The organism is Cupriavidus sp. 207A1 (assembly GCF_057798955.1).
The window spans coordinates 80,810-135,564 of sequence record NZ_JBYOJO010000019.1 but is presented as its reverse complement, the minus strand read 5'-3'; the positions used below and the strand labels follow the sequence as shown (position 1 = coordinate 135,564).

Sequence of the window (54,755 nt, the reverse complement as noted above, 5' to 3'; positions counted from 1 at the left end):
GGCGGTGGCATACCGCAGGCCTGACTTCGTAGAGACTCCCGCCCTCACCCCGACCCTCTCCCGCAAGCGGGAGAGGGAGTACACAAGCGGGCGTTTGAATCGACCGACGCAAGTAACGCGCAGCGGGCCCGCGCTAGCCGGCACCCCTACAGCCTGAACTCCCCCACCACCTGCTGCAACTCCGTCGCCCGCCCGGCCAGCGCCTGCGACGCGCTGGCCGCCTGCTCCACCAGCGCGGCGTTCTGCTGCGTGACGGTGTCCATCTGCGCCACCGCTTCGTTGACCTGGGCGATGCCGGCGCTTTGCTGTTCCGATGCGGTGGTGATCTCGCCCAGCAGCCCGGTGACGCTGGCCACGGCCTGGACGATTTCCTGCATGGTTGTGCCGGCCTGGCCGACCAGGGCCGAGCCGCTGTCGACCTGCTGCACCGAATCGTCGATCAGCTGCTTGATCTCGCGCGCCGCGGCGGCGCTGCGCTGTGCCAGCGTGCGCACCTCGCCCGCGACCACGGCGAAGCCGCGGCCCTGTTCGCCCGCGCGGGCCGCTTCGACCGCGGCGTTCAGAGCCAGGATATTGGTCTGGAAGGCGATGCCTTCGATCACCTCGATGATGTCGGTGACCTTGCGTGAGCTGGCGCTGATCGCCGACATGGTCTGCACCACGTTGCCCACCACTTCGCCGCCGCGCGCGGCGATGTCCGAGGCGCTGGCGGCCATGCCGTTGGCGGCGCGGGCGCGTTCGGTGTTCTGCTGCACCATTGCGGTCAGCTCGCCCATGCTCGATGCCGTTTGCTGCAGCGCCGCGGCCTGCTCTTCGGTGCGTTGCGACAGGTCGGTATTGCCGGCGGCAATCTGGTGCGAGGCGTCGGTAATGGAGTCGGTGGCGGTGCGGATGCGCGTGACCAGGTCGGTCAGCATGTCTTCCATCTCGCCCAGACCACCGAGCAACCGGCCGAACTCGCCGCCGCGGTCGGTATTGAATTCCTGGCTGAGGTCGCCCGCGGCCACGGTTTCGGCAATGTGGACGGCTTCGGACAGCGGCGCCTCGATGCTGCGCGACAGTCCCCAGACCGCGCCTACCGCCAGGCATAGCCCGGCTGCGGCCAGCGCCATCAGCAGTCGCCGCGCATCGGCGCCGTCCTGCATGCGCGGCACGGCCACCGCGGTCCCGATCGCCATCAGCGACCACATGGCGCCAAACGCCGCGCCCAGGCGTATGCGAATGCCAAGATTCTGCATCTCTGTCTCCTGTCTCCGTCCCAATGCGACCCCATTGCTTAACGGCGGGAAAGGGCGAGGGCTTTAGCCTTCTTGCGAGCGGCGCCGCTTACATTTGCAATTGAGTTGCGTTATGATGGCGCCCGTCGAAACCGCCAGCGCCACCTTCAATGCGTCTGCATGCGAACCTCGTGCGTCTCGCCTGGGCCGTGCTCCTGCTCGTTCTCGTGCAGGCGTGGGCCGCGGTGACGCACGTGCATGCGGTGCCGGAAGCGCGGACGCCGGCGGCGAACCCGGCCATGGCCGTGGCTGCAGACCAGTTCGACGGAGCCGGGGCCGTCGAATCCGGGCGCGCCCCCGCCGAAGACCAGACCGAGTGCGATTGCCTCTGGTGTTCGCCCCGGCTGCATCTGTTCCTGTGCATCGCGTTCGCGGCCCAGCTGCTGGGCGTGATCCGGCGCTTGCTGTCGCGGAGCCGGCCGGTCGCTGTCACCGCGCCGCCATGGCGCACACGCTTCCTTTCACCCCCCACCTTGCGCGCGCCCCCGGCGCTGCCCTGCGCCGCCGGCTGAACGCCGCGGCGCCGCCTTCCGCTTACGTCTGATTCCCCGCCCGCCAGCCCCGGCGGGTGGCTTGCTCACGTCTGGATTTGGTACGGCCCGCCCGCTGCCCGCAGCGGCTTCCGTGCGCGCCGTCGCAAGGGTTCATGAACAACAACAACGAACACACGGGTACCGCGCGCGCCTTCGCTTGCGCGCTGTTGCCGCTGGCATCGGGTCTCCTCAGCCAGCCCGCCGCGGCCGAAGCCGGTCACGGCATGCTGCCGCACGTCAGCGTGGTGGCGACGCAGGACGACCGACCGCATGACCGGCGCAACGTCGTCACCACCGACAGCGCGGGGCTGCCGGCAGCGGTATCGGTGATCACGGCCGAGGAACTGGCCACCATCAATATCGGCCGGGACATCTCCAACATGTTCCGCCGCGTGCCCGGCGTGGTGGCCAACAATATCGACCAGGGCGATACCGGCAATGGCTTCCGCATGCGCGGCTTTGCCACCCAGGGCACGCACGGTGCCGACACCGCAGTCTATGTCGACGGGGTGCCGCAGAACATGCCGTCCAGCCAGGCGGGGGCGGGGCACGGTCCGGCCTTCCTGGAATGGCTGACGCCGGACATGATCGGCCAGATCGATGTCATCAAGGGGCCGGTGTCGGCGCTGTACGGCGACCAGAACCGGGCCGGCGCGGTGCCGATCCGGACCCAGTCCGGCGAGGTGCCGTCCAGCTTCGGCATCGGGCTGGACCGCTACGACGGCAAGCGCGCCACCCTGGTGCTGTCGGGCCGCCATGCGCTGCGGCCTGACGCGCAACCGATCGAGTCGCTGTTCATCGCGGACCTGTACCGCACCCACAGCTACCGCTACGACGGCAGCACCGAGCGCGACAATCTGTTCTGGAAGCTGTCGACCCGCATCGGCGAAGGTCTCTACAGCCTGCGCCTGAATCACTATCGCGCTGAATCGACGGCGGCCGGCTACCTGCTGCTGAGCGACCTGCAGTCGGGCAAGGTGGACCCGCGCTCGACCCAGTACGGCCTGCCTGGCTTCGGCAGCGGCACGCGCTCGATGTTCGCGCTGAACCGCGCGCCCGCGCACGGCGAAGAAGGCTGGTACGCGACGCTGTACGGCGAAGCCTTCGAGCGCGAGCGCGGTATCGCCACCAGCAGCGTGCAGCATACCGTCGGCTCCGACGACCGCAGCATCTTCGGCGGCCGGCTGGCCGGCAACGTTGCCTTCGGCGAGCGCGCCGCGCTCATGGCCGGCCTGGAGGTGCGCCGCGACCACGGCGACGCGCAGCGCCAGATCTGGCTGCGCGGCGTGCCTACCGCCAACTATGTCAACGCGCAGCGGCTGAGCCTGCTGACCTACGGGCTGTTCGTGCAGGGACAGTTCAAGCCGGTCGATGCGGTCAAGCTCAGTGCCGGCCTGCGGCGCGACTGGTTCGACTACGACATCGTCAACCGCAAGCTGCCGGCAGCCAGCACGGACTATTTCAAGGGAGTCACCACGCCGAAGCTCGGCGCGGCCTGGACCGTGCTGCCCGGGCTCGACCTGTTCGCCAACGTCGCCCAGGGCTTCCGCTCGCCGGCCGCCGAGCAGATCAGCAGCAGCGGCGCGCCCGGGCCGCTGGGCGCGCCCGGCGGGACGGTCTATGACGTATCGCCGTCGAAGGTGAAGTCCTACGACGTGGGCTTCACCGCCACCCCGGCGCGCAACCTGACGGTCACCGCGGCGGCCTATTACACCCTCAACGAGGACGAGATCATCGGGCAGGCGGACGGCTCGTTCCGATCGGTGGGCGACACCACCCGCAAGGGCTATGAAGTCGAGGCGCGCTGGCGGCCGGTGCGGCCGGTTTCGCTCTATGCCAGCTACGGCCACATCATCCAGGCCGAAGCCAACAACCCGCTGCCCAACACCGGCGCCAGGCTGTCGGTGCCGCGCCACCAGCTCAAGCTCGGGGCGGAATACCGGCAGCGGCTGCAGGGCGTGCAGCTGACCGTCAATGCCGACGCCTACCTGACCGCCGGCATCCCGTACTACATGGGGACGCCGCAGACCCAGCTGCGCTTCATGCCGGCCTACACGCGCTTCGACCTGCGCGGGGTGCTGGACTGGAAGCAATACCAGCTGTCGCTGTTCGCGGTGCTGCAGCCGCACCGGTTCTCGACCGAGGCCGCCTATGGCTCGGCAGCCGGGCTGCTGGTGTCGCCGCAGCCGAAATGGCAGTTCGGCATGGCGGCGCGCTACTTCTTCTGACCTGCCCGACGGAGACCCCAACATGCTTGAAATCCATGACCTGGTCGTCCTGCGCGACGGCCGTCGCGTGGTCGACCACCTGCAGCTTTGCGTGCCCGCGGGCTCTGTCTATGCCTTGCTGGGCGGCAACGGCGCGGGCAAGACCACCACCATCGACGCCATCCTGGGCTTTGTCCCGTCCGCCGCCGGCATGGTGCGCGTGGACGGGCTGTCGCCGGCGGACGATGCGGTGGCGGTCAGGCGGCGCGTGGCCTATCTGCCCGAGAATGTCGCGCTGTATCCCTACCTGTCCGGCGTGGAGAACCTGGACTATTTCTGCGCGATGGCGGGAATTGCGCTGTCGCGCACCGAGGCCGCCGCGCTGCTGGACCGCGCCGGGCTGGCGCGCGAGGCGCAGGGCCGGCGCGTGCGCGGCTACTCGAAGGGCATGCGGCAGAAGGTCGGGCTGGCGATTGCACAGGCCAGGTCGGCTTCGCTGTTGCTGCTCGACGAGCCGACATCGGGGCTGGACCCGGCTGCCGCGGACGACATGGCGCGCCGCGTGCGCGCGGCCGCCGATGCCGGCATGGCGGTGCTGATGGCCACCCATGACCTGTTCAACGCCAGGCAGCTGGCCGACCGCATCGGCATCCTGCGTGCCGGCGTGCTGGTGGCCGAGTTCGACGCGTCCACGCTCGACCATCAGGCGCTGACCGCCGCCTACCTGGCGCACGCGCGCGCAGCGGGAGCGGCATCATGATCGGGGCCGTGCTGCGCAAGGAACTCAAGGCGATGGTCAGGGAAGGGCGGGCCGTGGCGCTGCTGGGCATTGGCACCGTGGTGCTGGCCATCGCCGTGCTGGTGTCGCTGCAGCGGCATGCCACGGTCGCCGGAGAGGTGGCGCAGGCGGCCGCGGCCACGCGCCAGCAGTGGGACGACCAGGGCGACAAGCATCCGCACCGCGGGGCGCACTTCGGCCTGTATGCGTTCCGGCCGGCCTCGGCGCTGACGGCGATCGAGCCGGGACTGAGCGATTACTTCGGCCAGGCGCTGTGGCTGGAGCCGCACCGGCGCAATCTCGCGCGCTTCGAGCCGGCGCAGGACGCGCTGCCCTCCGCGCGCTTTGGCGACCTGAGCGCCGGCTTCGTGTTCGCGGCGCTGTTGCCGCTGCTGGTGCTTGCGGTCAGCTTCGATGCCGTCAGCGGCGAGCGCCAGCGCGGCACGCTGCGGATGCTGCACGGCGTCGGCATGGCCCCGGCCGGCCTGCTGGCGGGCAAGTTCCTCGCGCTGGTCGCGGGCTTCGCCGTCTTTTCGGTCGCGCTGGCGCTGGCACCGGTGGTGGCCAGCCATGCGCAAGGCGCGCTCGACGCCGCGGTGTGGTGGCGCGCCGCCGGCCTGGGCGCCGGCTACCTGCTCTACACCGCCATCCTGGCGGGCCTGGGGTTGGCGGTGTCGGCATGGATGGCCGACGGCAGGAGCGCGTTGCTGGCGCTGGCCGGGCTGTGGCTGGCCTTTGTCTTTGTGGTCCCCGGCGTCGGCGCGGCGCTGGCGCGGCATGCCGTGCCGCTGCCATCGGCGCAGGCCTTCTGGGCCGCGATCCAGCACGACTACCTGGAAGGGCTGCCGGGCGACGGCAACCTGGCCGCCCGCACCGCGCGCCATGACGCGGCGCTGCTGGAGCGCTACGGCGTGACCCGCCTGGCCGACCTCCCGGTGGGCGCGGCGCCGCTGCGCAGGCTGCAGCGCGACGCCTACGCCGACCGCGTCCACGCCCTGCATTTCGATGCGCTGTGGCAGCGCTACGCGGCGCAGGAGAACGTGATGCGCGCGGCCGCGCTGCTGAGCCCCACGCTGGCGATGCGCAACTTCGCCATGAAGATGGCCGGCACCGACCTTGCGCACCAGCGCCACTACGAGACCGCCGCCGAGCGCTACCGGCAGACCGTCAATACGGCGATCGATACCTGGGATGCCGGCCATACGCGCGGCCTGACCTCGTTCGACGACAAATATGCGGGCGCATCGCTGTGGCGCGCGATCCCGCCCTTTGCCTACACCATGCCGCCGGCGGGCTTCGCGCTGCGCGCGGCGTGGCCCGAGATCGCCTGCCTGCTGTGGTGGTGTGCGGTGGCCCTGGCCGGGCTGTACGGTCGCCTGCGGAGAATGCGGCCATGAACCAGATCGGACAGACCGGGCGCCTGCTGGCGGCCCAATGGCGGGCGTTGTGGGGCGCGCGTGGCGCCCGCTGGGGGCTGCTGCTGACCGCTGCCGCGCTGTGCGCCTGCGCGGTGGTGTCGGGGCTGGGCGCGCGCGCCTGGCATGGCAAGTTCCAGCAGCTGGAAGCCGGCACGCAGGCAGCGCTGCGCCAGGCTGGCGCGCAGGCGTCGCCGGCCGCGGGGGACCAGGCCGCCATGGCGGCGTTCCGCTTCGCCCGGGCGCACGCGCCTGCGGCACTGTTGCCCGCAGCCGGCGGCCGCGCGCTGGCCAGCGGCATGCTCGAGCTGCTGCCGCCCGCCATCCGCGTCACCGTGGAAAGCCGCCATACCGACGCCCGCAGCGAGGAGAAGCTGGGCAATCCGCTGTTGCAGCGCTACGGCATGGCGGACCTGGCGACGGCGCTCGCGTTGCTGGTGCCGCTGCTGCTGGTGTGCCTGTGCGCGGGCATGGTCCAGGGCGAGCGCGAGCAGGGCACGTGGCGGATATCGCTGGCGCAGGGCGCGGCCGGCTGGCGCCTGCTGCTTGCCGCGATGGCGGTGCGGACCGGCGCGGTGTGGACGCTGGCGGTGCTGGCTTCGCTGCTGGCGTTCATGCTGGACCCGGCGGCGACCCTGCGCGCTTTCGGCGCGTGGGTGTTCTGCCTGACCGCGTTCGTCTTGTTCTGGAGTGCGGCGAGCGCATGGCTGAACCTGCTGCCGGGTTCCGCTGCCACGGCGGTGCTGGCCGGCCTGGGCCTGTGGGCCGTGGTCACCTTCGGCGCACCGGCCATGATCGCGGCGGCGACCGACCGCATGGCGCCGATGCCGTCGCGGCTGGCCGCGATCGTGCAGATGCGCGCCGCCCAGCAGGACGCCGAAGCCGCCGCGGCGGACCTGGTGCGGGCGTGGTACCGCGCCCATCCGCAATGGGCGCCGGCCGCGCCGCGCCAGCACAGCTGGCCGGTTTCATTCATGCCGCGCTATCTCGACCAGGCCGCGCGGATCGAGCCGATCGCGGCCGAATTCGAGCGCGTGCGCGCGCAGCGCTTCGAGCACGCGGAACGCTGGGCATGGCTGTCGCCGCCGCTGTCGCTGCTGCTCGCGGCCGACCGGCTGGCGGGGCACGACGCCCCGCGCTACGCCCGCTACATGGCGCAGGTGAACCGCTTCGAAGCCGAGTGGCGCGCCTTCTTCGTGCCGCGCATCATGAGCTATCGCGGCGTGCTGCCGCACGACTACGCCGACGCGCCGCGCTTCGCCTGGATGGACAGCCCCCCATGGCATGCGGTGTGGCGCGCCGGGCTGCAGCAACTGGCACTGGCCGCGGCGCTGCTGGGCCTGCTGTGGCGGTGCCGGGGCCGGCTGGCCCGGCCCTGACGTGGCCTCAGGCCGCTTCCTTCAGCGCCGCCAGCGCCTGCCGGCCCGCGACCAGCTGCTGCGCCACTTCGGCGACGCGCGCACCCAGGTGTTCGGCGGTGCGCAGGTCTGCGGGCGGCGGCGCCACCTCGGCGCTCACATCCGCATCCGACTGCGCGGCCGCGCCCAGGAAGAAGCCATGGCGATTCAGCGAATCCTCGGTCGACTTGGAATTGTTGTGGCCCGGGGGCAGCCCCAGGTTGACCCAGTGCATGCCGTGCTGTGCCGCGAAGATGGCGATCTGCTGCAGCGTCGCCAGCTTGTCGCCGGAGCGCGAGGCCGCGTTGGTAAAGCCGGCGGCGACCTTGTTGGCCCACTTGCCGCCCTTGGCGAACACGTTGCGCGAAGTCGCGTCCATGAAGCCCTTGAACTGGGCCGAGGCGCTGCCCATGTAGGTCGGCGCGCCGAAGATGATGGCATCGACCTGTTCCAGGGTATCCCAGTGCTGGTCGATGTCCTCGACCGGGATCAGCAGGCTTTCAGTGCCCGCGACGCTGCCGGCGCCGCGCGCGACGGCCTGGGCCTGGCGGGCGGTGTGGCCGTAGCCGCTGTGGTAGACGATGGCAACGCGGGTGGAGGCGGTGGTCATGATTTCTATCCTTTTGATTTCGAAAATCTGAATATCGTTATGCTGCGTCGCCTGATGGAAATTTGCGGGCTGCAGCGGCTGGTGAGGGAAGTGTAGGGTGGCAAAGCAGTGCAAGCAGGGGTGGTTACGCAATAAGTTGTTGAAAGTTTCTGAACATTGATTCGGAAAGTGGCACCGGCCCCGGTCACGGGTTTTCCCGGCACCGCGGCGCGTAGCCATCGCATCGCGGCCGGGATAAAGTTGCGCCATATCCACCCCGCCCGGCGCTGCCCGACTCCGCGCCCCCACCCGCAACCGCTTCCGATTCCCATGAACCCAGGCGGCAGGCAGATCCCGGCGATGCGGCAGCAGCGCCGCTCTGTTCATCGTTTCCCGGCGCGTTCTACGCTGGCGTGCGTGGTGCTGATGCTGGCCAGCGCCGCCGCGCGGGCGGCGGACGCGCCCGGCACGGCCGTTGCCGCGGCCACCGGCGAGACCCTGCCCGACGTGGTGGTCAGCGCCACCCGCGGCGAGCAACGCCGCTTCGACGCGCCCGCCGCGATCGACAGCGTGCCGGTCGACCCGCTGCGCAGCGCCACGCCGCTGGTGAACCTGTCGGAGGTGCTCGCTGGCGTGCCGGGCGTGGCGGTGCGCGACCGGCAGAACTTTTCGCAGGACCTGCAACTGGCGGTGCGCGGCTTCGGCACGCGCTCGACTTTCGGCGTGCGCGGCGTGCGCCTGTATGTCGACGGCATCCCCGCCACCATGCCGGACGGACAGGGGCAGGCATCGACGGCCGACCTTGCCAATGCCAGCCGGGTCGAGGTGCTGCGCGGCCCGTTCGCGCAGCTGTATGGCAATGCCTCGGGCGGGGTGGTGCAGGTGTTCACGCCCGATCCGCCCAAGGATGGGGTTACCGGGCGCGTTTCGACCGGCTTCGGCGCCGACGGCCAGTGGCAGGCCGGCGTGGCGCTGGCCGGCGGCAATGAGCGGCTCGGCGGCTCGCTCGATGCGTGGACCTACCAGACCGACGGCTACCGCGAACACAGCGCGGCGCGCCGCTACCAGCTCAATGCCAGGGTGGTGGCGCAGCCGGCCAGCGGCACGCGCGTGACCGGCCAGTTCAATTACTTCAACCAGCCGCTGGCGCAGGATCCGCTCGGCCTGACCCGCGCGCAGGCCGATGCCAACCCGCGCCAGGCGGTGGCCGCGGCCACCCAGTTCGATACCGGCAAGACCGTCGAACAGGCCCAGGCCGGGGTGGTGGTGGACCACCAGGCCAGCGGCACCGACAGCCTGTCGGCACGGCTGTACGGCGGCACGCGCAACCTGTACCAGCGGCTGGGCTTCAGCGGCGCCGCGCCGACCTCGTCCGGCGGCATCGTCGACCTGGACCGCACCTTCGGCGGTGCCGCGCTGTCGTGGACCCGGCGCACCACCACGGCCGCGGGTCTGCCGTTGCTGTGGAGCGCCGGGCTCGAAGCCAACGGCATGCGCGACGGCCGCAACGGCTACGTCAACCAGAACGGCACCCAGGGGGCGTTGCGCCGCGATGAAACCAATACCGCAACCGACCTCGGCGCCTTCGCCCAGTTCGACTGGAGCTTTCATCCGGCCTGGCAACTGGTGGGCGGGGCGCGCGCCAGCCGGGTGCGGCTGGGCATCGACGACCATTTCATCACCGCGGCCAGCCCCGACGACAGCGGCCACGCCAGCTACAGCAATGTCAGCCCGGTGCTGGGCGTGGTCTGGCATGCGCTGGATTCCGTCAACGTCTACGCCAATCTCGGCCGCGGCTTCGAGACGCCGACGCTGACCGAGGTCGCCTACGGCCCCGGCGGCGTCGGCAGCAACCTGGGCTTGCAGGCATCGACCAGCCGCCAGGGCGAGATCGGCATCAAGTGGCAGGCGGCGGGGCAGCGGCTGGAAGCGGCGCTGTTCGATGCCGACAGCCATGACGAGGTGGTGCCGCAATCGAACAACGCCGGGCGCACCGTCTACCAGAACGTCAGCGGCGTGCGCCGGCGCCGGGCTGGAGCTGGGCTGGCGCGGCGGCCTTCTGGGTCAGGTCGGCACGCCGGGCCAGGACGGCGGCAGCCGGATCGAGGCGGGGCTGGCCTATACCTGGCTCGATGCGTACTTCGGTGATGGCTTTGTCAATGCGCAGGGCCAGGCCGTGGCGGCCGGCAATCGCCTGCCCGGCACCGCGCGCCACAGCCTGGCCGCAGACCTGTCATGGCGGCCGCTCGCACCGCTGACGCTCGGGGCCGAACTGCGTGTCGACAGCCGCGTCTATGCCGACGACCTCAACACCCAGGCGGCGCCGGGCTATGCCGTGATCAACCTGCGCGCCGGCTATGCCTTCCGCCTCGGCCCGACGCGTTTCTACCTGTTCGGCCGCATCGACAACCTGGCCGACCGGCGCTATATCGGCTCGGTCATCGTCAACGAGGCCAACGGGCGCTACTTCGAGCCGGCACCGGGCCGGCGCTTCTTCATCGGGCTGCGCGCCGCGCTGTAAGCCTGGCGCCGATTGCCTCGGCCGTCGTTGCCCTTTAAGGTGTTGGCTTTGGCCGGCGCGCGGGTCAGCGCGGCGCCGGCCGGACCCGGAGCCGCACCATGACCTCGCCCGCGCCCGACGACCGCACCCGCCGCATCATGCTGTGGGTGGTGGCGGTCGGCTTCTTCATGCAGACGCTGGACTCGACCATCGTCAATACCGCGCTGCCGTCGATGGCGCACAGCCTGGGCGAGAGCCCGCTGCGGATGCAGTCGGTGGTGATCGCCTACTCGCTGACGATGGCGGTGATCATCCCGGCCTCGGGCTGGCTGGCCGACCGCTTCGGCACCCGCACCATCTTCCAGACCGCGATCGCGCTGTTCGTGGCGGGCTCGCTGCTGTGCGCCTACGCGCCGACGCTGAACTTCCTGATCGGCGCGCGCGTGGTGCAGGGCGTGGGCGGCGCGATGCTGCTGCCGGTGGGGCGGCTCTCGGTGCTGCGCACCTTCCCGCGCGAGCAGTACCTGCAGGCGCTGAGCTTCGTCGCCATCCCCGGCATGATCGGCCCGCTGATCGGGCCCACGCTGGGCGGCTGGCTGACCCAGGCGCTGTCCTGGCACTGGATCTTCCTGATCAACGTGCCGGTCGGCGTGCTGGGGGCGCTGGCCACCGTGCGCTACATGCCCAATGCGCGGCTGGCCGGCGTCGGCCGCTTCGACATCGCTGGCTACCTGCTGCTGGCCACCGCCATGCTGGCGCTGTCGTTCTCGCTCGACGGCCTGGCCGGGCTGGGCTTCCAGCACGCCACCGTGCTGATGCTGCTGATCGCCAGCATGGCCGCACTGACCGCCTACGGGCTGCATGCCAACCGCCGCAAGCAGCCGCTGTTCCCGTTGCGGCTGTTCCGCATCCACAGCTTCAGCGTCGGGCTGCTGGGCAACCTGTTCGCGCGCATCGGCAACGGCTCGATGCCGTTCCTGATCCCGCTGACGCTGCAGGTCAGCCTGGGCTATGCGCCGTTCGATGCAGGCCTGATGATGCTGCCGGTCACCGCAGCCGGCATGGCGTCCAAGCGGCTCGCCACACGGCTGATCCAGCGCCATGGCTACCGGCGCGTGCTGGTGTCGAACACCTTCGTGGTGGGCGTGGTGATGGCGGCCTTCGCGCTGATCACGCCGCAGCTGCCGCTGTGGCTGCTGGTGCCGCTGCTGGCATTGTTCGGCATGGTCAATTCGATCCAGTTCACGGCGATGAACACGGTCACGCTGAAGGACCTCAGCGGCGCCGGCGCCAGCAGCGGCAACAGCATGCTGTCGATGGTGCAGATGCTGTCGATGAGCCTGGCCGTAACCGCGGCGGGGGCGTTGCTGGCGACGTTCCAGCACCGCTTTGGCGGGGATCCCGCGGCGGTGCTGCCGGCCTTCCATGCGACTTTTATCTGCATGGGGCTGATCACCTGCGCGTCGGCCTGGATCTTCATGCAGCTGGGCGTGCGCGAGCCGGCGCCGGCGATTCCGGTGCAACACGGCGAGAAGGAGGTGTAGCGCGCGCCCGGGCTTGCCCCGGCGTGGCACATGCGCCGCTTTGCGTGGCGGCGGCGAACTTACCGTGCGCGCCGCGGCTCCTATTTCTATCCCATCGGAGCCGGCGCGGCCGGTACAAGGAGGCGTCCATGCGGCCAACCGGCAAGCCCGATTCCGAACCCGCGGTACCGCCATCGCCCGGCGCCGCCGCAAGCGGCAGCACGGTGCCGCGCAGCGCCCCGGCCACGCCCGACGGGGCCGGCGCCGTGGCCGGACCGGCCGCGGCGCCCGGCAAGATCCATGCGGCGGCGCAGCCCGCCTGGATCACGCACCGCGACTGCCCGCCGCCGCACGCGCTGCCGGGCTGCGCCTGCGCCGACATGCTGTCGCCGGCGGCACGCTATTGCGAACTGTTCGTCGACGTCCAGCACAGCGGCCTGTTCGCCGACAGCAAGACCTTCCCTGACTGCATTCCCAACTGCGACCCGGACCAGATCGTGGCGCGCTATCGCGAGACCCGCGACACGCCGGGCTTCTCGCTGGCGGATTTCGTGCAGGCGTACTTCACCCGCGCCACCGTGCCGGACAGCCACTACGTATCCGATCCGGCCAGCACCCTGCGCGAGCATATCGACGGGCTGTGGCCAGTGCTGACGCGTGCGCCCGTGGCCCATCCGCCGCTGTCGTCGCTGTTGCCGCTGCCGCACCGCTACGTGGTGCCGGGCGGGCGCTTCGGTGAACTCTATTACTGGGATTCCTACTTCACCATGCAGGGGCTGGCCCGCAGCGGGCACGGCGACCTGATGGTGGAGATGACGCGGAATTTTGCCTACCTGCTCGACACCTACGGGCTGGTGCCGAACGGCACCCGCAACTACTACCTGAGCCGCTCGCAGCCGCCGGTCTTTGCATTGATGGTGGACCTGCTCGAGCGCGAGCAACTGGCCGGCGCGCTCGACTTCCTGCCGCAGTTGCGCCGCGAATATGCGTTCTGGATGGACGGCGCCGACGGCCTGTGTCCCGGCCACGCGCACCGCCGCGTGGTCTGCCTGCCCGACGGCGCGCTGCTCAACCGCTACTGGGACGACCGCCCATGGCCGCGCGAGGAGGCCTTCCTGGAAGACATGGAGACCGCGCTGCGCAGCGGCCGCCCGCACCATATGGTGTTCCGCGACCTGCGTGCCGCGGCGGAGTCGGGCTGGGACTTCAGCTCGCGCTGGCTCGATGCGCCAGATCCGCGCGCCGGCCAGCCCGCCGACCTGGCCACCATCCGCACCACGGCGATGCTGCCGGTCGACCTCAATGCGCTGCTGTGGCACCTGGAAACGCGGCTGGCGGCGCTGTGCGAGCAGGCCGGCGATGCCGCGGCCGAGGCTTACCGCGCCGCGGCACAGCGGCGCGAGGCGGCCATCCTGCAATACCTGTGGGACGGCGCCGCGGGTGTCTTCATCGATTACGACTGGTGCCGCGGCGCGCCGCGCCGGTACCTGACCGCGGCTACCGTGATGCCGCTCTATCTCGGCCTGGCCAGTCCGGCGCAGGCGCAAGGGGTGGCGCGGGCTGTGCAGGACCGGCTGCTGGTTGACGGCGGCCTGGCCACGACGGAGTGCACCTCGGGGCAGCAATGGGACCATCCCAATGGCTGGGCGCCGCTGCAGTGGCTGGCGGTGTGCGGGCTGGAGCGCTATGGCCACGATGCCCTCGCAGGCGAGATTGCGCGGCGCTGGCTGGCTACCGTCGCCAGCCTGTACACGCACGAATGCAAGCTGGTCGAGAAATACCGCATCCGGCGTATCGAAGGCGCTGCCCACGGCGGGGGCGGCGGCGAGTATCCGCTGCAGGACGGCTTTGGCTGGACCAATGCGGTGGCCGGTGCGCTGATGGCACGCTACGGCGAGGTGCCGGCAACGTGCCGCGCGGATGGCGTGGGGGCTTCGAGGTGAGCGTACCGTCGCGCGGTGGTAATTGGTCGCTGTTGGTGACATGCTGTCGGCTTTTGAACCGCCTGGTTCCGCTGGCACGGAGTGCGTCGCTGCGCTCGCACGGCGCCGACGCGGGCGAGACCAAAGGATGTCTCCCTCCCGCTTGTTTGCTCCCCTCTCCCGCTTGCGGGAGAGGGGCGGGGGAGAGGGCGGGAGCCTCAACGAAGTCGAGACTTCAACCCCCTCGGAGGCCGAGACATGTCAGCGCCAAGCGAGCGGCGACGCGTACCGTGCCACAACCCCTAAACCCATCCTTCAGAACTTCACCGCCACGCTCATCCAGTAGCGCCGGCCGTCCTCGACATAGCCGTAGTCGGTGTAGTTCACCTGCTTGTCGAACAGGTTGTAGATGCCGGCGAACACCGACACGTTCTTGGTGACCGCATAGGTCGCGCCGAGGTCGACGAAGGTGTAAGACGGCGCCACCACGGTGCTGGAAGACGGCCCGGTGATCGGCTGGCTTTCCTTGCCGCGGTAGTTGACGCGAGCCCACGCGTTGAGCTTTTCCGACGGGCGCCAGTTCAGCGTGGCCACCAGCAGGTGCATCGGCAACTGGTTAAGTGGCTGGCCCTGGTATTGGCCGCTTTTCTGTTCCGAGCGGGTGTAGGTGTAGCTGCCGGTCAGCGACCACGCTTGCGCGATGGGCCAGCGCAGGCTGGCTTCCACGCCGCGCGAGTAGGCGCGGTCCACGTTCATGTACGTGGTCGGGGCGGCGCCGAACTGGTTCGGGCCATCAGTGCATTGCGTGAGCGGGCAGGCCACGCGCGTGATCTTGTCCTTGAAGTCATTGTTGAACAGCGTCACGCCGGCCTGCAGGCCGTTGCCCTTGTCGTAGAGCAGGCCCAGTTCCTGCGACACCATGGTCTCGGGCTTCAGGTCCGGGTTGCCGTACATGTTGCCGCCGCGGCTGGTCTGCCCCCAACCGGCGACGGTCTGGCGCAGGTCCGGCGCGCGGAAGCCGGTGGACACGCCGCCCTTCACGGTCCAGCGCTCGGCCGCGTGCCAGACGCCGTACAGGCGCGGGCTGTAGTGCTGGCCGAAGTTCTGGTCATGGTCCATGCGCACGCCGCCGGTCAGTGCAAAGCTCTGCGCCAGGCGCCATTCGTCCTCGGCAAACAGGGCCCACTGGTAACGCTCGACCCGGTTCGGGCCGCCCGCGATCTGGTTGCCGGTCTGGTCGTTCAGGCGCTGGTTCAGGTATTCGGCGCCGACCGACAGCATGTGGTTGCCCAGCGGCATGGCCCAGCTGGTGCGCGCATCCAGGTTCTTGATTTTCATCCGGCGGCTGCGGTTGTCGAACTCCTCTTGCTGGATATAGCTGTCGGAGACGCCAAAGCCCCAGCGGCCGGTATGCGACAACGCGTACTTCTCGCTGCGGTAGTCGGTCTCGGACGAGGTGGGGCAGCCGGTGCGCGGGCACGGCGTGCCGGGCGGCAGCGGCGGCACGGTCTTGCCCACGGTCTCGCTGCGCTGCTGGCGCATGCCGGTGGCCTCGAACACGATGTCGTGCTGGCGCGTGGGTGTCAGCGCCAGCTTGGCGGTCAGGCTCTCGGCGCGGCGGCCGCGAAAGCCGTAATCGATGTCGTCTTCGATGCGGTGCGTGCTCTGGCCGTACAGCTGCAGCCCCAGCAGGTCGCTCTTGAGCGGGCCGGCCAGGTAGAAGTTGCCCTGGTACTGGTTGCCCGAGTCGCTGTGCTGCTGCAGCGTGGCATCGCCGCGCAGCTCGCCGGTCCATTGCTTCGGCACCTTGCGCGTGATGATGTTGACCACGCCGCCCATGGCATCGGAGCCATACAGCGACGACATCGGGCCGCGCACCACCTCGATCCGCTCGATCGCGGCGAGCGGCGGGGTCCAGCTGCTCTCGACGCCCGACGAGTCGGAGTTGGTGCGGGTCTCGCGCGAACTCTGGCGCTTGCCGTCGATCAGCACCTGGGTGTACTTGGCGCCCATGCCGCGCAGGCTGATATCGGTGCGGTCGCCGCCGCCGCTGACGATCACGCCCGGCACTTCCACCAACGCGTCGTTGAGGTCGCGGTAAGCCTTGTTTTCCAGGTCCGAACGCGTGACCACGCTGATCGACGCGGGTGCATCGCGGATATCCTGCGCGCTGCCCGCCGCGGTCACCACCACGGTGGCTAGGGTGGCTTCCGTCTTGGCTTCCTGCGCCTGGGCCCACGCCCCGGTCATGCCCGACGCCGCGCATATTGCCGCCAGCCCGGTCATCCATTGACCCCGCGGCATGCCCCCCGATGCTGCCGTCCCAACCACTGCCCGTGCTGCCGCCTTCAATGCCCACCCGCTTCCGGCGGCCTGCCTGTCCTTCATTATTTTCCCCGCTGTATGCAAATAACAATCATTCTCATATTAGAATCGGGGATGCAAATTGCTAACCAGTCACTTTGGAAAGCTTTTGTTTTCTTGACGTTTCTTGACGGAACCGGAGGCCGGCGGACTACTCCTCGCCCGCCAGGGCCCCGGCAAGCTGCATGCTGATTTGCTCTCACACGCCGCCCGCGCGCGTGCTGCTGATCGACGACGACCTGGAACTGGCGCAGATGCTGCGCGAATACCTGGAGCCCGACCACTGCACCGTCACGCTGGCGCACACCCGCGAGCAGGGCGAGACCCTGCTGGCCCGCAATGACTTCGATGTCGCGCTGCTGGACCTGATGCTGCCCGACGGCAACGGCCTGGAGCTGCTGCGGCTGCACCGCGCGCGCTCGCAGCGCCCGGTGATCATGTTTACCGCGCATGGCGACGAGACCGACCGCGTGCTCGGGCTCGAGCTCGGTGCCGACGACTACCTGAGCAAGCCCTTCAGCCCGCGCGAACTGCGCGCGCGCATGCACGCGGTGCTGCGCCGGTTCCAGCGCGCCACGCCGGCCACCGGCGCCAGCCCGTGGCTGGAGGCCGGCGCGCTGCGCCTGAACCTGGCCTCCGGCGAAGCCATGCACGGACCGGCGCTGGCCACGCTGACCGGCGCCGAGCAGCGCGTGCTGGAAATCCTGATGCGCTCGGCCGGCCGGGTAGTGACGCGTGAAGAAATCGGGCGCTTCGCGCTGGGACGCGCTCCGGAGCGCTACGACCGCAGCCTCGACACCCACGTCAGCGCGCTGCGCCGCAAGCTGGCGCTCGACGCCTCCTCGTCGCCGCTGCGGATCCGCAACCTGCGCGGCCAGGGCTACCTGCTGGTGCAGGCGCCGTGAACGGCTGGCGCCGCATGCGCGCGCTGTTCCCGCTGCCGCTGTTCTGGCGCAACTTCCTGGCGTTCTGGCTGGGCATGGCCGCGATCGTCGGCATCGGCATGGCGCTGACGGCCGCGGTGGCCTGGTACCGCTTCGAGGCGCTTGACGGCCTGAGCCCCGCCGCGCTCACCGAAGACGCGCTCGAGGTGGCGCGGACCCAGGGGCGTCCAGGCCTGCGGCGCTGGCTGCGGGCGATGGATTCGCATGACTCGGCGCTGGACGTCTATATCGTCGACGACGCGCTGCGGGACATGCTGGGCCGGCAACTGCCGACGCGGCTGCGTAACCATGTGGCCGACCGCATCGTGCCGATGTGGCGCGCGGGCATGATCGGCCATGCGGTCGAGCACGTGCCGCGGCCCGGCGCGCGCGTGTCGTGGTGGGACCCGCAACCGATCGCGCTGCCGGACGGCAGCGAGGTACTGCTGCTGTTCCTGCCGTTCGACTCGTCGCGCTGGGAGGTGCTGCACCTGTCGCCGGTGGCGCTGGCGCTGGGCCTGTTCGCGCTGGCGGTGTCGGCGCCGCTGTGCTGGGCCCTGACGCGGCACGTGGCCGGCCCGGTGCGGCGCCTGCGCGAAGCCACGCAGGCGCTCGCCGACGGCGAGCTGGCCACGCGCACGCCGCCGGTGCTGGCCCGCCGCGCCGACGAGCTTGGCCAGCTCGCGCGAGATTTCGACGCCATGGCCGATCAGCTGCAGCGCCTGGTGGACTGGCGCGAGCAGCTGCTGCGCAATATTGCGCATGAGCTGCGCTCGCCGCTGGGGCGGCTGCGCCTGTCGCTGGAGCTGGCGCGCCGCCGCGATGCCACGCTCGCGCTGCAGTTCGATCGCATCGAGCGCGAGACCGAGCGGCTCGATGCCCTGGTCGAACGCACGCTGCAGCTGGCACGGCTGCATGCGATGGCGCCGGTGCGCAGCCCCGTCGACCTCGCCGATCTGGTCGACGTGATCGTCGCCGATGCCCGCTTCGAGGCCGCGGCCCGGGGTGTGGCGATCCACTGGACCGCGCCGGACGAGCTGGTCTTCGATGCCGATGCCGCGGCGCTGGGCAGCGCGATCGAGAATATCCTGCGCAATGCCATCCGGTACACCGATCCGGCCGCGCCGGTGAGCGTGACGCTGCGGGCTGACGCGGACGCGATCCGGCTCGACATCGTCGATGGTGGTCCCGGCGTGCCGGCCGATGCGCTGGCAAGCCTGTTCGAACCGTTCTATCGCGTGCGCAGCGGCCCGGGCCATCCGGCCGGCGCAGGGCTCGGGCTCAGTATCGCGCAGGCGGGTATCGCCGCGCATGGCGGCACGGTATCCGCGCGCAATGCGCAGCCGCGCGGACTGGCGGTATCGGTGCACCTGCCGCGCCTGGCCTGACGCGCGCGGCGCCGGCCCTGCAACAGGGCGGCCTGCAGGGAGCTGGCTGGCCGCCACGCCAGCCGCTGGTGGTGCCGACGCATCATGGGTTGACCCTGCCCATGTCAAAGGGAAAATTCCGAACAAGATCTAAGGCTTGCCTGATTGGTGGCATTAAGCCCCATCCCTATATTCCACTTGTCCCCGGGGCGGCCGGCCACTGCACAAGCTGATCGGCAGTGGCACGCGGCACGGGGCAGGGCGGGATCCGCCGGATCCGCAAGCCATTGACCTACCAACCTCTGAATCACCCATCATGACCAATAACAAGCTTCTCGCCGCTCTGATCGTTGCCGGTACCGCCATGGGCGCGCAGTCTGCCCATGCCGTCGATGGCACCATTACTTTCAATGGCAACATCACCGCCCAGACCTGCAAGATCAACGGCAACGGCACCACCTTCAGCGACTTTACTGTGCGGCTGCCGACGGTCTCCGCCTCGACCCTGAAGCAGCTCGGCGACGTTGCCGGCCAGACGCCGTTCAACATCGCGCTGACCGATTGCACTCCGGATACCGGCAACGTCCATACGTTCTTCGAGGCCGGCCCGACTACCGATGCCACCACCGGCAACCTGATCGTGGATGCGGGCGGCGCCACGAACGTGCAGATCCGGCTGCTGAATGGCGGCACCGCCAACACTCCGATCAAGGCCGGCTACACCAATCTGTCGCAAAACTCGAACGCGGTGGCGCTCGTCAACGGCGCGGCCACGCTGTGGTACTACGCGCAGTACTACGCCACTGGGCAGGCCACGGCCGGTGCCGCCAACTCCAGCGTGATGTACTCGATCTCCTACGAGTAAACCCAGCGCCGCAGGTGCGGAGCGTGATACCGGCGCGCTCCGCGCCTTCACCAACTGACGTCGCGCCGGTAAACCATTTTGGCGGCCCATCCGGCAGCCGGTTCACCCGAGCCGTCGCCCGCTGCCAGCAAGAACATGACGATCAAGTCCCTGATTTCCGCCGGCGTTGTTGCGCTGGGGCTCCTGAGTGCAGTGCAAGCGCAGGCCTCCGTGGTCATCGCCGGCACCCGGGTCATCTATCGCGCGCAGGAGAGCGAGACCACCATCAAGCTGACCAACGAAGGCAAGACACCCGCATTGACGCAGGCGTGGATCGACAAGGGCGATCCCAAGGCCGCGCCCGCCGCCATCGAGGTGCCGTTCACCGTGACGCCGCCGGTGTCGCGCATCGACCCCGGCAAGGGCCAGACGCTGCGCATCCTCTACACCGGCGAGCCGCTGGCGCAGGACCGCGAATCCGTGTTCTGGCTCAACGTGCTGGAGATCCCCCCCAAGCCGGGCGCGGACCAGGCCGATGCCAACAAGCTGCAACTGGCGTTCCGTTCACGCATCAAGCTGTTCTTTCGTCCTGCCGGCCTGAAGGGAACGGCCGAGGAAGCCCCGGCCATGATCCGCTGGCGCGTGGTCCAGGCCGGCGGCAAGCCTGCCCTGGAAGGCCGCAACCCGAGCGCGTATCACGTTTCCTTCTCCCGGATCGAACTGGTCGGCGGCGGCAGGACCGCCCGCTTTGAAGAAGGCGGCATGATCGGGCCGGGCGAAACCAAGAGCTTTCCGCTGACCGGCGAGGTGGCGCAAGGCCCGGACGCCACGGTCCGCTTCAACACCATCAATGACTACGGTGGCTCAGCCCGCGGCGAAGCCGCGCTCGACAGCCGCACCGCCCCGGCCCTTTAGCGCTGAACTTCGCACTGAATTTCGCGCTGACCTAGCGCCGGGCGCCGCCCGGCGAACCTCCAGGCTGAATGCCTTCGATTGACGATGCCGCGCAGGCGGCAGGGGCAAGTGTTGCCCGCGCAGTGCCAGTTATCCGGCATAGACCATGAAAACCCAGAAGACCTCGTCGTTCCCGTCGCGGCTGCGTCCGGCCAGCGCGGTGGTGTTGTCCTTGTTTGCCAGCGTGAATGCATGGGGAGCGGTTGGCGGCCCCGGCGCTTCGACCATGCTCGCCGAAGTCGAGTTCAACGACACCTTCCTGCAGCAGCCGGGCGGCGTCCGCATCGACGTGAGCCGCTTCAACAAGGGCAACGTGGCCTTGCCCGGAAGCTATCGCGCAGAGCTCTACGTGAACGATGCCTGGCTGGGCCGGACCGAGGCGACGCTGCGACAGGTCGGCGACGATACGCGCAACGTGCAGCCCTGCTTCGACCGCACCGCGGTCGAGCGCATCGGCATCGACCTGTCGAAACTCTCGCCCGAGGCCTCGGCAAAACTGGTGGCGGGCTGCGTGGCGCTGCCCGAGCTGGTGCCCGATGCCACCGCCAGCTTCGACAACGGCGAGCAGCGGCTGGACGTGTCCGTGCCGCAGATTGCCATGTCGCGCACGGCGCGCGGCTATGTCGATCCCAAGTACTGGGACGAGGGCGTCACCGCGGCGCGGCTGCAGTACAACGCCAACGTCTACCACTCGGATGCGGCCGGGTTCTCGACCACGCAGAGCTACGTCGGGCTGAACGCCGGCTTCAACTTCGGCGGCTGGCGCTTCCGCCATGTCGGCAACCTGACCCATGGCGATTTCGAGGGCGGCCGCTACCAGAGCGTGCAGACCAGCCTGCAGCGCTCGCTGGCGCCGATCCGCAGCCAGCTGGTGATCGGCGAGGCCTATACCGACGGGGCCCTGTTCGACAGCTTCGGCTTTCGCGGCGTGCAGATTGCCAGCGACGACCGCATGTACCCGGAATCGCAACGCGGCTACGCGCCGGTCGTGCGCGGCATTGCCAACAGCAATGCCCGGGTGCAGGTGCGCCAGAGCGGCAACATCATTTACGAAACCACGGTCGCGCCCGGTGCGTTCGAGATTACCGACCTGTATCCGACCGGATATGGGGGCGACCTCGAACTGGTGATCACCGAAGCCGACGGCAACGTGCGCATCTCGCGCCTGCCTTTTGCCGCGGCCGTCAATGCGCTGCGCCCGGGCATCACGCGCTACAGCATTACCGTGGGGCAATACCGCAATGTCTCGCTCCACAGCCGGCCGATGATGATGCAGGCCACGGTCCAGCATGGCATCAGCAATATGGTGACGGGCTACGGCGGCTTTATCGTGGCGCAGGACTACACCGCGGTGATGGGCGGCGGCGCGCTGAACACGGACCTGGGCGCCTTCGGTGCCGACATCACGCAAGCCTGGACCACGCTGCAGGACGCGGGCGGCCGCGACGGCCAGAGCCTGCGGCTGTCTTACAGCAAGCTGGTGGCGCCGACCAACACCAACCTGACCCTGGCCGCCTACCGCTACTCCAGCAGCGGCTACCTCAGCATGTCCGATGCCATGGCGCTGCGCGACCTGGAACAGCGCGGCATGGCCGCGGGCATGTTCATGGGCGGGATCCAGCGCGGCCGGCTGCAGGTGACCATCAACCAGATGCTGCCGCAAGGCTACGGCTCCTTTTACCTGACCGGATCCACGCAGAACTACTGGAACCGCAGCGGCAGCGACACCCAGTTCCAGGCCGGCTACAACAACAGCTACAAGCGCATCAACTACGGCATCTCGGCATCGCGCCAGTTCAACGTCAACGCCGGCAAATGGGATAACCGGGTGATGCTCACGGTGGGCATCCCGCTGGGCAGCGGCCAGCATGCGCCGTATTCGATGACCAGCCTGTCGCACGACTCCAGTGGCGGCACCTCGCTGCAGGAATCGGTGACCGGCACGCTCGGCGACGACAACGCCTTCACCTACGGCATCAATGCCGGCTACACCGGCGGCGGCAACAGCACCGACACCGCCACCGTGGGCGCCAACGCCGGCTATGTGTCGCCATTTGCCACCGTCACCGCCAGCGCCAGCAAGGGCCGCAACTACTCGCAGGCCGGCTTCGGCATCAGCGGCGGCATCGTTGCCTATGCCGGCGGCGTGGCGTTCACGCCGATGTCGGGCGACACCATGGCCATCATCGAGGCCGCGGACGCAGCCGGCGCGCGCGTGACCAATGGCAGCGGCCTGCGCGTGGACCCGTGGGGCCACGCCCTCGTGCCGAGCCTGACGCCGTTCTCGCGCAACCAGATCGAGATCGATCCCAAGGGGCTGCCGCTCAGCGTGGCGCTGAAGACTACGCAGCAGAACACCGCACCCACCGCGGGCGCCATCGTGAAGATGAAGTTCGAGACCGAGAACCCCGGGCGCGCCGCGATCCTGCGGGTCATGGGCCCGGATGGGGCACCGCTGCCGTTCGGGGCCGAGGTCACCGACGCGCATGGCCAGGCGGCGGGCACCGTCGGGCAGGGCGGGCGCATCATCGTGCGCGGGCTGAAGCAGGACAGCGGCGAACTGCAGGTCAAATGGGGCAGCGATGCGAAATCCTCTTGCGCGCTGCGCTATGCGCTGCCGCCGGAAACGGCGCGCCCTGCCAACCCGTTGGCGGTGCTTGACGCGGCCTGCGTGGCATCGGCGGCGCGCTGACCCGCGACCATGACGTCGTCCATGGCGCCTCAGCCATCGCGACACGGCGGCGTGCCAGGAAGAGCCGGGATGTTGATGCATAATCCATAGGCAATTCCCCGGCCATCGGGCGCCGGAAGACGGCCCGGTTCCCGAGCCGCGTCAGGCAGGTTGCTGAGAAGGAGTTTCGCCAATGCCCAATTGGCTGTCTCGCGCAAACAAGCAGTTTCCCGGTCGCCTTCTCACCGTCGTTGCCGCCCTGCTGATCGTGGTCATCAGCGGGTGCCTCGCCTTGTTTCTGCATAGCCGGTTCCAGCGCGTCGTATGGGAGCAGGCGTGGGCCGCGCGCCAGCACTTTGGCGCGGTGCTGGCGGCCAAGGCCACCCATGAGTACTTTATCCGGCGCATGGCCGAGATCACAGGGCCCGAGTACCGGCTGGTGCGCAGCGACCGGCCCGCGACCCAGCTGGAAGCCGCGCTGATGGCGGTTCCCGCGGGCAGTGCGAGAGCCGTCGACTTGCCCGGACTGATCAATCCCGCCACCCTGATGCGCGGGGCGCCGGTGCTGGGCGCGGACCGGTCCGCGGCGGTGTCGCACATCATCCGCTTTGCCATCTTCGAGCGCGCGTACTGGGGCACGGCGCCGCAAGGCGTGCGCTCGGTGTTTCTGATGGCTGACGGCAGCGAGGCGCTGGTGACCCCCGCGCTGCCGGCGGCGCTGCCGCTGAGCGGGCCACTGGTTGCCGATGCCGTCAGCAACTGGGCCAAGGCGCTGGCGCGCCGGTCGCGCGAGGCGCGGGCCTCGACTCCGGCGGGCACGCCGCTGTGGGCCGGTCCTTATCCGGGCCTGATCGGGCAGGAAACCATGCTGAGCTGCTTCCTGCCCGTTCGCAACGCCACCGGAACGCTGCTCGGCTATACCGCGACCGCCATTCCGATCCGCGCCCTGATGGGCGATGTCAGCCTGCCGGGGGCCACCCAAGCGGTGCAGCAGGTATCGGGCAAGCGCGCCGTGTTCTTCGATGAGCGCGGCAAGCTGCTGTTCCAGGGCCGCGATGCCGGCTGGCTGCACACGCAGGCCATGGGCGACCGCGTCGCGCGCGAGCTGGCCGCCGGCGAGCAGGGCGTGGCCTACTGGTTCGAGCAAGGCAGCCTGATGATCGGCAGCATGGCGCGCGACCACGGCTGGCGCGCGGCCTATGCCTATCCGCTGTCGCGAGGCCTGGCCGACCACGGGCTGGCGCTGGGCGTGGCGCTGCTGCTCTATGGGCTCGGCGTCGCCGCGGTGCTGCAAGGCGCGCGCATGGTCCGGCGCCGGGTGCTGGTGCCGATGCAGCGCAACGCCGAGCGCATCGAAGACAGCGAGCGCTTCAACCGCACCGTGATGCAGGCCGCGCCGGTAGGCCTGCGGGTGGTGCGCACCGCCGATGCGCATGTGCGCGCCGAGAACGCGCTGGCCGCGCAATGGCTGCCGCTCGATGCGCGCACGCAAGGCCGGCCCTGGCTCGACGCCATCCTGGCGCGGCGCGGCGAAACCCCCGTGCGGCTCGAGGTGCGGGTACCGGCGGGCGCCGGCGGTGCACGCGACGTGCTGGTGGTCGGCCGCCGTACCCGCTTCGAAGGGGAGGACGTGTTGCTGTGCGCGATCCATGATGTCACGGAAGAACGCGAGGCGAATCGCAAGCTGGCCCGCGCCCGCCAGCTTGCGGACGAGGCCAGCGCCGCCAAGCTGCGCTTCCTTGCCACCATGAGCCATGAGATCCGCACGCCGTTGTACGGCATGCTGGGCACGCTGGAACTGCTGTCGCTGACCAGCCTTGCGCATAGCCAGCGCGAGATGCTGTCGACCATCCAGTCTTCGTCGCAGGTGCTGCTGCAGATCCTGGACGACCTGCTTGATTACTCGCGCGCGGAAGCGGGCCAGATGCAGCTGGACAGCGTGCCGTTCGACCCGGTCGACCTGCTCGAATCGACGGTGCGGGCGCACGCGCCGATCGCACTGCAAAAGGGGATTGCGCTGTCGTGCTATCCGGAGCCGGGCCTGCCGTGCCTGGCCGGCGACCCCGTGCGCGTGCGCCAGATCATCGGCAACCTGATCGGCAATGCGCTGAAGTTCACCGCCACAGGCCATGTCATCGTGCGCCTGGGACGAGCGCCTCAAGGCGAGGTGGCCGCCGTGCCGGAGACCGCCGATGCCGATGGCAGGATCACGATCCAACTCGAGGTCGCGGATACCGGGCCGGGCATCGCGCCCGAGGTTCAGGAAAAACTGTTCGAGCCGTTCGTGCAGGCCGACCCGTCCACCGCCAGGCGCTATGGCGGCACGGGCCTGGGCTTGTCGATCTGCCGGCGGCTGGCCGCGCTGATGGATGGCAGCGTTTCCGTGCACAGCGAGCCCGGCAAGGGCAGCGTGTTCCGGGTCTTGCTGCGCCTGCCGCAAGCGGGGCCGCGCACGGCGCTGGAGCCGGTGCTGCCGCCGGTGGCCGTGCTGACCGAGGACGACGAGATCCGCAACCATGCCATCGAGACCCTGCGCGCGACGGGGTGCGAGGCGACCCCCTGCGACGGGCCGGCGTCGCAACCCGGCATGGTGCTTTTCGTCGCCACCCGTCGTATCGCGGCGATTCCGCAAGGCTATGCCGGCGTGGTGTTCGGACGTGCCGATGGCCCGGTCGAACCGCAGCTCGTCGGCGGCAGCTGGCTCGTCAGCGCCTACCACCAGGCCGGCATCCTGCGCGCACTGTGCCTGGCCGCCGGCATGACGCCGGCGAGCGCACCGCCAGCGGCGACGGCCGCCGAGCCCGTGCCGCAGCTGGGCATGGAGATCCTGGTGGTGGACGACCATCCCTACAACCGGCTGCTGATGCAGCAGCAGCTCGACCGCCTGGGCTGCCGCGCCACGCTGGCGAGCGGTGGCGAGGAAGCGCTGGCGCTGTGGCAGCAGCGCAAGTTCGACCTGGTGCTCACCGACGTCCACATGCCGGGCATGGACGGCAACGAACTTTGCCGCAGGCTGCGCGCGCAAGGGTCGACCGTGCCGATCGTCGGGCTGACCGCAAGCATCGCGCAGGGCGAGGCGGAGCGCTGCCTGGAAGCCGGCATGGCCCGTTACCTGTCCAAGCCCGTCTTGCTCGGTCCCCTGGCCGAGTGCCTGCGAGCGGTGCTGCCCGAGCATGCCGCCGCACCGATGCGACCCGCCGACGACGAAGCCGGCTTGCCACGAATCCCTGACAGCGCCGCCAGCCTGGCGCTGCTGGCGCATACCATGCGCGAAGATTTCGCGGCGCTGTCCGCCGCCGCGCGCCGCGGGGAATGGAAGGCGCTCCGCCACCACGCCCACCGCATGCGCGGCGCCATGGCGCTGGCCGAGGACGGCGAAGAAATCGTCGCGTTGTGCCGGGAACTGGAACTGGATGTGGCGCAGGCGCAGCAGGCCGTGCAGGCCCATGTCGACAACCTGGCCTTGTATCTTGCAGCGTACTTCGAGGGGTCCGACGATCCGGCAAGCGAACAGAAGGGCAGCCAGAACGGTAGCAACGGCGGCAGCAACAGCGGCAGCCGGAACGGCCATCCTGGCGATTGGCGGAGTACTATTTAAGGAATACCTTAATTCGGGTTTTTCGGAGAACTCCTAATATTCAAGTCAGCCAAGATGACCGGTATTGCAATACCGGCTCAGTTCCGCGGGGCACCGCTGCGTGGCCACGGAACCGAAAAATCAGGGGGTAACAATGATCAAGATAATCATCGCCGATGACCACCCCGTCGTCCTGGACGGCATGAGTCGTGTGCTGGCGCTTGAAGTGGGCATGCAGGTCGTGGGCAGCGCCACCAATTCGACGCAACTGGTGGCGTTGCTCGAAAGCACCGACTGCGACGTCATCGTCACCGATTACTCCATGCCCGGCGGGCAGTTTGGCGACGGCCTGCCGATGCTGCAGATGTTGCGGCGCCGCTATCCCACCACGCGCATCGTGGTGATGACCATGCTCGATAATCCGGCGCTGATCCGCAATATCCAGAAGGTCGGCATTTCGGTGATCCTCAACAAGACCGATCCGGTCCAGGAACTGATTCCCGCGGTGCGCGCCGCGTTCAGCGGACTGAGCTACCAGCCGGCCTCGGTGCGCGCCATTCTCGCCTCGGGCGGGCTCGATGAACTGTCGCGTCGGCCGATCCTGACGCGCCGGGAACTCGAAGTGATCCGCCAATGCGCGGCCGGCGTGCCGGTCATCGAGATTGCGCGTCAGGCCAATCGCAGCAGCAAGACCATCAGCGCGCAAAAAAGCATTGCCATGAAAAAGCTGGGTCTGGCAAACGATTATGAGCTTTACGAATATGCCCGCACCAACGGCCTGCTTGGCGGCGCGGGATAATCGCAGCCGCGTGAACACCCAGGTCAGGCTTCCCTTCTTTCTCTCTTCCTCCCTTTCTCTTTTTCACTGCCGATTTGCGCGCGGGCGCTGACTCGCGTTATTGCCGGCCTGCGCTCGGCCGCGCGGCCCCTCGGCAGCAGCTGATCAGAAAATACCGCGGACATTTCAGGCTTGGCTGATTTCGAAAGCCAGGCGCATGGCCCATCCTGAGACCGGGACAACGCTGGAGCGTAAAGCGGTCATGGAAAAAATCCGGGTGATCGTCGCGGACTCGCAACCTGTGGCGCGGCGGCTGTTGGGCCGGCGGCTCGCGGCCAGCGCCTGCATCGAGGTGTCAGGCATGGTCGGCGACGAGCGCGGCCTGGTGCAGGCGCTGGGGCATGGCGTCTGCGATGTGGTGGCGCTGCGGTTCCCGCTCGGCACCGGCAACGATGCGCGTTGCGGCAGCTACGCCCGCCTGGGTGCGCGGCTGGCCGCGCTGGGCCGGCAACGCGTGGTCGCCATTGCCAATATCGCGGACCGCGCCGGCGTGCTGCAACTGATCAAGGATGGCTGCCGCAATGTCGTGACCGCCCGTGACCACGCCGACGAGGTCGTGAAGGCGGTGCGGATGGCACACCTGGATCTGGCTTCGGTGTCGGACATCGCCTGTGACCTGATCTGGGGCCGGCGCTGCCGCGGCCTCGGCGACTTCGACGACTGGGCCGAACTGCTCACCACCCGCGAAAGCGAAGTGCTGCGGCTCTATCTGTCAGGCCTGTCCGTGACCGAAATCGCGGTGCGGACCGGGCGCACCGTCAAGACCATCAGTACGCAGAAGCAGAGCGTCATGCGCAAGGTCGGTGCCGACAACGATGTCGAGCTCGCCGCCTTCGCCATCCAGCGCGGCATGTTGTGAGAAGCCCGGCGCAGCAAGCGCCCGGGCCGGTCGACGTGATTACGAGGTAAGCAATGAAAAGGCTGATGCCGGCCGACACCAGCGCCGCATTGCCGTTGAGCATTCGCCAGATCCGCTATCTGGTCTATCTGTTCTCGGCCTGCGTGGTGGGCCTGACCGTATTGTCCTGGGGCGTGCTGCTCCATTACCGCCTGCGCGAGGCGATCGACCGGCAGGGCATGGTGCTGCACGCGCAGTCCGAACAGCTGCAGTCCACGCTGCACCTTGCCGAGGCGCTGACCGTGCGCGCGCAGGGATCGCTGGCGCGGCTGTCCGATATCGGCCTCGCCGACGATGTCGCGGCGGTCAGCGACGCGCAATGGTCCGAGCGCCTGCAGCGCCGCGGCGACCGGCCCTACATCGCGTTGCTGGTGCCGCCCGCGACCGCCAGTCAGCCTGGCAAGCGGCTGAAGGACCTGGCTCACGTCATGACGTTCACCTTCCGCGTCAACAACCTGCAATACCGCGATGTGCAGAGCGCTTACCTGATCGACCTGCACGCCGACCAGCTGTACGTCATTCCGCGCCGGCTGAATCCGGCGCGCATGCTGCTGCAGCGCGACGACGCGCGCCAGGTCTTCCTGCGCGACACCCTGCAGCGGCTGCGCAACGATGCGCTGCTGGCGCGCCTGCGTGCCCGTCCGGGCCAGGCGGTGATGCTGCCGCCGGCGCAGGACTGGATCAGCGGCATCCGCACGGTCACCTTTGCCACGCTGGTGCAGGACGGCGGCGAGCCGGCCGCGGTGCTGGCGATGGAGTTCCCGCTGTCCCCGATGCTCCCCGACGACCCGGCCGAGGATGGCGACTTCATGCTGCTGACCGATGCCGGCATGGTGCTGGGCGCCGACGGCATGCCGGCCGGCCCGCTCGCGGCGCCCGTCGCCGCGGCGCTGGCGGCCGGCGGCGCGCGGCCGGGCACGGTGCGTTCATCGCTGGTGCGGTACGAGCTGCTGCGGCACGTGGTGGTGCTGGACTATCCGCTCGACGCCTGGGGCTGGCGCACCGTGAGCGTGGTCGATCTTGGCCGCGTGTGGCGGCAGTTCCGGGAGAACACGCTGTGGATGGTGGGGCTGACCGGTTCGCTGTCGCTGCTGATCTTCGCGTGGATCTGGCTGATCGACCGGCGCATCATGCGGCCGGCGCAGCGCCAGTCCCGGCGCTTGCAGGAGAGCGATGCGCTGGGTCGCTTCGTGATCGAGGTGGCGGGCGTGGGCCTGATGATCGTCGAACGCAACACGCGCCAGGTGCTGTTGGCCAATGCCGCGGCCCAGGTGCTCATCGACCAGGCCACGCCTGCCGGCCTGGCGCAACTGCAGGGCGCCTGCGAAGCGCGCCTGGCGAGCTGCGATGCCAGTGCCGAGGGCCCGCCGCAGGTGCTGCCTTGCTTCGACGTCGACATGGCCTGCAGCAATGGCGAGACGCGCTATCTGGAGGTCCGCCTGGTGCAGATCACCTACGAGGTGCGCTCGGCGCTGCTGTGCGCGCTCAACGACGTCACCGAGGTGCGGCGCGGCGAGGCGCGCCTGCGAGAGGCCATCCGCGCGGCGGATGCCGCCAACCGGGCCAAGTCCGCGTTCCTGGCAACCATGAGCCACGAAATCCGCACCCCCCTCAACGGCATGCTGGGCAGCATCGAACTGCTGAGCCTGACCCGGCTCGAGCCTCGCCAGCGCGACCAGCTTGCCGTGATGCAGCACGCCTCGCAATCGCTGATCGACATCATCAACGACGTGCTCGACTTCAGCAAGATCGAGGCCGGGCAAATGTCGCTGCAGCCGCGGCCGTGCCGGCTCGACGAGGTGGTCGAGGAAGTGACCCGGGGCTTTGCCGCCGAAGCCGCGCGCAAGCACCTGCGCCTGCTGTGCATCAACGATCCGTCGCTGTCCGAGCCGGTGATGGCCGACGTGGTCAAGCTGGAACAGATCCTGAACAACCTGGTCAGCAACGCGGTCAAGTTCACCGAACAGGGCAAGGTGATCGTCACGGCCAGGCGCATGCGGCTTGCACAGGGCGGCGGCGCCGAAGGCGTCGAAATCCGTGTGGTCGATACCGGCATCGGCATTGCGGCGCACGACCAGCGCCGCCTGTTCGAGCCGTTCGTGCAGGCCGAGCAGCCCGATACGCGCCACTACGGCGGCACGGGGCTAGGCTTGTCGATCTGCAGGCGGCTGGTCGAGCTGATGCGCGGCGAGATCCGCGTGGTCAGCGAGCCGGGCCTGGGCAGCTGCTTCATCGTCAGCCTGCCGCTGGCGAGCGCCGGCATTCCGGCGCCCGCGGAGCCCTGGCTGCAGGCCGGGCTGCGCGGCTTGACCGTCGGCCTGAACGTGACCTTGCAGGAGCTCTACCAGGGCGTCGAGCAGCTGCTGCGGTACTACGGCGCACGCGCGGTCCGGTACGATCCCGGCGCGCCGCCGGTGACGCCGGTCGACGTGCTGGTCTGCGACGAAGAGGCGCTGTCGGCCTGCCCCGATGCCGATGTGGTGATTTCCGCGCTGGCACCGATCGCGCCGGACCTGACCCAGACCCCGGTGGTGGCCTCGCCTTATGCCTGGCAGGGCCTGGTCGCGGCCATCGCGGCCGCGGCGGGTGCGGAGGTGGACGAGGGGCCCGCCAGCGCGCCGGCGCGTGCCGAGGCGCCCGCTGCGCAGCTGGCCCTGCTGCTGGTGGAGGACCATCCCATCAACCAGGTGGTCATGCGCGAGCAGCTGGAAAGCCTGGGCCAATCGGTCGACCTGGCCCACGACGGTCCCGAAGCGCTGTCGCTGGCGTCGGGCCGGCACTACGACCTGATCCTGACCGACCTGCAGATGCCGGGCATGGACGGCTTCACGCTGGCGCGGCGCCTGCGCGAGGCGGGACATGCCATGCCCATCGTCGCCATCACGGCGAGCGTGGGACCCGATGTGGCCGAGCGCTGCCGGCACGCCGGCATCGACCGCTGCCTGACCAAGCCGGTCGGCCTGGCGACGCTGCGCGAGCTGCTCGAAGAGATTTCCGGCACCCGCGTGTCCGCACGCACGGTGCCCGACCTGAAAGCCGGCGGCGCCGTGCTGCATGCGGATGCGTTGCGCAGCGACCAGCGCGCGCTGGCCGAAGCGCTGCGCGCCGGCGATGCCGACACCTTCGCCCAGCGCCTGCATGGGCTTGCCGGCGCACTGTCGGTGATGGGCCATCCGGTGCAGAGCCAGGCCTGCCGCTGGCTGGAACAGACCGTGCGGCGCGCCGGGCTGGCCGCCGTCGGCGCCGACTGGCAAGCCATCCACGCCGAACTGGAGCAGCTGGCGGAGCGACTGGAGGCGCAGTGCGGCAGCCACGCCGCCTGACAAAGACGCGGCGGCCCTGCGTGCATCACTGCAGATCGGCCAGGCGCTGGCGGCACAGGCTGACAAACTGCTGTGCAGCGGTCGATTGTCCCAGGCCCGGATGGAAGGCCAGGATGGCGCGGAATCGAATCGGCGCGCTCAGGGGTACGCTGCGCAGCCCGAGCGCCACATAGGTACGGGCGACGAGGGGATTGGTGATCGCCAGGCCGGCACCGGCCAGGGCCAGCGAGCATTGCGTATGGCTGTACGGGGTCGTCGCCACGAAGCGCGGCGCGATGCCAAGTTCGGCAAAGCACGCCTGCAGCCGGCGTTGCGCGGGATCGGCGGCGTCCAGGCCGATCAGCGGCACGTCGACCAGGTCTTCGATTCCCACTTTCGCGCGCGCGGCGAACGGATGCGTTGCCGGCGCGACGCAGACGGCCTGCACCGCGTAGAACTCGGAAGCGGTCAGGCCGCTGGTGTCCGCTTCGTCGCCCATGAAGGCGATATCGAGTTCGCGCTGCAGCAAGCGCTCGCGCAGGCCGCGGGAGCTGTCGACCTCAAGCTGGCAACGAACGCGCGGATAGCTGTGGACGAAGTCCGCCACCGCCGCCGGCATCACGCTGGACGCCATGGCGTGCAACACCCCCACGCGCAGCACCGTATCCTCATGCGCGCGCAATTGATCGATCCGGCGTTGCACGGCGTCGAGGCCGACATAGACGCGTTCGACTTCATCCATCAAGGATGCCGCCTCGGGTGTCGGCACCATGCGCCCCTTGCTGCGGTCGAACAGCCTCAGCCGCGCAGCCTTTTCAAGCTGCAGCACGATCTGCGTCACGGCGGGCTGGCTGATATGCAAGGCTTCGGCGGCGCGCCGCGCCGAGCCCAGGCGCATGACCATGCGGAACACCTCGACCTGGCGGGCGCTGATGCCTGAATCGGCGGCTGTCTCCATCTCTACCCTATAAGTTTTACTTAAGTCGATCATCGGCGCGCCTGCGCCACGGGATCGTGGCCTGGCATAGACTCGAGCCACTTCCACTCCGGCCATCAGCCTTTACCATGCGCGCCCGCGGCAATCCGACCCAACCGCTTATCAACCCGGCCATGCAGGCGCTGCGATGCATCACCTGCCACGCCCGCTATGCGCTCGGCGACATGCCGGAAGGCTGCCCGGCCTGCGCCGCCGCCGGTCATCCAAGCAGCCTCGAAGCGGTCTACGACGCCCAGGCACTGAATTTTGCACCGAAAAGCGGAAGTTATACATGGGGGCGCTGGCAGCCCTACCTGGACGGTGTATCCCTTGGGGAGGGCGCGACGCCTTGCCTCCCGGTGCCAGCCTTGGCGTCGCTGGCCGGCGTGGCGTCGGTCTGGATCAAGAACGAAGGGGCGAACCCGACCGGATCGCACAAGGACCGCATGTCGGCGCAGGCCGTCAGCCGGGCCCTCGATATCGGCGCGCGCGAGGTGGTGCTGGCATCCAGCGGCAATGCCGCGGTGTCAGCGGCGGCCTATTGCGCTGCCGCGGGGCTGGACTGCGAAGTTGCGACTTACCAGGCGCTGCCCGCCGTATTCGACGCCGCGTTACGCCATTACGGCGCACGGCGCGTCATCTGCGATAACGGCCATGCGCGCTGGGCGCATGTGCGCCGGCGCGTCCGGGACGACGGTGCCTTCGCGCTGACCAACTACAGCGTGCCGGCGGTGGGCAGCCCGGTATTCGGCGTGGAAGGCTACCGGGCCGTTGCGCTGGAATGGGTGGCGCAAGGGTGCCGGCCCGACCATGTGATCGTGCCGACCGCGCGCGGAGACCTGCTGTGGGGCATCTATAGCGCGCTGCGGGACCTGGTTGCGCTGGGGCACCTGCCGAAGCTGCCGCGCCTCTGGGCGGTCGAGCCGTTTCCACGGCTGTCGCGCGTGCTGGCAGGAGCGTCGCAGCAGTCCGACTTCGCCGGCACGACGATTCAGTTCTCCACCGCCGGCTCCACCGTGACCGCCCAACAGGTCCTTGCGGTCAGGCGCTCGGGCGGCGGCGCGGTGGTGGTCGACGATGCGGCGGCACGCGATGGCACCCGCCATCTTGCGGCCGCGGGATTCTGGGTCGAACTGTGCGCCGGCGCCGGCCTTGCCGCGGCGCAGTCACTACGCGCCGACGGGCGCATCGACCTGACCGAAGCCGTGATGCTGATGCTGACCGCGCGCGGCGACCGCGATCCGGGCCAGGCATGATTTCAAACACCTTGGGGAGACCTTCATGAAGCTGCGTTACCTGCTGACCGCCATCACTTGCTGCCTCGCGGCCCATATGCCGGCGGCGCTGGCTGCCTATCCGGAAAAACCGATCCGGCTGATCGTGCCGTGGGCCGCCGGTGGCAGTACCGATGCGCTGGCGCGCGCGGTCGCGCAGCGCTTGAGCGAATCGATGGGCCAGCCGGTGGTGGTCGACAACCGCGCCGGGGCCTCCGGCCGCATCGGCGCCGACACGCTGGCCAAGTCCGCGCCGGATGGCTACACGCTGGGCGTGATCGAACTGGCGCACACCGTTGCACCGTCGGTGTTCCGCCAGATGCCCTACGATGTGTTGCGCGACTTCACGCCGGTGTCACTGCTGGGCGAGGCGCCGCTGATCCTGTTCGCGGACAGCGCGCAATATCGTGCCGGAGAGATCCAGCGCTTCCTGGCGGACTCGCGCAAGGCGGGAACGCCGCTGCAGCTGGCCACCAGCGGCAACGGCTCGATCAGCCATCTGGCCGCCAAGATGCTGGAAAGCCAGGTGGGGATCCCGGTCGACGCCGTGCCGTACCGCGGTTCGGCGCCGGCGCTGACCGATGTCTCCGCGCAACTGGTCAAGGGGCATTTCGCCACGATGGCAAGCGGCAGCAGCCTGCTGGGCGGCAACAAGATCTCGGCGCTGATGGTGACCGGCCCGGTGCGCGTGGCCGCGCTGCCCGGCGTGCCGACCGCCGCCGAAGCCAGACTGCCCGGCATGCAGGTCAGCCAGTGGTGGGCCCTGGTCGCGCCGGCGCGGACACCGACGACGGTGGTGAACCGGCTTGCCGACGAAGTCCGCGCGGCGCTGGTGAGCCCGCAGACCAGGGCCCGGCTAGACAGCCAGGGCATCGACCTGAAAGCGTCGACGCCCGCCCAACTCGGCGACCGGCTGCGCGCGGAGGTGGACCGCTGGGGGAATCTGGTGAAGCAATCGGGTATTCAACCTGAATAATCCGCGGGGGCCTGCGGGCCCCTCGACTGCCGCGCCGCGGCCGACCGGCTGATCGTGTCGCAGACTCGCATTGGCGGCCAGTCGCTGCTATCGGTCGTTCTCCGGCACCGACCAGACCGTGTAGCCGCGTAAGGCAAGCATGGCGCTTGAGACGGGCGTTACGTCCAGTCCGTCCGGCTCAGGCGATAGACGCGCACGCTGTGGATCGCCAGCGCCAGCGGGAACAGCAGTACCGCCGCCGAGGCAGCGAACCAGACGAAATCGGCGACGATGGTTGGCTTGACTTGTTCCAGGTACGCCGCCGAAGCGCCGCCCGCGAGCGCGGCGGCTACAAAGAGGGCGGCCATCAGGAGGCCCGGCGCCCCGACCAGCAAGGTGCTGGCGCACAGCCATACCAGGACCCAGCACAACTTGTACCACCACAGGCACTTCCGCATCTCTGCGGGCATGGCGACCTCCGTTTCCGGCGATGGTACATCACCAAGCTGTGGGTAGCCCGACGCACATGCTGGCGCGGATGCCGTCTTGACTCTGGGATCCTGTTGATCGCCTGGGCCGGCGCCACCTTGTTGGTGTAGCGGGGCTTCCGCCCGCTCATGTCCCCGGGCGCGGGCATCACAACCGCGCCTGAGATGGAAGGCACGGCCGCAAAAGTTGACCTATAATTATTGACAATGCAACGATTGATCGAGCAATAAAATGACCCCCGAACCACAAAGTCCTCAGCCTGCCGGCCAGGTCCTGCCGTTTCGCGAGTCGCTGCTGGCCATGCTGGGCGTGGCCTTCGTGGTGATGCTGGTGGCGCTGGACCAGACCGTGGTCGGGACGGCGCTGCCCACGGTGGTGGCGGAGCTGCAGGGGTTCGAATACTACGCGTGGGTCGCCACGGCCTACCTGTTGACCTCGGTGATTACCGTGCCGGTGTTCGGCCGGCTGGGCGACTACTACGGACGCAAGCCGTTCGTGCTGGCATCGATCGTGGTGTTCTCGGTGGCCTCGGCGTTGTGCGGCATGGCGCCGAACATGCCGTTCCTGGTGGCGGCGCGCGCGCTGCAGGGCATCGGCGGCGGCATGCTGGTCGGTACGGCCTTTGCCTGCATCGCCGACCTGTTCCCGGATTCGCACGTGCGGCTACGCTGGCAGGTGATGCTGAGCGCGGCGTTCGGCATTGCCAATGCGATCGGTCCGTCGCTGGGCGGGCTGCTGACGGAGTGGTATGGCTGGCGCGCCGTGTTCTACGTCAACCTGCCGGTGGGCGTGCTGGGGCTGTGGTTTGCCTGGCGCTACCTGCCGCATCTGCGCCAGCAGGCGCATCGCGGGCCGATCCGTGTCGACTGGCTGGGGGCGCTGCTGATCGCGGCCGGGCTCGGCAGCTTGCAGATGAGCGTGGAATTGCTGCCGGCGCGTGGTCTCGACGCCTATACCGCGGGCCTGCTCGTGCTGGCGGCGGTGGCACTGGTGGCGCTGTGGCAGTGGGAGCGGCGCTGCGCCAATCCGATCCTGCCGGTCGAGATGTTCCGCGACCCGGGGCTGGCGCCGCTGTTCAAGCTCTCGGTGTTCGCCGGTTTCACCATGTTCGCGCTGCTGCTGTATGCGCCGCTGTTGTTCCAGGGCGGCTTCGGCTACTCGCCGAAGGAGGCGGGGGTATTGATCACGCCGCTGGTGGTCTGCATCACCGTCGGCAGCATCCTGAACGGCCGCATCGTCACGCGCATCCGCCGGCCCAATACCATGCTCTATGCCGGCTTCGGCATGCTGGCGCTGTCGTGCCTGGGGCTGTCGCAGGCCACGCGCGGCATGCCGCATGGCGTGCTGATGGTCATCATGCTGGTCGGCGGGCTGGGCCTGGGCTTTATCATGCCCAACCTGACGGTGTTCGCGCAGCAGACCGCGGGCCGCGAGCACCTCGGCATCGCCACGGCCATGCTGCAGTCGCTGCGCATGGTGGGCGGCATGGTCGGCACGGCGATTGTGGGCACGCTGGTGACGCGCAGCTATACCGGCGGCGTCGAGCAGGCGCTGTCCGGCGCCGATGCGATCCAGTGGGCATCGCGCATGGCCGACCCGCAGGTGCTGATCGACAAGGCGTCGCAGCTGGCGCTGCTCGGCCAGCTGGAGCAGGCCGGGCACAATGGCGCCTTGCTGCTGGAGCAGGCGCGCGTGTCGCTGGTGGGGTCCATCCACCTCGGCCTGGTAGTGGCGGGTGCAGCGGCCGCGCTGGGCGTGTGGTGCGCGCGCCAGGTGCCATCGATCAAGCTGACCCGCGGTCCGGCGCCGGCGATGGCGGCGGAGTGAAGTCCGGCGGCAACTTAACCTGAGGAGAACGGATGGAACTGGAGCGACAGAGCGTGGCCGTATTGCAGCAGTTCGGCCGAACCTACCGCGCCTATGCGGGGGCGTTCGAGCAGCGCATGGGACTGCCCTTGCCGCGCTGGCGCATCCTGCATGCGCTGCATCACCAGGAGGGCGCCATCGGCCAGAAGGCGCTGGCCGACCTCGTCGTCATGGATCCCGGTGCGCTGACGCGCCAGCTCAAGGCCATGCAGGAACTGGGCTGGGTCGATCGCACCACGTCCGAGCGCGACAACCGCGTGACCCATGTCACGCTGTCGCCGGCCGGGCGCGAGGTGGTGGCGCGCGCCATGCCGCTGCGCTCGGCCTTTCTCGAGGATGTGCTGTCCGAGGTCTCGCCCACGACCATGCGCGAACTGTCGCGCGGCCTGGCGCGCCTGGAGGCGGGCATTGCCCACGCACAGGCCCGCGCGGCGGAGCAGGCCGACGCGGCCTGAAGCCGCGGCAGGGTACGCCGAGCGGCTGCAATGCGCTCAACCGCTAAGCAGCAGGCCGTTGAGCGCGGCGAACTCGAACAGCTCGCGGTCGTTGGTGACGCCGAGCTTCTGCATGGCGCAGTTCTTCTGCCGGCTGATGGTCTTGACGCTGCGGCACAGCTGGATCGCGATCTCGCTGACCGAGCGCCCGGTCAGGTATAGCCGCAGTACTTCCATTTCACGCCGCGACAGGCGTTCCGCGCCGGCCCGGCCAGCACCTGCCAGACTGCCCGGGTCGGCCTGCGACAGCACCTCCATGGCCGACTTGCCGATGTAATGAAAGCCGCGCTGGATGCGGTACACGACCGTGACCAGTTCGGTCAGCGGGGCGTCCTTCAGCACCAGTCCGTGCACCTGGGTGTCGAGGATCGAGCGCAGCACCAGCGGGTTGGTGATCATGGTCAGCACGATCACCGCCATTGACGGATGCCGCCGCCGCAGGCTTGCCAGCAGCCGCAGTCCGTCGCTGTTGCGTTCGCCCTGCGCGGGCATGTGGTAGTCCGTGATGACGACATCGGGGCGCAGGCTGTCGATGCTGTTGAGCAGCGCCGTCGCGCTGGTCACGCTGCCGCAGACTTCCCAGCCGGTCTGGGTGTGCAGGCGGTCGGCGACGGCCGCCGAGACCAGCGGGTGGTCATCGGCAAGCAGGATCCTCAATGCCATCGGGTGCTCCTCGATTCATGTTCAGGCGGCGCAGCCTTCGGCAAACGTCAAGAAAACGCCGCACGCCATGGCGACGTGCGGCGCAAAAATGACGCCAGACATGGAGGCGCCGGACAACTGCTCGCATGACCGCCGGTCCGGGCCAAACGGGAGACGGCCGGACTGCGGCAATGCCATGGCAGCATAGCGGCGAGCCAGTGCGGCGGAACTAGGAGGATTCGTAAATCACGGCCCGAAAAGATCCTTGCGCCATCCAGCGCGCGCGAGTGCAGCGCGGGCCGGCAGTTCGAAAATCCATCTCGGGGGGGTGATGAACGGTGCGGCTGTCGCCGATCCGTGACAGCGGTCCGTGACAAGAAAGGCGCTGCCGCCTTGCGGCGGACAGCGCCCGTTTGCACGTTGGTGTCGCGCCTGGCGTCAGGTCGTTGCGACCTCGGACGCGACTGCGGGACGCCCGTTACGGCGCCCGTCGATGGCCTTGAGCGGGTCGCGCAGCACGGCGCTGCCGACTTCCATGACATCGCGCAGCACGCCCTGGTCGCGGCTGCGCTCAGGCCCCCAGAAGTGCAGCGCGGCCCATTCGGGGAAGCTGCTTGGTGGTGCCAGCAGCCGGGTCTTGCGCTCGCGCGTGACCAGCGGCACGTTGAAATCCAGCACGGAGCAGATGCCGCCGGCGGAGTGCAGCAGCGTGATCTGCGTATGCCACGAGGGCACCACCGTCTCGCGATGACCCGGCGTGCTGGCCTGCCGGCTCAGGAAGGCACGCAGCGGGCTGCCGGCCTCGCTGTCTTCCTGCAGCAGGATCCACGCGCTTTCGCTCTCATCCTGGCTGCCGCCGCGCGTGGCGCTGACCAGCCGGCGCGGCGTGGCCATGATGTTGTGCTGGCGCACGCGCTCGGGATCATGGCCGCTATCGACGACGAAGGCGCAGTCGAGCTCGCCCTCGCTCAGCTGGCCCGCGAGGGCGGCGTCGGCAATCACCGGGCGCGTGACAAAGCTGTCTTGCGGAAACTGCTCGCACAGCGCGGTCAGGATCTCGGTGATGACGGGATCGCCGATCGATGAGGAAAAGCCGATGGAAACGCGCCTGCCGCCTTCGCGGCGTTTGCTCAGGCCCGGTTCGCCGGGCCGCACCAGGTGGTTCCACTTGGCCAGGATCTGGCGCGCCGTCTGTTCCAGCCGCAGTGCATGCGGGGTGGGCTCGAGCATGCCGTTGCGCTTGACGAACAACGGGTCGCCGGTGATCTCGCGCAAGCGCGCAAGGCTGTAGGCCACCGTGGGCACGCGTCCCTGGGTGCAGGCCGCAACGGCGCTCAGGTCACGGTACTCCATGACCAGAACAAAGACATGCAACAACTTCGTGCTGACATGACGCATTCCGACTTCTCCTGACACATGACTTCGCTTTCTTGTTCTTGTCGGTCCGATGCAAACAGCGATGCGCCAGTGATGGCACGCATGAAACCAGGGCGCACCGCGCGTTTGCCACGCCGCGCGAGCCAAGTGGGTCAAGCTTGAAATCCCGCACGCAAGGGTTCCGCAGGATGTTTCACTACACGCGTGACACGCCAGTGTCCACGTAGCTCAGACCCACAACTTGGCGATGCTTTGATCCATCAAAATCCGGCGCATGCCGGCGGCCGGGATGGGTATCGGCATGCAGGGCGACTTCTGGGTGGTGCGCTGCCGGGCCGCGCTTCTGCCGGCACCGCAAGGGCGCCGTGCGAAGGCGTGTGAAATTTAGTTATGCCGAGGAATCTTAATACATGCTTAGAGAAAGTCCTAGAAACTTGAATTGATGACAGACCTGTACATTCTTTTTTGACGCTCTTGTATCGCTCTGAAGACATGGCTTGCCATAAGCGTTTGCGGGCCGGTCTGGCGTCAAATACCAGTTCCGGTCACGGTATTTCATCCCCCGCTTGGGTGACCTTTGCATGCAATCAGTCCATGCAATTTCCAAATTGGAATAACGAATTTTGGTGACGCGTGCCAATGGCTGGCACCCCTGCGCCGCGATAATTTTCTTAACTCGCACTGCGAAGACACTGAATTGCCTTTTGCGGCGGCTCTGGGCTAACTTACGGCGAGAGTCGGCACGGTTGGCGTCGCGGCTGTGCGACGCCTGGGCCCCGCCGTTGCGAAGCGGAGAGATTCGTGAACAGACGGTATTCGGAAGAACAGATCCGCGGTTATCTCGCCGAGGCAGCCAGCGGCGTGCCGGTGCGCGAGCTGTGCGCGCGCTATGGCTTCAGCGATGCATCGTTCTACGGGTGGCGCAGCCGCTACGGCCAGCCCGGCACCGGCGAAGCGCGGGACGGGCGCAAGCTGCGCGAACTGCAGGAAGAGAATGCCAAGCTGAAGAGTATGCTTGCGGACGCGCTGCTCAAGCTTGAGCTGATGCGCAACCGCACCGGCCGCCGCGGCGGCAATAGCAAGGACCGCTAGCGACGGACGGTTCCCGCAACATGCCCACGGCAGACGGCTCGCCGTGGACGGCTCTGGAGTCATGGGTTTGATGAAGTTTCTGATCAAGGTGGGCATGCTGGCATGCACCGCCATGGCGGCTGCCCCGTTGTGGGCGGCTGGCAATGCCAGTGCGGCTGCGGCCGCAGCCGCCGCTTCGGCGGCCGCTACGCCGATGGTGGCGCCGCCACCGCCGCGGATGCTGGATGAGGCCACCGCGGTGGTGGAAGGGCCTGGCGGCACGCTGTCGGCATCGCAGCGGCAGCACTGCCTGGGCTTGCTCGACCAGATCAACGCACTGCCCGGCGGACCGCAATGGTCCACCGGCAAAGGTTCGGTCACCACGGCTGACGGGCGCACCTACCCGACACTGGAACGGCAGGCGGATCGGAAGCGCCTGGAAGAAGCGTATCGCCAGCAGTGCGCGCAGGAGCGCCGCTGAGCGGTGGCCTGGCGGGGGCGGGCTGTCACTTGCGAACTTGTGGAGTCAACATGCATCGTCTTCAACAGCTTTTCGCATGGTGCCTGGCAATGGTGCTAATGGCTCCGCTGCAGCCCGCGCTGGCGCAAACCACGCTGAGCCAGGCGCAACTGGACCAGCTCACTGCGCCGGTGGCGCTGTATCCCGATGCGCTGTTGTCCCAGGTGCTGATGGCCGCCACCTATCCGGCCGACGTGGCCGCGGCGGCGCAATGGTCCAAGGCCAATCCCAGCCTGTCGGGCGACGCCGCCACCAAGGCGGTGGCCAGCCAGACCTGGGACCCCAGCGTGCAATCGCTGGCCGCCTTCCCGTCGGTGCTCGACATGATGGGCCGCCAGCCGCAATGGGTGCAGTCGATCGGCGATGCCTTCCTGGCGCAGCCCAATGACGTGATGGACTCGGTGCAGCGCTTGCGCTTGCAGGCGCAGAAAGCGGGCACGCTCAAGACCACCGAACAGCAGAAGGTGGTGACCCAGAGTACCGGCGGCACCACCATCGTGCAAATCGAGCCGGCCAATCCGCAAGTGGTCTATGTGCCTGCCTATAACCCGACCACGGTTTACGGCACCTGGCCGTATCCGGCCTATCCGCCGGCGTATTACCCGCCGCCGCCGGGCTCGGTGTTCGCCACGGCGCTGGTGTCGGGCATCGGCTTCGGGTTGGGTGTGGCAGCGGTCGATGCGATGTGGGGCGGATTCAACTGGCACGACCACGATGTCAATATCAACGTGAATCGCTACAACAACATCAATGTCAACCAGCGCCTGGACGTGAACCGTGCCAACGTGAACTGGCAGCACGATCCGGCCCGGCGCGGCAACGTGCCCTACAACAACGCGGCGGTGCGCGGCCGCTATGACCAGCAGCGCCAGGCCGGCCTGGCCAACCGCCAGGCGGGCGCGCAGCCGGGCCAGCGCGTCGGCGGCGCCGGCGCCGTGCAGCGTGAACCGTCGGCGCGTGACCAGGCTCGCGATCGCGCCGCCCGCTCGTTCGAAGGCCGTACCGGCCAGGCGATTCCCGGCCATGCCGGCGGCGTGGCCGGCCGCACCGAGGGCGCGCGGCCGGGCGCGGGCAGTGCCGGCACGCGCAATCCGCGTCCCGCCGGTGCCGAGCACCAGCGCGCCGATCAGGCCGCGGCACGTGACCGTGCGCGCAATGCCAATCGTGACAGCGCACTGCGCGACGCCGGCAACGGCGATCGCATGCGCCAGCAGACGCAGCGCGCCGGGTTTTCCCAGCACCAGGCGGCACCGGTGCGTCCGGCCGGGTTCAACCAGGGCGGCATGCGCCACGGCGGCGGGCCAGGTGGCGGAGGCCGGCTCGGCGGCGGTGAACATTTTGGCCATGGCCGGAGGTAATGCAGATGCGCAAGACCGGTAACCTGATTCCCGCCGTCGCCTTCCTTCGCGGTGCGCGCATGCTGTCGCTGGTGGCTGCGACCCTGGCCCTGTCGCTGGCCGTCCCCGCGGCGGCGCAACAGGTCTTTCCGAGTCCGCAAGCGGCAGCCGACGCGCTCGGCGACGCCATCGCACGCAGCGATGCCGACGCACTGCAGCGTGTGCTTGGCAGGCAATACCAGTTGCTGGTGCCGCAAGGCTCGATCGATCAGGACGACGTCTATGACTTCCTGGGCGCATGGGCGCGCCACCATGCCGTGCAGCCCGAAGGCGACAACCGCGTGCGCATTGCGGTGGGCGAGAGCGGATGGACTTTCCCGGTGCCCCTTGCCCGGCAGAAGGGCGGCTGGCAGTTCGACCTGCCTGCCGGCCAGCAGGAAGTGCGCCGCCGCCGGCTTGGTCGCAACGAACTGGTCACCATGGAAACCCTGCTGCAACTGGCGGACGCCCAGCAGCGCTATGCCGAGCAGGTGGGCCAGGGCCGCTACGCCAGGCGGCTGATCAGCACGCCCGGCAAGACCGACGGACTCTACTGGCCGGCCGACAGCGAGCAGGACGCCAGCCCGCTCGGGCCCGATGCACTGGCGATGGGGCCGGAAACGCCTGCCGCCGACGCGTTCTACGGTTACCACTACCGCATCCTGCCGGCCACCCCGGGTAGCGACGGCGGCTACGGACTGGTCGCATGGCCGGCGCGCTACGGCGATACCGGCGTCCATACCTTCCTGCTTGGAAGCGACCGTGTGTTCTACGAACGGGACCTGGGGTCCGGCACGGCATCGCGCGCCCGGGCCATGCGCAGCTTCTCGCCCCAAGGCTGGAAGCGGGTGGCCGATCGCTGACATCTTCCGCTTGCGCCGCCCGGAAATCATGGGCGGCCGGCGCCCACCGGCATCGTCAAGACTCCGTTTCGTTTTCCCCACTCACAGTCCCCATTGGGGGTGGACGACTCACGTCTATGGTATGCTGCAACGCAACAATAAAGGCATAGGGGGAGATTCCGTCACAAAGGAGTCCTCATGACGAAGAGCCTTGCAGCAGACTGGCATGCTCGCATGCGGCGTTTGAGCCGCGTGCAGAACCGCACGGAAGCCCAGGTGAAATCCTGGCTCCGGCGCATGGATTCGCTCAATCCGCTCACACCGACGCGCCTGCCCGACCCGCCAAGGCCTGCCCGGCCCGCGCGCCCGGTTGCCGATCCCGGCATCCTGCCCGGCAGCTGGCAGGCGCACCGGCTGCGCCTGGCACCCATGCCGGGCGAACTGGTGCCGCAACTGTCTTATCACCTCTACATCCCGTCGAAGGCCCATCGCGGCCCGCTGCCGGTGGTGGTGGCGCTGCATGGCTGTCGCCAGACGCCGGACGAGCTGGCCGCAGGTACGCGCCTAAATGCACTGGCCGAACGCGAAGGCTTTATCGTCGCCTACCCGCAACAGCCATTGCGCCGCCAGGTGCAGCGCTGCTGGCAATGGTTCGACCTCGGCGCGGCCGACGGCGGACGCGAGGCGCAGGCCGTGGCCGCGCTGGTCGACGCGCTGGCGGCGCGCCATGACGTACGCGAGCGCGAGATCTACCTGGCGGGCATGTCCGCCGGCGCGGCCATGGCCGCGGTGGTGGCGCTGCGCTACCCGGACAAGGTGGCCGCCGTGGCGCTCCATTCCGGCGTGGTCATCGGCGCGGCCGGCAACCCCCGCGCTGGCCTGCGCGCGATGCAGGAAGGCTCCGAGGCCGAGCCCGCCTGGCTGCTCGATGCCGCCGGCGTAACACCGGGCGGCTCCGAGATGCCCGCACTGGTGATCCATGGTCTGGCCGATGAAGCGGTGCATCCGGTCAACGGGCGGCTGCTGGCGCGGCAGTTCCTGGCCTACAACGGCCTGGAAGACCGCCTCGCCGGCCGCCCCGCTCGCTTCGATCCGGAAGGCGACATGCCGGGCCGCTCGCATGAATACCGCTTCGGCCGCTGGCAGCGCGACCTGGTGACGCTGGTCGAGGTGGAAGGCCTGGGGCATGCCTGGAGCGGCGGCGACGACCGCTACAGTTACCACAGCGATATCGGGCCGGATGCGAGCGCGATGATGTGGGGGTTTTTTCGGCAGTATCGGCGCTGAGCCGCAGTGCGTGGCAGGCGCCTGAGTTTGTGTCGCCCGGCGTCGCACCGATCGGCACATGGGAAAGCGGACAATGCGAAGCCAAGCCACAATCACCTGCGAACTTCGCTCGCTCGGAGTCCATGCCGGCGACCTTGTGATGGTACATGCCTCGCTAAAGGCCATCGGCCCTATCGACGGAGGCGCTGTTGCCCTTGTGGCAGCACTTCGCGACGCCGTTGGCCCCGAAGGCACGCTGCTAGGTTATGCCTCATGGGATCGGTCTCCCTACGAAGAGACACTGCACGGTGCGAAGATGGACGAACAGCAGCGGCGCAACTGGCCGCCTTTCGATCCTGCAACGGCAGGCACGTATCGCGGCTTCGGCTTGCTCAACCATTATCTCGCCACATCCCCGGGTGCCTTGCGAAGCGGCCATCCGGACGCTTCCATGGTCGCGCTCGGACCACGCGCAAGATTCCTGATCGAGCCACATCGGCTTGGTGAAGCCTTTGGCAAAGGCTCTCCGATCGAGCGCTTTGTTAACGAGGGCGGCAAAGTGCTGCTGCTTGGCGCTGGTCTCGATGCTCTGACCGTCCTGCACTACGCCGAGGCCATTGCCGAGATCCCCGGCAAGCGCCGCGTCACCTATGAGATGCCTCTGCAAGGCGCGGACGGGCAGGCCGTGTGGAAGGCCGCAGAGGACTTTGACTCGAACGGGATTCTGGATTGCTTTGCCATCGAAGGCCAGCCGGACGGTGTAGAAACCATCGCCAGAGCCTATGTTCCCTTAGGCCGGCACACCGAAGGCCAGGTGGGCTGTGCACACTGCTATCTGATCGACGCCCGGGATATCGTGGCGTTCGGCGTCGGCTACCTGGAACAGCACTATTTCGGGCTGTCCGCGAACCGTCGTTCCCGCGTGCGCGGGAATGACGGTAGTGATTGATCCCTTAACAGAACGGCATTTCACCACCCGTCCCGCTTTATCTGCCGCGATGGCCCTATCACTCCGGCGACCGCTCCTTCACAAATAGCGCCGTCACCATCCCCACCACACACAACGCCACCACATAATGCGCCGGCGCCAGCGGGTCGTTCTTCAGCATCAGCGTCACCACCATCGGCGTCAGGCCGCCGAAGATCGCATAGGACACGTTGTACGAGAACGATAGCCCCGAGAACCGCACCTGCGCCGGGAACGCATTGACCAGCACGAACGGCACCGCGCCGATGGTGCCGACCAGGAAGCCCGCCAGCGCGTACAGCGGCAGCAGCAGGTCGGGGCGGGTGAAGATGGTGGTGTAGAACGCGTAGGCGCAGACCGCCAGCAGCAGGCCACCGAAGAACAGCGTGCGGCGCGCGCCGATGCGGTCGGCCAGCGCGCCCGACACGATGCAGCCGACCGTCAGGCACAGCGTGGCGACGCTGTTTGCGACCAGCGCCGTGCGCGCGTCGAAGCCATACAGCTTCTGCAGGAAGGTGGGGGTCATCAGGATCACCACCACGATGCCGGCCGACAGCATCCAGGTCAGCAGCATCGACACCGCGACGCTGCCGCCGTGGTCGCGCATCACCGACTTCAGCGGCATCTCGGCGGCCAGCGCCTTGCGCTGCTGCAGTTCGGCGAACACCGGGGTCTCGTGCAGCCAGCGGCGCAGGTACATCGACGCGATGCCGAACACGCCGCCGATCAGGAAGGGTACGCGCCAGCCGTAGTCGGCCAGTTCGGCCGGGGTGAAGACGGTGTTGATGCCGGTGGCCACCAGCGAGCCGAGCAGGATGCCGGCGGTCAGCCCCGCGGTCAGCGTGCCGCACGCGTAGCCGACATGGCGCGCGGGCACGTGCTCGGAAACGAAGACCCAGGCCCCAGGCACTTCGCCGCCGACGGCCGCGCCTTGCAGGATGCGCAGCACCAGCAGCAGCACCGGCGCGGCCAGTCCGATCGACTGGTAAGTCGGCATCAGGCCCATCAGCAGCGTGGGCACGGACATCAGCAGGATCGACAGTGTGAACATCTTCTTGCGGCCGAGCAGGTCGCCGAAGTGCGCCATGATGATGCCGCCCAGCGGCCGCGCCAGGTAGCCCGCCGCGAAGATGCCGAAGGTCTGCAACTGGCGCAGCCAGTCGGGCACGGACGGCGGGAAGAACAACTGGCCGATCACCGTCGCGAAGAACACGAAGATGATGAAGTCGTAGAATTCGAGCGCGCCGCCGAGGGCGGCAAGGGAAAGCGTCTTGTAATCCTGGCCGGTGAGGGCGCGCGCGCCGGCGCGCGGCGTGCCGACACCCGCGGCGGTACTGCTGGTGGTAGACATGGAATGGACTCGCATGGAAGAGAACGCATGCGAAGCGCGCAGCACGGAATAACGTGATGGGTGTGGCCGGAGGGTACAGCGCGGGAGAGGCAGGCACGGCGCGGCGGGTAAGCCACAGGCTTGCGACGGAACGCTTCGCAAAGGACGTAAAGATACCAGATCGGCGCACGAGCCGTTGAGCGGTCAAAACCGGAAGTGGACCAGCGCCGGTCCGCGGGCGGGTCTGGCCGGGTCTATTTCTTTGCTTTGTCCGAAACCGTTGCCATAATGTCGAAAAATGTGAAATCCGGGGCACAAAGAAGCGTGCAGCGCCGGATTGCGGGGTCGGAATTTCTGGAACGTCATGGCATTCAAGCAATCCATCCAGGTGGCAGCCACGGTGGCTGCCACGCCGCGCGGCCGGCTGGCCGTGCGCATTGCGGGCGGCGTGGCGGCGGCGCTGGCGGTGTTCGGGCTGGCGGGTTATTTCGGTGGCCCGCCGCTGATCAAGTACCTGGTCGAACAGAACGCGACCGCGGCGCTGGGGCGCAAGGTCACGCTGGGGCAGGCCCATGTGCGGCCGTTCGAGCTGGCGGCCACGCTGACCGACCTGACCATCTACGAGCGCGACGGCAAGACGCCGGCGCTGACGCTGGGCGAGGCGCAGGCCAATACCTCGCTGGCCTCGGTCTGGCACCTGGCGCCCGTGGTGGACAACCTGCATGTCGACCGCCTGGCCGTGCACGTGGTGCGAGGCGCCGACGGCCGCATGAGCTTTGCCGATGTGCAGGAAAGGTTCGCGGCGCTGCCGCCCAAGCCGGCCGATGCCAAGCCGGCGCGCTTCTCGGTGAACAACATCGCGGTGACCGGCAGCAGCGTGCGCTATGACGACAAGCTGCTCGACACCACCCTGCGCGTCGACAACCTGACGCTGACGCTGCCGTTCCTGTCCAACCTGCCGCACGACGTCGAGATCGTGACCCGGCCCACGCTGAGCGCGCAGGTCAACGGCACGCCGCTGGCGCTGGACGGCGAGGTGCTGCCCTTTGCCGATTCACGCCAGACCCGGCTCAACATCAACCTCGACGGGCTCGAGGTGGCGCGGATGATGGCGTTCGCGCCGTCGTTGCGCGATGCCGAAGTCAAGTCCGGCAAGCTCGATACGCGGCTGACGGTGGCGTTCCGCCAGCAGCAGGACACGCAGGAGATGGTGGTGCTGGGCACCGCCGCGCTGCGCGAAGCCGACGTGCGCACGCGCGCCGGCCAGCCGCTGATCCGCAGCGGCAAGCTGGCGGTCGATATCGCCAGGCTGGAGCCGCTGGCGCACCGCGCGCAGCTGCGCAGCGTCGAGATCGACGGGCTGGCGGTGGAGGCGGCGCGGCGCGCGGACGGCTCGCTGAACCTGGCCACGGCATTCCTGCCGCAGGCGGTGAGCCGGTCCACCGATGGCGTGGCGCCGGCACCGGCGCCGGCCTCGGCCCCCGTCGCCGCTTCGGCTGCTCCGGCAGCCCCGGCGACGGCCGCGGCCAAGGAAGTGCCGTGGCGCTATGCGGTCGACCGCATCGTGATCAGGCAGGCCCGGGTCGGATTCGAAGATGCGCTGGCGCCATCGGGCCCGGGCAAGCTTGCGCTCGGGCCGCTCGATGCCGAGGTCAAGGGCTTTGCCGGCACCGACGGCGACAAGCCCGTGCGCGTCGAGGCCACGCTGACCGTGGCCGATGGCCAGACCCTGCACCATACCGGCGACCTGCTGCTGCGCGACGGCTCGATGGCCGGCACGCTGGAAACCACCGGGCTGCGCCCGCAGGGCTTTGCCGCCTGGTGGCCGCGCGAGCTGCGCAGCCAGTTCGGCACCACCGCGGTCAATGCGGAGCTGCACTACCGCATGGCCTGGGGCGCGCCGCAGTTCCAGTTCGTGCTGGAAAAATCGCGGCTGGAACTGGCGCCGCTGTACGTCGCCACGCGCGACCCGGTGGTGATGCCGGCGGCCGCCGGACCGCGTGCCAGCGCAGGCGATGCGCATGCCGCGGACCGGCCGCAGGGCGTCGGCCGCCGCCCGCGCGATCGCGCGGGCGACCGCGGCAGCGACCGGGATGGTGCTGCGCTGCCGCTGCTGCAGGCGCAGAAGCTGGTGCTGGACGATATCCAGTTCGACCTCGCCAAACAGACCTTTGCCACCAGCCAGGTGACGCTGGCGCAGCCGCAAATCGCCGCCACGCGCGATCATCGCGGCGAATTGCTCGAGATGGCGCGGCTGTGGGCGAGCGCATCCGCGCAGCAGGCACGCGCCGCACCGCGGCGCACGCCGCAGGCCAGTGCCAATGGTGCCAACGGCGCTGCTGCCGGTGGTGGCTGGAGGGCGAATATCGGCAAGGTCGTGGTGGAAGGCGGCAGCGCCCGCCTCGCGGACTACCAGCCGGCGCAGGCCAACCGCGGCCGCCCGGTGATCCACCAGTTCCGCAATATCGGCCTGAGCACCGGCGCGGTGGCCTGGCCGCTGACGCCGGCGGCGGTGCCGGTCAAGCTGCATGCCGAATCCGGCCGCCATGGCGTGATCGGCATCGATGGCACGGTGTTGCCGGCGCTACCGGCCAGCCGCCTGCAGCTGGACCTGCGCCAGGTCGACGTGAGCCCGTTGCAGCCTTACCTGGCTGACCGCTTCAACGCCGCCCTGCGCAGCGGCACGCTCACGGTCAAGGGCCGGCTCAATGTCGACGCGCCGGCCGGAAAGCCGCTTGCCGCGCATTTCAACGGCAATGTGCAGACCGGCAACGTGCGCACGGTCGACCGCGTCAGCGGCGACGATTTCCTGCGCTGGCGCTCGCTGGCGGTGTCCGGCATCGACTTCGCGATGGACGAGAGCAAGGGACCGATGCGCGTCAGCCTGGGCAATATCGCGCTGTCCGATTTCTACGCCCGCGTGATCCTGAACGCCAACGGCCGCCTGAACCTGCAGGACGTGCTGGCCGGCGGCGCGGAGAAGGGCGAGGCGGCGCCATCCACCAGCCTGACGCAAGCCAACCCGGCCTCGGCGCCGGCCGCGCCGCCGGTGCAGGCCGGCGACACGCGCACCGCACAGGTCGAGCAGAAGCCGGGCGGGCCCAAGCCGCAGATCCGCATCGGCGGGGTTTCGGTCGACAAGGGCAACATCAATTTCTCGGACTTCTTCGTCAAGCCCAACTACACCGCCAACCTGACCGGCATGAAGGGCTCGGTGTCGAAGGTGTCGTCGGGCGATCCCACCCCGGCCGACCTGGTGCTGGACGGCCGCATCGACGACGACGCGCCGGTCAATATCAGCGGCAAGCTCAATCCGCTGGGCGAGCAGCTGTTCCTCGACATTGCCGCCAAGGCTGCGGGCGTCGAGCTGACGCGGCTCACGCCGTATGCCGCCAAGTACGCGGGCTATCCCATCACCAAGGGCAAGCTGACCGTGGACGTGGCCTACAAGATCGAGAACGGCAGGCTCGATGCGCGCAACCACCTGTTCCTCGACCAGCTCACCTTCGGCGAGCGCGTCGATAGCCCCGATGCGACCAAGCTGCCGGTGCTGCTGGCGGTGTCGCTGCTCAAGGACCGCAATGGCGTGATCGATGTGAACCTGCCGGTGTCGGGCTCGCTGTCGGATCCGGAGTTCAGCATCGGCGGCGTGATCGTGCGCGTGATCGTCAACCTGCTGACCAAGGCGATCACCTCGCCGTTCTCGCTGATCGCCTCGGCTTTCGGCGGCAGCGGCGAGGAACTGGGCTATGTCGAGTTCGCGCCCGGCACCGCCACGCTGACCCCGGCGGCCAGGGACAAGATCGCCAAGCTGGGCCAGGCGCTCAATGACCGGCCCTCGCTGCGGCTGGAAATCAGCGGCCGCATCGATCCCGCCACCGATGAAGCCGGCGCGCGCCGCGCCTGGCTGGATGCGCGCGTGGCCGAGCAGAAGCGGCGCGACCTGCGCGACAACGCGCAGGCCGGTGCCGCAGCGGGTGACGACGAGGCCGGCGAGCAGGGCGCCGACGTCAAGGTGTCGAAAGCCGAGTACCCGAAGTACCTGGAGCAGGTCTACAAGCGCACCTCGATGAAGAAGCCGCGCAACTTCGTCGGCTTTGCCAAGACCCTGCCGCCCGAGGAGATGGAAAAACTGCTGATGGCCAACGCCACCGTGACCGAGGCCGACCTCAAGCGCCTGGCCGAGCAGCGCGCGCTGGTGGTCAAGCAGTCGCTCGAACGCGAAGGCAAGGTGCCCGAGAGCCGGCTGTTCCTGACCGCGCCCAAGCTCAGCGCCGAGGGCATCAAGGACAAGGGCACCCCCAACCGCGTGGACTTTTCCATCCGCGGCTAGCGCGGGTGGCGGCGCCGGCACCGCGCGGCGCCGCCATAAGCCCTGCTTGGAAAACCGGTATGATTCGGCCCGGACAATCCGTTCCATCGCCGAATCAGGAGTGAATTTTGCAGCAGGAGCCAATGGAAGCCGCCGTCGCCTACAAGACGTGGGTGTGCGTGATCTGCGGCTGGGTGTACGACGAAGAGCAGGGCTGGCCGGAAGACGGCATTGCCGCCGGCACGCGCTGGGAGGATATCCCCGATGACTGGCGCTGCCCGGAATGCGACGTCGGCAAGGGCGAATTCGCGATGATCGAGCTGTAACGCTGCAGGCACTTCTCAAGAGCTGGAAGGCGCAGCCACCTGGTTTGCCTTCCACGCTGCGAGTTCCGAGGGGCGCAATCCATAGCGGGCCAGCACGCCCTCATGCAACCGCCGGAGCTCATCTATGATCAGCGCTTGCACGTTGTCACGATCGACCTCCGGCACTTTTGCCAGGACGACCTGCCGAATAACGGCCAGCGCATCCTGATCGGGGTGAAGTACGACGTCCCGTATGGATTGTTTGATCACGTCACGCCAGGCAAGGCGGAGCGGATCAGGCTCCGACAGGTCCTGCTTGATGGCAACGTACTCTTGGGTTGAGCGCTCGTAGGCCCAAACGAAGACATCGCGCAGCAATTCGACGCGGGTCATCTCATACACGCCAAGGATGGCGCGACTATAAGCTTGCTCCGGTACATCCAGGAAAGTCAGGGGACAGAGGTTTGCTCGGAACAGCGGCAGATTAGCAATGAGGCGCGACGTGCGTTTGTTGACGTCCGCAAATGGTTGCAGGTATGGCAGGTGCACCAGCACGAAGAATGACTGTTCGAAAGGATCATCGATCTGGTCCGCTTTCCCGAGCAGGACCTCGAGTGCCTCCTCAATTTGCTGTGGTGCTGACAGGGGCCGGTAAACACTTTGGCCAATGTCCACGACATGCTGTCGAATCCGGCCTTCATCGGCGGGGTTGGGTAGCAGGTTCTCCGACAACGCGCTATGCAGGTTCATCAACGTATAACGGTCGAAACCGACCGTACCGATGTTCTCCACCAGCAGTTCGATGGCTGTCTTGTGGTTGAGGATCATCTGTGTTTCGATGGCCGCCTTGCCTTGCGCCGCCTTCCCATGCTCGATCAACTCACGAGTGTCGAGGCGCGAATAGGTATTGCCCTCCAAATGACTCGATGCCCATGACAGGTCGATCAGCAGCCGGTTCAGGATGGCCCTGCTGTAGGTTCCGGCGGGCGCATCAGCTTGCGCCGTCTTGCCCATCTTGTGCAACTGACGCCGGAGCGATTCCGAAAGGTATCGTGTGACGTTGGGCTGATAGGCGTCAAGGAAGTCGCGTTGATAGCCCACGGGCTTGCGTGCTTCCGGAGGCTGATCGATATACGCCGCGATGTCGCGGCTGTCGGCCGAAAGTGGGATGTAATCCGGGAAGCGGTCTCGCTCGGGTAAAGGTGCGGCAGCCTCTGTCGTGCCCGCCCTGAAATAACGACGTGCGCGCCCTTCGCCGATTGCAGTGACTTGTCCGTCCTCGATCCATTGGCTGATCCAGCGTTGGGCGGTCCGTCGAGCAACATCGGGATGCTGTGCCAGCAACTCGGCAAGCATCAACCCGCCAGAGGCGTTCCTGATGCTTTCAAGGAGGGAATGGGCGGTCGACATTGGGGCGTGGCGCAGTTCGCTTGAGCGGTGGCGCGATTGTGGCGCAGTTTTATGAACCGCGCCACAAACTGCGCCAAATATGGCGCAGTTATGTCAACCAAGTGATTCAGGCAATACGTCACCTTCAGCCGTGCCTGCGCGGCGCGTGCCGGCACAGCCCCGCGCGCTGCCGCTGCACCGCGCACCGCCGATACCGCATCCGGTACGGATGGCTGCAGCGCCACAGCGCCCGCCATACGGTAATGCACAGCAGCGCCACCATGATGGCGGCAAGCAGGCCGATCGACATAGCGGGACCTCCTCCCACTACGTGTGACCCGACTCCCGCGGGAGTCAGATCAGCAGCGGTAATGCCTCGAGCACCAGCACCGCGACCAGTGCGCCGATCAGCGCGCCCATGGTGCGGCAACTGATGCGCAGGAACTTCGCGGTTACCGGGATCGAGCCCATGGCGATCACGCCTACCAGCGCCATCGGAATCAGGAATACAAGATCATGCGCGGTGAAGTGCATGGCGGTCTCCTGTCTCTCTTTTGTGATTCCAGTATAGGCAGTGTGTGCCGTATGGACGGTGTGCGCATCGGGATTGTCCCCGATGCGGCGCTTGTGCCGGCGCGCGCAGGTATCGGCGGCCGCACTTGCCTTAGGCGGTCGTTGCGCGACGTACGCAATCCGAGCCTTTTTTCGGCTGGCCGCTCTCGAAGCGCTGAACGCTTGTCCTATGCTGAGCAGAGACGCGGGGCGTGTTTCCCCTTTCGTGCGATGCCCCGCCGACGAGAGAGACGGAGGTGGCTATGGAACTTCACATGCAATCGCACCACTACGTGCGACGACTGCCGGACTGGACCGCGGCAGCGGTGTCCGGGCTGGCGGCGGGCGCGTTGCTGCTGGTGCTGGAACTGTTCTGGTCGTCGATGGTGTCGGGCGTCAACCCCTGGGTGGCCACGCGCATGATCGCGGCGATCGTGATGGGGCCGGAGGTGCTGCAGACCTCGCTGTTCAGCGTCGGTACGGTGGCCGCGGCACTGGTGATCCACTTCGTGCTGGGCGCGGTGCTGGGCATGATCCTCGCGGCGATCCTGGCACCGTTCACGCTCGATTCCAGCCTGGGCCTGGCCATGCTGGCGGGCGCGGTGTTCGGGGTGCTGGTCTACGTCTTCAACTTCTATGTGATGACGCGGGCGTTCCCGTGGTTTGTCGAGGTGCGCGGCTGGCACACCTTCGTCGGGCACCTGATCTTCGGCATCGCGGCGGCGGCGTGCTACTGGAAGCTGGAAAGCAAGGACGTCTCGCACTGAGCGCGAGCCGGCCAGCACGCTGGACCGGCACACAGCAGCTGCGGCGGCGGGGACCCCCGGGTACCCCCCCCCCCTTTTACGTGTGCGGCGCCCATGTGGCATTAGA

General features: G+C 68.5%; 40 protein-coding genes and 1 pseudogene. 30 read left to right on the top strand and 11 right to left on the bottom strand.

All coding sequences use genetic code 11. The features are described 5' to 3' along the window. Positions 1–146: 146 nt before the first annotated feature. Positions 147–1,238, bottom strand: a complete 1,092-nt coding sequence (locus AC3FMM_RS27810; protein WP_115713762.1) for a methyl-accepting chemotaxis protein — start codon at positions 1,236–1,238, stop codon at positions 147–149. Positions 1,239–1,387: 149 nt separating this feature from the next. Here AC3FMM_RS27810 and AC3FMM_RS27805 point away from each other — a divergent pair, with 149 nt between their 5' ends. The 5 genes from AC3FMM_RS27805 (at position 1,388) to AC3FMM_RS27785 (ending at position 7,589) form a co-directional block, all read left to right on the top strand. After that, positions 1,388–1,789 (top strand): hypothetical protein, encoded by a 402-nt coding sequence (locus AC3FMM_RS27805; RefSeq protein ID WP_116314079.1) that lies wholly within the window; start codon positions 1,388–1,390, stop codon positions 1,787–1,789. Positions 1,790–1,923: 134 nt separating this feature from the next. Next, positions 1,924–4,038, top strand: coding sequence for a TonB-dependent receptor (locus AC3FMM_RS27800; RefSeq protein ID WP_488687762.1), 2,115 nt, complete (start codon positions 1,924–1,926; stop codon positions 4,036–4,038). 22 nt (positions 4,039–4,060) lie between these two features. Then, complete coding sequence (locus AC3FMM_RS27795) at positions 4,061–4,777, top strand: ABC transporter ATP-binding protein (RefSeq protein ID WP_116314081.1); 717 nt, start codon at positions 4,061–4,063, stop codon at positions 4,775–4,777. After that, positions 4,774–6,192, top strand: coding sequence for an ABC transporter permease (locus AC3FMM_RS27790; RefSeq protein ID WP_488687761.1), 1,419 nt, complete (start codon positions 4,774–4,776; stop codon positions 6,190–6,192). The genes AC3FMM_RS27795 and AC3FMM_RS27790 overlap by 4 nt, the downstream gene beginning before the upstream one ends. Continuing rightward, the gene (locus tag AC3FMM_RS27785) at positions 6,189–7,589 is read left to right on the top strand and encodes a DUF3526 domain-containing protein (RefSeq protein WP_488687760.1); all 1,401 of its coding nucleotides are present in this window, start codon (positions 6,189–6,191) and stop codon (positions 7,587–7,589) included. Before AC3FMM_RS27790 ends, AC3FMM_RS27785 begins: the two co-directional genes overlap by 4 nt. Before the next feature lie 7 nt (positions 7,590–7,596). Here the strand turns inward: AC3FMM_RS27785 and AC3FMM_RS27780 are convergent, their stop codons facing one another. Continuing rightward, positions 7,597–8,217, bottom strand: a complete 621-nt coding sequence (locus AC3FMM_RS27780) for a flavodoxin family protein (protein ID WP_115701846.1) — start codon at positions 8,215–8,217, stop codon at positions 7,597–7,599. A gap of 309 nt (positions 8,218–8,526) precedes the next feature. Between AC3FMM_RS27780 and AC3FMM_RS27775 the strand changes: the two are divergent. From AC3FMM_RS27775 to treF, 3 genes and pseudogenes are all read left to right on the top strand, one after another. Beyond that, positions 8,527–10,717, top strand: a pseudogene (locus AC3FMM_RS27775) (TonB-dependent receptor family protein). 98 nt (positions 10,718–10,815) lie between these two features. Then, positions 10,816–12,240, top strand: a complete 1,425-nt coding sequence (gene mdtD, locus AC3FMM_RS27770; RefSeq protein ID WP_115683485.1) for a multidrug transporter subunit MdtD — start codon at positions 10,816–10,818, stop codon at positions 12,238–12,240. A gap of 128 nt (positions 12,241–12,368) precedes the next feature. After that, the gene (gene treF / locus AC3FMM_RS27765) at positions 12,369–14,162 is read left to right on the top strand and encodes an alpha,alpha-trehalase TreF (RefSeq protein ID WP_115713755.1); all 1,794 of its coding nucleotides are present in this window, start codon (positions 12,369–12,371) and stop codon (positions 14,160–14,162) included. Between the two features lie 294 nt (positions 14,163–14,456). Here treF and AC3FMM_RS27760 read toward each other — a convergent pair whose 3' ends face one another. Next, positions 14,457–16,445 (bottom strand): ligand-gated channel protein, encoded by a 1,989-nt coding sequence (locus AC3FMM_RS27760; RefSeq protein ID WP_473704813.1) that lies wholly within the window; start codon positions 16,443–16,445, stop codon positions 14,457–14,459. A gap of 245 nt (positions 16,446–16,690) precedes the next feature. Between AC3FMM_RS27760 and AC3FMM_RS27755 the strand changes: the two genes are divergently transcribed. The 9 genes from AC3FMM_RS27755 to AC3FMM_RS27715 all read left to right on the top strand — a co-directional run bounded on the left by AC3FMM_RS27755 (position 16,691) and on the right by AC3FMM_RS27715 (position 31,900). Continuing rightward, positions 16,691–17,410 (top strand): response regulator transcription factor, encoded by a 720-nt coding sequence (locus AC3FMM_RS27755; protein ID WP_488687759.1) that lies wholly within the window; start codon positions 16,691–16,693, stop codon positions 17,408–17,410. Continuing rightward, positions 17,407–18,816 carry a sensor histidine kinase gene (locus AC3FMM_RS27750; RefSeq protein WP_115683481.1) on the top strand — a complete coding sequence of 470 codons (1,410 nt, stop codon included), beginning with the start codon at positions 17,407–17,409 and terminating at the stop codon, positions 18,814–18,816. The genes AC3FMM_RS27755 and AC3FMM_RS27750 overlap by 4 nt, the downstream gene beginning before the upstream one ends. 295 nt (positions 18,817–19,111) lie before the next feature. Further along, positions 19,112–19,660 (top strand): fimbrial protein, encoded by a 549-nt coding sequence (locus AC3FMM_RS27745; RefSeq protein ID WP_115713751.1) that lies wholly within the window; start codon positions 19,112–19,114, stop codon positions 19,658–19,660. 135 nt (positions 19,661–19,795) lie between these two features. Continuing rightward, positions 19,796–20,554 carry a fimbria/pilus periplasmic chaperone gene (locus AC3FMM_RS27740; protein WP_115713750.1) on the top strand — a complete coding sequence of 253 codons (759 nt, stop codon included), beginning with the start codon at positions 19,796–19,798 and terminating at the stop codon, positions 20,552–20,554. 145 nt (positions 20,555–20,699) lie between these two features. Next, on the top strand, positions 20,700–23,285 hold the full coding sequence (locus tag AC3FMM_RS27735; RefSeq protein WP_488687758.1) for a fimbria/pilus outer membrane usher protein: 2,586 nt from the start codon (positions 20,700–20,702) through the stop codon (positions 23,283–23,285). Between the two features lie 172 nt (positions 23,286–23,457). Then, the gene (locus AC3FMM_RS27730; protein WP_488687757.1) at positions 23,458–26,862 is read left to right on the top strand and encodes an ATP-binding protein; all 3,405 of its coding nucleotides are present in this window, start codon (positions 23,458–23,460) and stop codon (positions 26,860–26,862) included. Positions 26,863–26,995: 133 nt separating this feature from the next. Beyond that, complete coding sequence (locus tag AC3FMM_RS27725) at positions 26,996–27,640, top strand: response regulator (RefSeq protein WP_062803507.1); 645 nt, start codon at positions 26,996–26,998, stop codon at positions 27,638–27,640. A 196-nt stretch (positions 27,641–27,836) separates the two neighbouring features. After that, entirely contained in the window at positions 27,837–28,538 is a 702-nt protein-coding gene (locus AC3FMM_RS27720) for a response regulator transcription factor (protein ID WP_326348278.1), read from the top strand. A gap of 53 nt (positions 28,539–28,591) precedes the next feature. Further along, entirely contained in the window at positions 28,592–31,900 is a 3,309-nt protein-coding gene (locus AC3FMM_RS27715; RefSeq protein ID WP_488687756.1) for a hybrid sensor histidine kinase/response regulator, read from the top strand. Positions 31,901–31,925: 25 nt separating this feature from the next. On the opposite strand, the gene AC3FMM_RS27710 is transcribed toward AC3FMM_RS27715, so the two are convergent. Continuing rightward, the gene (locus AC3FMM_RS27710; RefSeq protein ID WP_116314092.1) at positions 31,926–32,837 is read right to left on the bottom strand and encodes a LysR family transcriptional regulator; all 912 of its coding nucleotides are present in this window, start codon (positions 32,835–32,837) and stop codon (positions 31,926–31,928) included. A 107-nt stretch (positions 32,838–32,944) separates the two neighbouring features. On the opposite strand from AC3FMM_RS27710, the gene AC3FMM_RS27705 reads away from it, so the two are divergent. Both AC3FMM_RS27705 and AC3FMM_RS27700 read left to right on the top strand, forming a co-directional pair. Continuing rightward, positions 32,945–34,111, top strand: coding sequence for a pyridoxal-phosphate dependent enzyme (locus tag AC3FMM_RS27705; protein WP_488687755.1), 1,167 nt, complete (start codon positions 32,945–32,947; stop codon positions 34,109–34,111). Between the two features lie 25 nt (positions 34,112–34,136). Next, complete coding sequence (locus tag AC3FMM_RS27700; RefSeq protein ID WP_488687754.1) at positions 34,137–35,105, top strand: tripartite tricarboxylate transporter substrate binding protein; 969 nt, start codon at positions 34,137–34,139, stop codon at positions 35,103–35,105. Between the two features lie 158 nt (positions 35,106–35,263). On the opposite strand, the gene AC3FMM_RS27695 is transcribed toward AC3FMM_RS27700, so the two are convergent. Then, positions 35,264–35,554, bottom strand: coding sequence for a hypothetical protein (locus AC3FMM_RS27695; protein WP_147299348.1), 291 nt, complete (start codon positions 35,552–35,554; stop codon positions 35,264–35,266). Between the two features lie 250 nt (positions 35,555–35,804). Between AC3FMM_RS27695 and AC3FMM_RS27690 the strand changes: the two genes are divergently transcribed. Beyond that, positions 35,805–37,400 carry an MDR family MFS transporter gene (locus AC3FMM_RS27690; RefSeq protein WP_116314096.1) on the top strand — a complete coding sequence of 532 codons (1,596 nt, stop codon included), beginning with the start codon at positions 35,805–35,807 and terminating at the stop codon, positions 37,398–37,400. 32 nt (positions 37,401–37,432) lie between these two features. Then, positions 37,433–37,894, top strand: a complete 462-nt coding sequence (locus AC3FMM_RS27685; RefSeq protein ID WP_115713740.1) for a MarR family winged helix-turn-helix transcriptional regulator — start codon at positions 37,433–37,435, stop codon at positions 37,892–37,894. Between the two features lie 36 nt (positions 37,895–37,930). Here the strand turns inward: AC3FMM_RS27685 and AC3FMM_RS27680 are convergent, their stop codons facing one another. After that, positions 37,931–38,596 (bottom strand): response regulator, encoded by a 666-nt coding sequence (locus AC3FMM_RS27680; RefSeq protein ID WP_115683468.1) that lies wholly within the window; start codon positions 38,594–38,596, stop codon positions 37,931–37,933. A gap of 417 nt (positions 38,597–39,013) precedes the next feature. Then, positions 39,014–39,973 carry a LysR family transcriptional regulator gene (locus AC3FMM_RS27675; protein ID WP_115713739.1) on the bottom strand — a complete coding sequence of 320 codons (960 nt, stop codon included), beginning with the start codon at positions 39,971–39,973 and terminating at the stop codon, positions 39,014–39,016. A gap of 780 nt (positions 39,974–40,753) precedes the next feature. On the opposite strand from AC3FMM_RS27675, the gene AC3FMM_RS27670 reads away from it, so the two are divergent. The 6 genes from AC3FMM_RS27670 to aac(3) all read left to right on the top strand — a co-directional run bounded on the left by AC3FMM_RS27670 (position 40,754) and on the right by aac(3) (position 45,976). Next, positions 40,754–41,044 (top strand): transposase, encoded by a 291-nt coding sequence (locus AC3FMM_RS27670; RefSeq protein WP_172581848.1) that lies wholly within the window; start codon positions 40,754–40,756, stop codon positions 41,042–41,044. A 67-nt stretch (positions 41,045–41,111) separates the two neighbouring features. Next, on the top strand, positions 41,112–41,504 hold the full coding sequence (locus AC3FMM_RS27665) for a hypothetical protein (RefSeq protein ID WP_488687753.1): 393 nt from the start codon (positions 41,112–41,114) through the stop codon (positions 41,502–41,504). Between the two features lie 50 nt (positions 41,505–41,554). Then, the gene (locus AC3FMM_RS27660) at positions 41,555–42,901 is read left to right on the top strand and encodes a DUF3300 domain-containing protein (RefSeq protein ID WP_488687752.1); all 1,347 of its coding nucleotides are present in this window, start codon (positions 41,555–41,557) and stop codon (positions 42,899–42,901) included. A gap of 5 nt (positions 42,902–42,906) precedes the next feature. Further along, positions 42,907–43,782, top strand: a complete 876-nt coding sequence (locus AC3FMM_RS27655) for a DUF2950 domain-containing protein (protein ID WP_488687751.1) — start codon at positions 42,907–42,909, stop codon at positions 43,780–43,782. 177 nt (positions 43,783–43,959) lie between these two features. Beyond that, positions 43,960–45,048 (top strand): extracellular catalytic domain type 1 short-chain-length polyhydroxyalkanoate depolymerase, encoded by a 1,089-nt coding sequence (locus AC3FMM_RS27650; RefSeq protein WP_115713736.1) that lies wholly within the window; start codon positions 43,960–43,962, stop codon positions 45,046–45,048. A 73-nt stretch (positions 45,049–45,121) separates the two neighbouring features. Next, positions 45,122–45,976 (top strand): aminoglycoside 3-N-acetyltransferase, encoded by an 855-nt coding sequence (aac(3), locus tag AC3FMM_RS27645; RefSeq protein WP_116314098.1) that lies wholly within the window; start codon positions 45,122–45,124, stop codon positions 45,974–45,976. 58 nt (positions 45,977–46,034) lie between these two features. Here the strand turns inward: aac(3) and AC3FMM_RS27640 are convergent, their stop codons facing one another. Beyond that, entirely contained in the window at positions 46,035–47,345 is a 1,311-nt protein-coding gene (locus tag AC3FMM_RS27640) for an MFS transporter (protein ID WP_488687750.1), read from the bottom strand. A gap of 343 nt (positions 47,346–47,688) precedes the next feature. Between AC3FMM_RS27640 and AC3FMM_RS27635 the strand changes: the two genes are divergently transcribed. Both AC3FMM_RS27635 and AC3FMM_RS27630 read left to right on the top strand, forming a co-directional pair. Beyond that, the gene (locus AC3FMM_RS27635) at positions 47,689–51,657 is read left to right on the top strand and encodes a DUF748 domain-containing protein (protein WP_488687749.1); all 3,969 of its coding nucleotides are present in this window, start codon (positions 47,689–47,691) and stop codon (positions 51,655–51,657) included. A gap of 107 nt (positions 51,658–51,764) precedes the next feature. Next, complete coding sequence (locus AC3FMM_RS27630) at positions 51,765–51,962, top strand: rubredoxin (protein ID WP_115713732.1); 198 nt, start codon at positions 51,765–51,767, stop codon at positions 51,960–51,962. 15 nt (positions 51,963–51,977) lie between these two features. Here AC3FMM_RS27630 and AC3FMM_RS27625 read toward each other — a convergent pair whose 3' ends face one another. The 3 genes from AC3FMM_RS27625 to AC3FMM_RS27615 all read right to left on the bottom strand — a co-directional run bounded on the left by AC3FMM_RS27625 (position 51,978) and on the right by AC3FMM_RS27615 (position 53,864). After that, a complete protein-coding gene (locus AC3FMM_RS27625) occupies positions 51,978–53,351 on the bottom strand; it encodes a Fic family protein (RefSeq protein ID WP_115713731.1) in 1,374 nt (457 codons plus the stop codon). 124 nt (positions 53,352–53,475) lie between these two features. Beyond that, positions 53,476–53,640 (bottom strand): hypothetical protein, encoded by a 165-nt coding sequence (locus AC3FMM_RS27620; RefSeq protein WP_414248656.1) that lies wholly within the window; start codon positions 53,638–53,640, stop codon positions 53,476–53,478. Between the two features lie 44 nt (positions 53,641–53,684). Next, on the bottom strand, positions 53,685–53,864 hold the full coding sequence (locus AC3FMM_RS27615; protein ID WP_041228702.1) for a hypothetical protein: 180 nt from the start codon (positions 53,862–53,864) through the stop codon (positions 53,685–53,687). Between the two features lie 281 nt (positions 53,865–54,145). Between AC3FMM_RS27615 and AC3FMM_RS27610 the strand changes: the two genes are divergently transcribed. After that, positions 54,146–54,649: a hypothetical protein gene (locus tag AC3FMM_RS27610; protein ID WP_111516864.1), complete on the top strand. Its 504-nt coding sequence runs from the start codon at positions 54,146–54,148 to the stop codon at positions 54,647–54,649. The last annotated feature ends 106 nt before the right edge of the window (positions 54,650–54,755 follow it).

What these genes read in the sequence shown, in the direction of transcription:
- AC3FMM_RS27790 (WP_488687761.1), top strand. Translation starts at nt 4,774, where the DNA reads ATGATCGGGGCCGTGCTGCGCAAGGAACTCAAGGCGATGGTCAGGGAA.
- AC3FMM_RS27675 (WP_115713739.1), bottom strand. Translation starts at nt 39,973, where the DNA reads ATGCGTCATGTCAGCACGAAGTTGTTGCATGTCTTTGTTCTGGTCATG.
- AC3FMM_RS27805 (WP_116314079.1), top strand. Translation starts at nt 1,388, where the DNA reads ATGCGTCTGCATGCGAACCTCGTGCGTCTCGCCTGGGCCGTGCTCCTG.
- AC3FMM_RS27705 (WP_488687755.1), top strand. Translation starts at nt 32,945, where the DNA reads ATGCGCGCCCGCGGCAATCCGACCCAACCGCTTATCAACCCGGCCATG.
- AC3FMM_RS27690 (WP_116314096.1), top strand. Translation starts at nt 35,805, where the DNA reads ATGACCCCCGAACCACAAAGTCCTCAGCCTGCCGGCCAGGTCCTGCCG.
- treF (WP_115713755.1), top strand. Translation starts at nt 12,369, where the DNA reads ATGCGGCCAACCGGCAAGCCCGATTCCGAACCCGCGGTACCGCCATCG.
- AC3FMM_RS27755 (WP_488687759.1), top strand. Translation starts at nt 16,691, where the DNA reads ATGCTGATTTGCTCTCACACGCCGCCCGCGCGCGTGCTGCTGATCGAC.
- AC3FMM_RS27700 (WP_488687754.1), top strand. Translation starts at nt 34,137, where the DNA reads ATGAAGCTGCGTTACCTGCTGACCGCCATCACTTGCTGCCTCGCGGCC.
- AC3FMM_RS27620 (WP_414248656.1), bottom strand. Translation starts at nt 53,640, where the DNA reads ATGTCGATCGGCCTGCTTGCCGCCATCATGGTGGCGCTGCTGTGCATT.
- AC3FMM_RS27715 (WP_488687756.1), top strand. Translation starts at nt 28,592, where the DNA reads ATGAAAAGGCTGATGCCGGCCGACACCAGCGCCGCATTGCCGTTGAGC.
- AC3FMM_RS27740 (WP_115713750.1), top strand. Translation starts at nt 19,796, where the DNA reads ATGACGATCAAGTCCCTGATTTCCGCCGGCGTTGTTGCGCTGGGGCTC.
- AC3FMM_RS27680 (WP_115683468.1), bottom strand. Translation starts at nt 38,596, where the DNA reads ATGGCATTGAGGATCCTGCTTGCCGATGACCACCCGCTGGTCTCGGCG.
- AC3FMM_RS27640 (WP_488687750.1), bottom strand. Translation starts at nt 47,345, where the DNA reads ATGTCTACCACCAGCAGTACCGCCGCGGGTGTCGGCACGCCGCGCGCC.
- AC3FMM_RS27785 (WP_488687760.1), top strand. Translation starts at nt 6,189, where the DNA reads ATGAACCAGATCGGACAGACCGGGCGCCTGCTGGCGGCCCAATGGCGG.
- AC3FMM_RS27795 (WP_116314081.1), top strand. Translation starts at nt 4,061, where the DNA reads ATGCTTGAAATCCATGACCTGGTCGTCCTGCGCGACGGCCGTCGCGTG.
- AC3FMM_RS27655 (WP_488687751.1), top strand. Translation starts at nt 42,907, where the DNA reads ATGCGCAAGACCGGTAACCTGATTCCCGCCGTCGCCTTCCTTCGCGGT.
- AC3FMM_RS27660 (WP_488687752.1), top strand. Translation starts at nt 41,555, where the DNA reads ATGCATCGTCTTCAACAGCTTTTCGCATGGTGCCTGGCAATGGTGCTA.
- AC3FMM_RS27720 (WP_326348278.1), top strand. Translation starts at nt 27,837, where the DNA reads ATGGCCCATCCTGAGACCGGGACAACGCTGGAGCGTAAAGCGGTCATG.
- AC3FMM_RS27695 (WP_147299348.1), bottom strand. Translation starts at nt 35,554, where the DNA reads ATGCCCGCAGAGATGCGGAAGTGCCTGTGGTGGTACAAGTTGTGCTGG.
- mdtD (WP_115683485.1), top strand. Translation starts at nt 10,816, where the DNA reads ATGACCTCGCCCGCGCCCGACGACCGCACCCGCCGCATCATGCTGTGG.
- AC3FMM_RS27610 (WP_111516864.1), top strand. Translation starts at nt 54,146, where the DNA reads ATGGAACTTCACATGCAATCGCACCACTACGTGCGACGACTGCCGGAC.
- AC3FMM_RS27730 (WP_488687757.1), top strand. Translation starts at nt 23,458, where the DNA reads ATGCCCAATTGGCTGTCTCGCGCAAACAAGCAGTTTCCCGGTCGCCTT.
- AC3FMM_RS27800 (WP_488687762.1), top strand. Translation starts at nt 1,924, where the DNA reads ATGAACAACAACAACGAACACACGGGTACCGCGCGCGCCTTCGCTTGC.
- AC3FMM_RS27685 (WP_115713740.1), top strand. Translation starts at nt 37,433, where the DNA reads ATGGAACTGGAGCGACAGAGCGTGGCCGTATTGCAGCAGTTCGGCCGA.
- AC3FMM_RS27760 (WP_473704813.1), bottom strand. Translation starts at nt 16,445, where the DNA reads ATGCCGCGGGGTCAATGGATGACCGGGCTGGCGGCAATATGCGCGGCG.
- AC3FMM_RS27650 (WP_115713736.1), top strand. Translation starts at nt 43,960, where the DNA reads ATGACGAAGAGCCTTGCAGCAGACTGGCATGCTCGCATGCGGCGTTTG.
- AC3FMM_RS27810 (WP_115713762.1), bottom strand. Translation starts at nt 1,238, where the DNA reads ATGCAGAATCTTGGCATTCGCATACGCCTGGGCGCGGCGTTTGGCGCC.
- AC3FMM_RS27780 (WP_115701846.1), bottom strand. Translation starts at nt 8,217, where the DNA reads ATGACCACCGCCTCCACCCGCGTTGCCATCGTCTACCACAGCGGCTAC.
- AC3FMM_RS27625 (WP_115713731.1), bottom strand. Translation starts at nt 53,351, where the DNA reads ATGTCGACCGCCCATTCCCTCCTTGAAAGCATCAGGAACGCCTCTGGC.
- AC3FMM_RS27615 (WP_041228702.1), bottom strand. Translation starts at nt 53,864, where the DNA reads ATGCACTTCACCGCGCATGATCTTGTATTCCTGATTCCGATGGCGCTG.
- AC3FMM_RS27725 (WP_062803507.1), top strand. Translation starts at nt 26,996, where the DNA reads ATGATCAAGATAATCATCGCCGATGACCACCCCGTCGTCCTGGACGGC.
- AC3FMM_RS27735 (WP_488687758.1), top strand. Translation starts at nt 20,700, where the DNA reads ATGAAAACCCAGAAGACCTCGTCGTTCCCGTCGCGGCTGCGTCCGGCC.
- AC3FMM_RS27745 (WP_115713751.1), top strand. Translation starts at nt 19,112, where the DNA reads ATGACCAATAACAAGCTTCTCGCCGCTCTGATCGTTGCCGGTACCGCC.
- AC3FMM_RS27635 (WP_488687749.1), top strand. Translation starts at nt 47,689, where the DNA reads ATGGCATTCAAGCAATCCATCCAGGTGGCAGCCACGGTGGCTGCCACG.
- AC3FMM_RS27710 (WP_116314092.1), bottom strand. Translation starts at nt 32,837, where the DNA reads ATGGAGACAGCCGCCGATTCAGGCATCAGCGCCCGCCAGGTCGAGGTG.